The organism is Halospina sp. K52047b (assembly GCF_008709855.1).
Lineage (GTDB): Bacteria > Pseudomonadota > Gammaproteobacteria > Pseudomonadales > Oleiphilaceae > Halospina > Halospina utahensis_B.
In genome coordinates, this window is record NZ_VYJH01000003.1 from 111,528 (window position 1) to 167,981 (window position 56,454).

Annotated in this window: 51 protein-coding genes and 2 riboswitches (2 of these 53 running past the window's edge); of the genes, 31 read left to right on the plus strand and 20 right to left on the minus strand. The window is 64.4% G+C overall.

Annotated elements, in window-relative coordinates; all coding sequences use genetic code 11:
* The 9 genes from F3089_RS05170 to F3089_RS05210 all read left to right on the plus strand — a co-directional run.
* A protein-coding gene (locus F3089_RS05170; RefSeq protein ID WP_151439771.1) for an acyl-CoA dehydrogenase family protein crosses the window boundary here: on the plus strand, positions 1–789 show its 3' portion. It extends 423 nt beyond the left edge of the window; only the last 789 of its 1,212 coding nucleotides appear in the window; its start codon lies off the left edge, out of view; it ends in the stop codon at positions 787–789.
* Positions 790–804: 15 nt separating this feature from the next.
* The gene (locus F3089_RS05175; RefSeq protein ID WP_151439772.1) at positions 805–1,572 is read left to right on the plus strand and encodes an SDR family NAD(P)-dependent oxidoreductase; all 768 of its coding nucleotides are present in this window, start codon (positions 805–807) and stop codon (positions 1,570–1,572) included.
* A 4-nt stretch (positions 1,573–1,576) separates the two neighbouring features.
* On the plus strand, positions 1,577–2,683 hold the full coding sequence (locus F3089_RS05180) for a phosphotransferase (protein ID WP_151439773.1): 1,107 nt from the start codon (positions 1,577–1,579) through the stop codon (positions 2,681–2,683).
* Between the two features lie 14 nt (positions 2,684–2,697).
* Complete coding sequence (locus F3089_RS05185; RefSeq protein WP_151439774.1) at positions 2,698–4,362, plus strand: long-chain fatty acid--CoA ligase; 1,665 nt, start codon at positions 2,698–2,700, stop codon at positions 4,360–4,362.
* A gap of 189 nt (positions 4,363–4,551) precedes the next feature.
* On the plus strand, positions 4,552–5,415 hold the full coding sequence (locus F3089_RS05190) for a branched-chain amino acid ABC transporter permease (RefSeq protein ID WP_151439775.1): 864 nt from the start codon (positions 4,552–4,554) through the stop codon (positions 5,413–5,415).
* 2 nt (positions 5,416–5,417) lie between these two features.
* On the plus strand, positions 5,418–6,449 hold the full coding sequence (locus F3089_RS05195; protein WP_151439776.1) for a branched-chain amino acid ABC transporter permease: 1,032 nt from the start codon (positions 5,418–5,420) through the stop codon (positions 6,447–6,449).
* A complete protein-coding gene (locus F3089_RS05200; protein WP_151439777.1) occupies positions 6,442–7,209 on the plus strand; it encodes an ABC transporter ATP-binding protein in 768 nt (255 codons plus the stop codon). Before F3089_RS05195 ends, F3089_RS05200 begins: the two co-directional genes overlap by 8 nt.
* On the plus strand, positions 7,196–7,903 hold the full coding sequence (locus F3089_RS05205; RefSeq protein WP_151439778.1) for an ABC transporter ATP-binding protein: 708 nt from the start codon (positions 7,196–7,198) through the stop codon (positions 7,901–7,903). The genes F3089_RS05200 and F3089_RS05205 overlap by 14 nt, the downstream gene beginning before the upstream one ends.
* A 46-nt stretch (positions 7,904–7,949) precedes the next feature.
* Positions 7,950–9,107 (plus strand): ABC transporter substrate-binding protein, encoded by a 1,158-nt coding sequence (locus tag F3089_RS05210; RefSeq protein WP_151439779.1) that lies wholly within the window; start codon positions 7,950–7,952, stop codon positions 9,105–9,107.
* A 61-nt stretch (positions 9,108–9,168) separates the two neighbouring features.
* Here the strand turns inward: F3089_RS05210 and F3089_RS05215 are convergent, their stop codons facing one another.
* On the minus strand, positions 9,169–9,624 hold the full coding sequence (locus F3089_RS05215; RefSeq protein ID WP_151439780.1) for a MaoC family dehydratase: 456 nt from the start codon (positions 9,622–9,624) through the stop codon (positions 9,169–9,171).
* A 120-nt stretch (positions 9,625–9,744) separates the two neighbouring features.
* On the opposite strand from F3089_RS05215, the gene curA reads away from it, so the two are divergent.
* Positions 9,745–10,773: an NADPH-dependent curcumin/dihydrocurcumin reductase gene (gene curA / locus F3089_RS05220; protein WP_151439781.1), complete on the plus strand. Its 1,029-nt coding sequence runs from the start codon at positions 9,745–9,747 to the stop codon at positions 10,771–10,773.
* A 45-nt stretch (positions 10,774–10,818) separates the two neighbouring features.
* On the opposite strand, the gene F3089_RS05225 is transcribed toward curA, so the two are convergent.
* Together F3089_RS05225 and F3089_RS05230 are read right to left on the minus strand one after the other, a co-directional pair.
* Positions 10,819–11,961: an acyl-CoA dehydrogenase family protein gene (locus F3089_RS05225; protein ID WP_151439782.1), complete on the minus strand. Its 1,143-nt coding sequence runs from the start codon at positions 11,959–11,961 to the stop codon at positions 10,819–10,821.
* An 11-nt stretch (positions 11,962–11,972) separates the two neighbouring features.
* The gene (locus F3089_RS05230) at positions 11,973–13,169 is read right to left on the minus strand and encodes an acyl-CoA dehydrogenase family protein (protein ID WP_151439783.1); all 1,197 of its coding nucleotides are present in this window, start codon (positions 13,167–13,169) and stop codon (positions 11,973–11,975) included.
* A gap of 415 nt (positions 13,170–13,584) precedes the next feature.
* On the opposite strand from F3089_RS05230, the gene F3089_RS05235 reads away from it, so the two are divergent.
* Positions 13,585–14,904: a DcaP family trimeric outer membrane transporter gene (locus F3089_RS05235; protein ID WP_225741679.1), complete on the plus strand. Its 1,320-nt coding sequence runs from the start codon at positions 13,585–13,587 to the stop codon at positions 14,902–14,904.
* Between the two features lie 99 nt (positions 14,905–15,003).
* On the opposite strand, the gene F3089_RS05240 is transcribed toward F3089_RS05235, so the two are convergent.
* Positions 15,004–16,170, minus strand: coding sequence for an acyl-CoA dehydrogenase (locus tag F3089_RS05240; RefSeq protein WP_151439784.1), 1,167 nt, complete (start codon positions 16,168–16,170; stop codon positions 15,004–15,006).
* 60 nt (positions 16,171–16,230) lie between these two features.
* On the minus strand, positions 16,231–17,436 hold the full coding sequence (locus F3089_RS05245) for a 3-oxoadipyl-CoA thiolase (RefSeq protein WP_151439785.1): 1,206 nt from the start codon (positions 17,434–17,436) through the stop codon (positions 16,231–16,233).
* A gap of 192 nt (positions 17,437–17,628) precedes the next feature.
* Between F3089_RS05245 and F3089_RS05250 the strand changes: the two genes are divergently transcribed.
* The 9 genes from F3089_RS05250 to F3089_RS05290 all read left to right on the plus strand — a co-directional run bounded on the left by F3089_RS05250 (position 17,629) and on the right by F3089_RS05290 (position 30,682).
* Positions 17,629–18,975 carry a hypothetical protein gene (locus tag F3089_RS05250; RefSeq protein WP_151439786.1) on the plus strand — a complete coding sequence of 449 codons (1,347 nt, stop codon included), beginning with the start codon at positions 17,629–17,631 and terminating at the stop codon, positions 18,973–18,975.
* A gap of 148 nt (positions 18,976–19,123) precedes the next feature.
* Positions 19,124–19,930 (plus strand): IclR family transcriptional regulator, encoded by an 807-nt coding sequence (locus tag F3089_RS05255; RefSeq protein WP_225741695.1) that lies wholly within the window; start codon positions 19,124–19,126, stop codon positions 19,928–19,930.
* 336 nt (positions 19,931–20,266) lie between these two features.
* Positions 20,267–22,378, plus strand: coding sequence for a 3-hydroxyacyl-CoA dehydrogenase NAD-binding domain-containing protein (locus F3089_RS05260; RefSeq protein ID WP_151439788.1), 2,112 nt, complete (start codon positions 20,267–20,269; stop codon positions 22,376–22,378).
* 9 nt (positions 22,379–22,387) lie between these two features.
* The gene (locus tag F3089_RS05265) at positions 22,388–23,572 is read left to right on the plus strand and encodes an acetyl-CoA C-acyltransferase (protein WP_151439789.1); all 1,185 of its coding nucleotides are present in this window, start codon (positions 22,388–22,390) and stop codon (positions 23,570–23,572) included.
* 12 nt (positions 23,573–23,584) lie between these two features.
* Complete coding sequence (locus F3089_RS05270; RefSeq protein WP_151439790.1) at positions 23,585–25,387, plus strand: acyl-CoA dehydrogenase; 1,803 nt, start codon at positions 23,585–23,587, stop codon at positions 25,385–25,387.
* Positions 25,388–25,424: 37 nt separating this feature from the next.
* Positions 25,425–26,531, plus strand: coding sequence for a zinc-binding dehydrogenase (locus F3089_RS05275; RefSeq protein WP_151439791.1), 1,107 nt, complete (start codon positions 25,425–25,427; stop codon positions 26,529–26,531).
* Between the two features lie 19 nt (positions 26,532–26,550).
* Entirely contained in the window at positions 26,551–27,966 is a 1,416-nt protein-coding gene (locus tag F3089_RS05280; protein WP_151439792.1) for an aldehyde dehydrogenase family protein, read from the plus strand.
* Between the two features lie 14 nt (positions 27,967–27,980).
* On the plus strand, positions 27,981–29,636 hold the full coding sequence (locus F3089_RS05285) for an electron transfer flavoprotein-ubiquinone oxidoreductase (RefSeq protein WP_151439793.1): 1,656 nt from the start codon (positions 27,981–27,983) through the stop codon (positions 29,634–29,636).
* A gap of 59 nt (positions 29,637–29,695) precedes the next feature.
* Complete coding sequence (locus F3089_RS05290) at positions 29,696–30,682, plus strand: NAD(P)H-dependent flavin oxidoreductase (protein WP_151439794.1); 987 nt, start codon at positions 29,696–29,698, stop codon at positions 30,680–30,682.
* Positions 30,683–30,748: 66 nt separating this feature from the next.
* On the opposite strand, the gene F3089_RS05295 is transcribed toward F3089_RS05290, so the two are convergent.
* From F3089_RS05295 to F3089_RS05310, 4 genes are all read right to left on the minus strand, one after another.
* Positions 30,749–31,693, minus strand: a complete 945-nt coding sequence (locus F3089_RS05295) for a metal-dependent hydrolase (protein ID WP_225741680.1) — start codon at positions 31,691–31,693, stop codon at positions 30,749–30,751.
* Between the two features lie 151 nt (positions 31,694–31,844).
* Positions 31,845–32,630, minus strand: coding sequence for a MerR family transcriptional regulator (locus F3089_RS05300; protein WP_151439795.1), 786 nt, complete (start codon positions 32,628–32,630; stop codon positions 31,845–31,847).
* Positions 32,631–32,733: 103 nt separating this feature from the next.
* On the minus strand, positions 32,734–34,221 hold the full coding sequence (locus F3089_RS05305) for a PepSY domain-containing protein (protein WP_151439796.1): 1,488 nt from the start codon (positions 34,219–34,221) through the stop codon (positions 32,734–32,736).
* Positions 34,221–36,155 (minus strand): TonB-dependent receptor plug domain-containing protein, encoded by a 1,935-nt coding sequence (locus tag F3089_RS05310; protein WP_151439797.1) that lies wholly within the window; start codon positions 36,153–36,155, stop codon positions 34,221–34,223. The genes F3089_RS05305 and F3089_RS05310 overlap by 1 nt, the downstream gene beginning before the upstream one ends.
* Positions 36,156–36,293: 138 nt before the next feature.
* Positions 36,294–36,506: riboswitch (cobalamin riboswitch) on the minus strand.
* Positions 36,507–36,577: 71 nt separating this feature from the next.
* Positions 36,578–36,788, plus strand: a riboswitch (cobalamin riboswitch).
* Positions 36,789–36,836: 48 nt separating this feature from the next.
* On the opposite strand from F3089_RS05310, the gene F3089_RS05315 reads away from it, so the two are divergent.
* From F3089_RS05315 to cobJ, 6 genes are all read left to right on the plus strand, one after another.
* Positions 36,837–37,934 (plus strand): cobalt-precorrin-5B (C(1))-methyltransferase, encoded by a 1,098-nt coding sequence (locus tag F3089_RS05315; RefSeq protein WP_151439798.1) that lies wholly within the window; start codon positions 36,837–36,839, stop codon positions 37,932–37,934.
* On the plus strand, positions 37,931–38,704 hold the full coding sequence (locus tag F3089_RS05320; protein ID WP_151439799.1) for an ABC transporter ATP-binding protein: 774 nt from the start codon (positions 37,931–37,933) through the stop codon (positions 38,702–38,704). The genes F3089_RS05315 and F3089_RS05320 overlap by 4 nt, the downstream gene beginning before the upstream one ends.
* Positions 38,701–39,474 carry an ABC transporter permease gene (locus tag F3089_RS05325; RefSeq protein WP_151439800.1) on the plus strand — a complete coding sequence of 258 codons (774 nt, stop codon included), beginning with the start codon at positions 38,701–38,703 and terminating at the stop codon, positions 39,472–39,474. The genes F3089_RS05320 and F3089_RS05325 overlap by 4 nt, the downstream gene beginning before the upstream one ends.
* 210 nt (positions 39,475–39,684) lie before the next feature.
* Entirely contained in the window at positions 39,685–40,323 is a 639-nt protein-coding gene (locus F3089_RS05330; protein ID WP_151440037.1) for a precorrin-8X methylmutase, read from the plus strand.
* A gap of 5 nt (positions 40,324–40,328) precedes the next feature.
* The gene (locus F3089_RS05335) at positions 40,329–41,090 is read left to right on the plus strand and encodes a precorrin-2 C(20)-methyltransferase (protein ID WP_151439801.1); all 762 of its coding nucleotides are present in this window, start codon (positions 40,329–40,331) and stop codon (positions 41,088–41,090) included.
* Positions 41,087–41,833: a precorrin-3B C(17)-methyltransferase gene (gene cobJ / locus F3089_RS05340; RefSeq protein ID WP_151439802.1), complete on the plus strand. Its 747-nt coding sequence runs from the start codon at positions 41,087–41,089 to the stop codon at positions 41,831–41,833. The genes F3089_RS05335 and cobJ overlap by 4 nt, the downstream gene beginning before the upstream one ends.
* Positions 41,834–41,933: 100 nt before the next feature.
* On the opposite strand, the gene F3089_RS05345 is transcribed toward cobJ, so the two are convergent.
* Positions 41,934–42,728 carry a cobalt-precorrin-6A reductase gene (locus tag F3089_RS05345; protein WP_151439803.1) on the minus strand — a complete coding sequence of 265 codons (795 nt, stop codon included), beginning with the start codon at positions 42,726–42,728 and terminating at the stop codon, positions 41,934–41,936.
* Between the two features lie 22 nt (positions 42,729–42,750).
* Between F3089_RS05345 and cbiE the strand changes: the two genes are divergently transcribed.
* Both cbiE and cobM read left to right on the plus strand, forming a co-directional pair.
* Positions 42,751–44,043 (plus strand): precorrin-6y C5,15-methyltransferase (decarboxylating) subunit CbiE, encoded by a 1,293-nt coding sequence (gene cbiE / locus F3089_RS05350; protein ID WP_151439804.1) that lies wholly within the window; start codon positions 42,751–42,753, stop codon positions 44,041–44,043.
* On the plus strand, positions 44,040–44,795 hold the full coding sequence (gene cobM, locus F3089_RS05355) for a precorrin-4 C(11)-methyltransferase (RefSeq protein ID WP_151439805.1): 756 nt from the start codon (positions 44,040–44,042) through the stop codon (positions 44,793–44,795). The genes cbiE and cobM overlap by 4 nt, the downstream gene beginning before the upstream one ends.
* Here cobM and cobG read toward each other — a convergent pair.
* The 3 genes from cobG to F3089_RS05370 all read right to left on the minus strand — a co-directional run bounded on the left by cobG (position 44,771) and on the right by F3089_RS05370 (position 47,459).
* A complete protein-coding gene (gene cobG, locus F3089_RS05360; RefSeq protein ID WP_151439806.1) occupies positions 44,771–46,120 on the minus strand; it encodes a precorrin-3B synthase in 1,350 nt (449 codons plus the stop codon). The two genes, cobM and cobG, sit on opposite strands and share 25 nt — an antisense overlap.
* A 93-nt stretch (positions 46,121–46,213) precedes the next feature.
* Positions 46,214–46,876: a PEP-CTERM sorting domain-containing protein gene (locus F3089_RS16040; RefSeq protein WP_225741681.1), complete on the minus strand. Its 663-nt coding sequence runs from the start codon at positions 46,874–46,876 to the stop codon at positions 46,214–46,216.
* A gap of 175 nt (positions 46,877–47,051) precedes the next feature.
* Positions 47,052–47,459, minus strand: coding sequence for an acyl-CoA thioesterase (locus tag F3089_RS05370; protein WP_095615915.1), 408 nt, complete (start codon positions 47,457–47,459; stop codon positions 47,052–47,054).
* Positions 47,460–47,616: 157 nt separating this feature from the next.
* Between F3089_RS05370 and phoU the strand changes: the two genes are divergently transcribed.
* Positions 47,617–48,372 (plus strand): phosphate signaling complex protein PhoU, encoded by a 756-nt coding sequence (phoU, locus tag F3089_RS05375; protein WP_151439807.1) that lies wholly within the window; start codon positions 47,617–47,619, stop codon positions 48,370–48,372.
* 18 nt (positions 48,373–48,390) lie between these two features.
* On the opposite strand, the gene F3089_RS05380 is transcribed toward phoU, so the two are convergent.
* The 5 genes from F3089_RS05380 to mnmH all read right to left on the minus strand — a co-directional run bounded on the left by F3089_RS05380 (position 48,391) and on the right by mnmH (position 52,696).
* Positions 48,391–48,744 carry a histidine triad nucleotide-binding protein gene (locus F3089_RS05380; RefSeq protein ID WP_151439808.1) on the minus strand — a complete coding sequence of 118 codons (354 nt, stop codon included), beginning with the start codon at positions 48,742–48,744 and terminating at the stop codon, positions 48,391–48,393.
* Between the two features lie 18 nt (positions 48,745–48,762).
* On the minus strand, positions 48,763–50,043 hold the full coding sequence (locus tag F3089_RS05385) for an FAD-dependent monooxygenase (protein WP_151439809.1): 1,281 nt from the start codon (positions 50,041–50,043) through the stop codon (positions 48,763–48,765).
* 40 nt (positions 50,044–50,083) lie between these two features.
* Positions 50,084–50,611, minus strand: coding sequence for an aminoacyl-tRNA deacylase (locus tag F3089_RS05390; protein WP_151439810.1), 528 nt, complete (start codon positions 50,609–50,611; stop codon positions 50,084–50,086).
* A gap of 108 nt (positions 50,612–50,719) precedes the next feature.
* Positions 50,720–51,556, minus strand: a complete 837-nt coding sequence (locus F3089_RS05395; protein ID WP_151439811.1) for a mechanosensitive ion channel family protein — start codon at positions 51,554–51,556, stop codon at positions 50,720–50,722.
* Entirely contained in the window at positions 51,557–52,696 is a 1,140-nt protein-coding gene (gene mnmH / locus F3089_RS05400) for a tRNA 2-selenouridine(34) synthase MnmH (RefSeq protein ID WP_151439812.1), read from the minus strand.
* 90 nt (positions 52,697–52,786) lie between these two features.
* On the opposite strand from mnmH, the gene F3089_RS05405 reads away from it, so the two are divergent.
* Together F3089_RS05405 and F3089_RS05410 are read left to right on the plus strand one after the other, a co-directional pair.
* Positions 52,787–53,458: a class I SAM-dependent methyltransferase gene (locus tag F3089_RS05405; protein WP_151439813.1), complete on the plus strand. Its 672-nt coding sequence runs from the start codon at positions 52,787–52,789 to the stop codon at positions 53,456–53,458.
* A gap of 529 nt (positions 53,459–53,987) precedes the next feature.
* The gene (locus tag F3089_RS05410) at positions 53,988–54,857 is read left to right on the plus strand and encodes a response regulator (RefSeq protein ID WP_151439814.1); all 870 of its coding nucleotides are present in this window, start codon (positions 53,988–53,990) and stop codon (positions 54,855–54,857) included.
* Here the strand turns inward: F3089_RS05410 and phoR are convergent.
* Positions 54,835–56,142 (minus strand): phosphate regulon sensor histidine kinase PhoR, encoded by a 1,308-nt coding sequence (gene phoR / locus F3089_RS05415; RefSeq protein WP_151439815.1) that lies wholly within the window; start codon positions 56,140–56,142, stop codon positions 54,835–54,837. The two genes, F3089_RS05410 and phoR, sit on opposite strands and share 23 nt — an antisense overlap.
* 17 nt (positions 56,143–56,159) lie before the next feature.
* On the minus strand, positions 56,160–56,454 hold the 3' end of the coding sequence (phoB, locus tag F3089_RS05420) for a phosphate regulon transcriptional regulator PhoB (RefSeq protein ID WP_151439816.1). 398 nt of this gene lie beyond the right edge of the window; 295 of the gene's 693 nt are visible here — the last part of the coding sequence; its start codon lies off the right edge, out of view — the gene reads right to left on this strand; its stop codon occupies positions 56,160–56,162.

Sequence of the window (56,454 nt, forward strand, 5' to 3'; positions counted from 1 at the left end):
TCCTCCGATGCGACCAACATCGGGTGCCAGATCCGCCGCGAGGGCGATGAATACGTCATCAACGGCCGTAAATGGTGGTCCTCGGGCGCCATGACCACCAACTGCCGGATCGCCATCGTGATGGGCAAGACCGACCCGGAGGCCGACAAGCACAAACAGCAGTCGATGATCCTGGTGCCCATGGACACGCCCGGCGTGGAGATCATCCGCCCCCTGACGGTCTTCGGCTACGACCACGCGCCCCACGGGCACGCTGAGATCCACTACAACAACGTCCGGGTACCGGCCGACAACATCCTCCTCGGCGAGGGGCGGGGATTCGAGATCGCCCAGGGGCGGCTCGGCCCCGGTCGCATCCACCACTGCATGCGCACCATCGGGGTTGCCGAGCGGGCCCTGGAGGCGCTGTGCGAGCGCATTAACGAACGCGAGGCCTTCGGCCAGCCATTGGCGAAGTTCGACTCCATCCGCAAGGACATTGCCCGTTCCCGGCTCGACATCGAGCAGGCCCGGCTGCTGACGCTGAAGGCAGCCCACATGATGGACACCGTCGGCAACAAGGTGGCGCGCCAGGAGATCGCGATGATCAAGGTGGCGGCGCCGCGCATGGCGCTCGAGGTGCTGGACCGGGCGATCCAGGCCCACGGTGCGCTCGGTGTCTCTCAGGACAGCTTCCTGGCGGCGGCCTGGGCGCATGTCCGCACCCTGCGCCTGGCCGATGGCCCGGACGAGGTCCACCTGGACACCATCGCCAAGCTCGAACTGCGCGATTACCCGAAGAACCACTGAGCAGGAGACCCGAGAATGACAAGCCCCCTCTTTGATATGACGGGCAAGGTGGCCCTCATCACCGGTTCAACCAAGGGCATTGGCCGTTCGATTGCCGAGGAAATGGCGCGCTGCGGCGCGAAGGTCGTGATCTCCAGCCGCAAGGCGGACGCCTGCGAGCAGGTGGCCGGCGAACTGAAGGAACAGGGCTTTGAGGCTATCGCCGTGCCCTGTCACGTGGGCCGCAAGGAAGACCTTCAGAACCTGGTGGACCAGACCCTGGCCACCTGGGGTCGCATCGATACGCTGGTCTGCAACGCGGCCACCAACCCGGTTTACGGCACCACCCAGGAGATGACCGATGAAGCCTGGGACAAGATCATGGATACCAACGTCAAGGGCACTTTCTGGCTGACGCAGATGGCCCTGCCCCACATGGCCGAAAACGGTGACGGTCAGGTGGTGCTGCTGTCGAGCATTGCCGGGCTGAAAGGGAACAGTGTTATCGGCACCTACGGCGTCTCCAAGGCGGCGGAAGCGGCCCTGGCCCGTAACCTGGCCGTGGAGTGGGGCCCCAGGGGGATCCGGGTGAACGCCATCGCCCCGGGCCTGGTCCGGACCGATTTCGCCAAGGCGCTGGTCGAGGACCCGGAGCGGGTCCGCAGTGCCGAGCAGCAGACCCCGCTGCGCCGCATCGGCGAGCCGGTGGATATCGCCGGGCTGGCGGTGTTCCTCGCGACCCGGGCCAGTGCCTACGTCACCGGCCAGGTGATCGTGGCGGATGGCGGTGAAACAGTGAGTTAAGCCTATGGCACCCGGAGCTGACACCCTTGATCCCCAGCTGGTGGAGGTGCTCGACGCCCACCGCTTTGACGAGAGCGCGCTCCAGGCATGGCTGAAGGAAGCCATGCCCGAGCTCGGCCATTGCCGGCGAATCCAGCAGTTCCAGGGCGGACAGTCGAACCCGACCTTCCTGCTGGAAACCGATACGGGGCGCTACGTGCTGCGCAAGAAGCCGCCGGGCCAGACACTACCCTCGGCACACATGGTCGAGCGCGAATACAAGGTGATCCGGGCGCTCTCCGACCACACCGACATGCCGGTGCCCCGGGCCAGGGGCCTGTGCGAGGACCCCACCGTTATCGGCACGCCCTTCTACATCATGGATTTCATGCCCGGGCGGGTGGTGAGCCATCCCGCGCTGCGCGAGCTCGACCACGACGAACGCCTGCCGGTGCACTACGCCGCCATGGATACCCTGGCCCAGTTGCACGCGGTGGACGTGGAACAGGTGGGGCTGGGTGACTTCGGCAGGCCCCAGGGGTACGTGGCGCGCCAGGTCGAACGCTGGACGAAGCAGTACCAGGCTTCCCGGACTGATGAGATGCCGGCCATGGACAGGCTCATGGCCTGGCTGCCGGACCACCTGCCCGCGACCGACGAATGCGCCATTGCCCATGGCGACTACCGCGTCGGCAACCTGATGCTGGCCCCGGACCGCCCGGAGGTGACCGCCATCCTCGACTGGGAGCTGGCCACCCTGGGCCACCCGCTGGCGGACCTGGCCTACTACTGCCTGCCGCATTACCTGCCCATGGAGCTTGAGGGCTCGCGGGGGCTGCTCGGCGAGGACCTGGCGGCGCTCAATCTGCCCACCGAACAGCAGTTGATCGAACGCTACTGCCGCCAGTCCGGGCGCGAGCGGATCGAGGACTGGCACGTGTTCGTCGCCTTCTCGCTGTTCCGGCTCACGGCCATCCTGCAGGGCGTCTACGCCCGCGCGCTCCAGGGCAATGCCAGCGATGCCAATGCACTGGAGGTGGGGCAGCGAGCCAGTGCCCTGGCTGAGGCAGGCTGGCGGGTAGCTCAGAACGGCTCTGTACCGTCACCAACCAATACGGCAACCAGCGGTTAAAAAGGAGAACAATAATGTTTACAAGACACCACGGGGTCTGGCCCAAGGAACTTCCCAAAACCATGACGCTGCCGAAAACCAGCGTGTTCACCAACCTGTCCATAGCGGCACTGCGGTACCCCGAACATCCCGCGATCATTTTCTACGACCAGGTGATGACCTACCAGCAACTGCTGGACGAGGTCGAGGCACTGGCGGGTTACCTCCAGGCCAAGGGTGTGAGCAAGGGGGATCGTGTCCTGCTCTACATGCAGAACGCAACGCAGTACGTCATCAGCTATTACGCCATCCTGCGCGCGGACGCGGCGGTGATTCCCATTAACCCGATGAACCGCACCGCCGAGCTGGAACACTACATCAGTGATACCGACGCCCGGATCTGCCTCGCGGGGCAGGAGCTGGCGGGCTTCATCGCGCCTCTGCTGGACACCACGCAGCTGGAAGAGCTGGTGGTCACGGCTTACAGCGATTACATCAACCCCGAGACGGACCTGGCGCTGCCGGCGGAAGTGGCAGCGCCGGGGGCGGCCCTGGAGAAGCCGGGGCTGGTGAGCTGGAACGAGGCGATCCGGGCCGGGCATACGCCGTCGGCCCATACCGCCGGGCCCGACGATATTGCCGTGATTCCCTACAGCTCCGGCACGACCGGGGCGCCCAAGGGCTGTACCCATGTGCACCGGGCTGTCATGGCCACGGCGGTACACCGGGCCTTCTGGAACCTGAGCACGGCGGACACGGTGCAGTTGTCGACGCTGCCCTTCTTCCACGTCACGGGCATGAGCGGCTCCATGAACAGCCCCATCTTCAGTGGTTCGACGTCCGTCATCATGACCCGCTGGGACCGCACCACCGCGGCGAAGCTGATCGAGCGCTACCAGATCAGTGGCTGGACCAACATCGTCACCATGGCGGTGGATTTCCTGTCCAACCCGGACCTCGACCAGTACGACATCAGCAGCCTCAGGACCATTGGCGGCGGCGGGGCGGCCATGCCCTCGGCCATTGCCGAGAAGCTCAAGAGTCGTACCGGCCTCGATTACATCGAAGGTTACGGGCTGTCCGAGACCATGGCCGCGACCCACATCAACCCGCCGGATGCGCCCAAGTCACAGTGCCTCGGGGTGCCCGTCTTCGATGTGGACTCGCGCATCATCGATGTCGAGACACTCGCGGAGAAGGGCCCCGGCGAGGTGGGCGAGATTGTCAGCCACGGGCCCCAGGTAACGATTGGCTATTGGAACCGGCCTGATGAGACCCGCAACGCCTTCGTCGAGATCGATGGCAAGTCCTTCTTCCGGACAGGCGACCTCGGCTACTTCGACGAGGATGGCTACTTCTTCATGGTCGACCGGGTTAAGCGGATGATCAATGCGTCCGGTTTCAAGGTCTGGCCGTCGGAAGTGGAGAGCCTGATGTACCGTCATCCGGCGATCCATGAATGCTGCGTTATCTCAACGCCGGACCCCAAGCGGGGCGAGAGCGTCAAGGTGTGCATCGTGCCGATGGAAGAAGCGTGGCCCACTGTCAGCGCCGACGACATCCGGAACTGGTGTCGGGAGATGATGGCCGCTTACAAGGTACCGCAGGAGGTCGAGTTTGTGGACGAACTGCCGAAATCCCAGACCGGCAAGGTGATGTGGCGGTCGCTGCAGGAAGAGGAATGGAAGGAGTCCTCCTGAGATGACCTGAGAACCGCACTGCGGAATTTGATTCTGTCTGTTGACATAAGGTTCTCTTAAAGTACGCTTAGAAGAAGGGGATCAGAAAAAAAGCAGTAACGCGGAGCGGGGTAACCCGAAAAACCATCTGTAGGTAACAACAAAAACCTGCGGCATCCAATAACAACGATTTGCCACAAGGGGGACAACTTGAACATTCTGCTTCAGAACCTCATCAACGGGCTGACGCTGGGGAGCATCTACAGCCTCGTTGCGCTCGGGCTGACGCTCGTCTACGGGATCCTGCATATTCCGAACTTCGCCCATGGCGCGCTCTACATGGTGGGCGCCTTTATGACCTATTTCTTCATGGTCGACCTGGGGGCCCATTACTGGATTGCCATGATCGGCTCCGGGGCCGTGGTGGCACTGCTGGCGGTCCTGTGTGAACGCCTGGTTTTCCACCCTCTCCGCCATTCCCCCCCGATACACGACAAGATCGCCGCCATCGGCATCCTGCTGTTTCTTGAGGCACTGGTTCAGATGATCTGGGGGGCGGACTTTCGCCGCATGTCCTCGCCCTTTACCGGCGTCATGAATATCCAGGGGCTGATCATCCCGGAACAGCGGGCACTGATCATCGCCGGTGCCGCCGTGCTGGTGGTGGCGTTGCAGCTGTTCCTGCGCCGGACCATGACCGGGTCCACCATCCTGGCCATGGCCCAGAACCGTGAAGGGGCCTTCCTGGTGGGCATCGATGCCAACCGGGTGGCCATGATGACCTTTGCCATCTCCGGCATGCTGGCCGCCTTCGCCGCGACTCTCTATGCGCCGATCAACCTGGTGTATCCGGCCATGGGGCATCTGGTGATCATGAAGGCTTTCGTGATCATCATCATCGGTGGCATGGGCAGTATCCCGGGGGCCGTGATCGGCGGCATGATCATCGGTTTCACCGAGGCGCTCGGCGGGTTCTATCTCTCGAACGACTATAAGGATGTGATCGCCTTCGCACTCCTTGTCGTGATCCTCTCCATCCGTCCGCAAGGGCTCTTCGCGAAGGGGGCGCATTGATCATGTGGTTGAAACTGGCAGCTTTTCTGACCCGTCCGGCAACCAAGTACGTTTTCATCGCCCTGGCGCTGGTGTTTCCCCTGGTCGCGCAGAACGAGTACCAGATCTATGTGATGGCGTCCGCCTTCGTCTGGGCCATTGCGGTTTACGGGCTCAACATCATTACCGGCTACTGCGGTCAGCTGAACCTGGCCCACGGTGGCTTCTTCGCCCTCGGGGCCTACACGCTCGGCCTGCTTACCGCGGATTACAGCTGGAGCTACTGGCCGGCATTCGTGGCGGCCCTGGCGATGACCGCGGTGGTGGGCTTCTTCGTGGGGATTGTATCGCTGCGCCTGAAAGAGCACTACTTCGCCATCTTCACGCTCTGTGTCGGCTTCATCATGTACCTGCTGATGGATAAGTGGGAGGAGCTCACACACGGCCCGGTGGGCGTGCGCAACATCGCGCCGCCGGATGGTTTCGGGTTGGTCGACTTCACCGAGACCACCCCGGTCTATTACCTGACCCTGGCGTTCCTGGTGCTTACGATGTGGTTCATCGGCAAGCTTTCACGCTCGCTGCTGGGGCGGACCTTCACCGCCATCCGCAACGGGGATGAGCTCGCCCAGTCCCTCGGCATCAACCTGATGCGTAACAAGGTTCTGGCGTTCGTCCTGTCCACCACCTTCGCCGGGCTGGCGGGGGCCCTGTACGCCGGCATGGTGCGTTTCGTCGGCCCTGAGGATGCCAACGTCCTGCACACCTTCGACATGATCACCTATCTCCTCGTCGGCGGCCTCGGCACGCTCTCCGGCCCCCTTGTGGGGACCATTGGCATCGTGTGGCTGACCCAGTCGCTGCAGTTCATGGAGGAGTACCGGATGATCCTGTTCGGTCCGCTGCTGGTGTTCCTGGTGATCTTCTTCCCACGGGGTATCGTCGGTTCCTTCCTGGGCTGGCTGCATCGCCGCACCCAGGGCAAGGCTGAGGCAGCGGCCAAGACACGGCAGAGCCGGGTAAGCACCGGTGAGGGGGTCAATAACAATGCTTAGAATCGAGAACCTGACCAAGATGTTCGGGGGCCTGGCGGCCGTTAAGGACGTTTCCGTCGAGTTCGAGGCGAACCAGGTCAATGCGATCATCGGCCCCAACGGGGCCGGTAAGAGTACCTTCTTCAACCTGGTTGCCGGTGCGCACAAACCCAGCTCCGGGCGGATCATCCTGGAGGGTGAGGACATCACGACGCTGCGCTGCGACCACATCGCCAGGCGCGGGGTTGGGCGCACCTTCCAGACCACGAACCTGTTCGAGCAGGCATCCGTCCTGGACAACCTGATCGTGGGCCACCGGCTGCGGACCCGCTCCGGTCTCTGGGACGTACTGATCAACTCCCGGCGGCTGCAGCAGGAGGAGCAGCTCAGCCGCGACAAGGCACGGGAAGCCCTGGAGTTCGTGGGGCTGTCGCACGTGGAGAACCGCTTTATCGCGGACATCACCCAGGAGGAGCGCAAGCGGGTGGCCTTTGCCCTGGCGCTTGCGACGGACCCCAAGATCCTGCTCCTTGATGAGCCCGCGGCCGGGGTCAACCCGGAGGAAACGGAGGGCCTCGCGCGGCTGATCCGCAAGATGGTGGACCACGGCCTGACGGTATGCCTGATCGAACACAAGATGGACATGATCATGGGCATTGCCGACAAGATCATGGTGCTGGATCACGGCGAGAAGATTGCCGAGGGCGCGCCGCAGGACGTACGCGATGACCCGGCCGTTATCGAAGCCTACCTGGGGAGTGACGACGATGCTGCAGCTTAACAACGTCGATGTCTGCTACGGCAGCTTCAAGGCCATCAGCGACATCTCCATGACAGTGGAGTCGGGAGAGCTGGTGGTTCTGCTTGGGGCCAATGGCGCCGGCAAGAGTTCCCTGTTCAATGCCATCAGCGGCCTGATCCGGCCAAGCGCCGGCCAGATCGAGTTTGAGGGGCAGCGGCTGAGTGGGCTCAAGCCCAGCGGCATCGTTTCCGCCGGCGTGGTCCAGTGTGCGGAGGGCCGCAAGCTGTTCCCGCAGATGAGCGTAATGCAGAACCTGATGATGGGCGCCTACGTCCATCGCCGGGACAAGGCGGGCAACCGACGGCATCTCGAGGAAGTGTTCGAGCTTTTCCCGATCCTCAGGGAGAAGTCGGACGAGCTGGCCAGTGCCCTTTCCGGGGGCCAGCAGCAGATGGTGGCCATCGGGCGGGCGCTGATGAGCCGGCCGCGCCTGCTGATGCTCGACGAGCCCTCGCTGGGGCTTGCGCCGCTGGTCGTGCGCCAGATGTTCGACACGATCCAGCAGATCAACAGCCTCGGCACGACTGTGCTGCTTGCGGAGCAGAACGCATACGCAGCCCTCAAGATTGCTTCCCGGGCTTACGTCATGGAAGGCGGCCAGCTGGTCATGGAAGGGGACCGGGAGACCATGCTCAATAACGACGAGGTTCGCAAGGCGTACATCGGGGCATGACCCGAGCGGTATCCACAACAACAAGGCAACACCGAAGGAGACAACAATGAAAACACTCAAAGCATTAACCCGCGCGTTCGCTCTGGCCGCCCTGGGGGCCGGCTTTTCCGCCGGCGCCCTGGCCGAGAGCACCGTCAATATTGGTTTTTCCGGGCCCCTGAGCGGCGGTGCCGCCGTGTACGGGGAAAACGTCCTTTCCGGGCTGGAAATGGCGGTGGATGAGATCAATTCGGACGGGGGTGTCGAGATTGACGGCGAAACCCACAAGGTAACGCTGGAATCCCTGGACGATATGTACTCGCCCGCCGAAACGGCGACCAACGCCAAGCGCCTGACACAGGAGTCGAACGTATCAGCGATCTTCGTGCCCCATACCGGTGGCATCTTTGCCCTTCAGGATTTCAATGTGAAGGACAACTTCCTGATCATGGCCTACACCAGCACGCCGACGGTGACCGAGCAGGGCAACCCGCTGACCGTGCGGATCCCGCCGACCTTTGACGGTTACGTGAAGGTCTTCACGGATTACGCCATGAAAGAGCACGGCAAAAAGCTGGGCATGGCAGGGGCTACCCACGAGTACGCCAAGATCTGGGCCAAGATGCTTGAGAAGGAGTGGAAAGCCCAGGGTGGTGAAGTGGTCGCGAAGAACCCGATGAGTTACAACAAGTCCGCCGACTTCTACACCGGCGTGAGCCGGACCCTGGCCGCCAGCCCGGATGTGCTGTTCGTTGGTGGCGCCTCTGAGCCCACGGGGCTGGTGGTGCAGCAGGCCAATCAGCTCGGCTTCAAGGGCGGTTATATCGTGATGGACCAGGCGAAGCTGGATGAAATGGCCGACGTTGCGGGCGGTATTGAAGCGCTGAACGGTGCTGTTGGCGTAACCCCACTGTCGATCTATGAGTCCGAGTCGGCCAAGGCCTTCATCAAGCGTTACCAGGAGCGGTACGACAAGATGCCGGGCTCCGAGGCCGCCTATAACTACCTCGCGCTGCACGGACTTGTGAAGGCGATGCAGCTTGCCGGTTCCACCGATGCGAAGGCGGCCCGGGAGCATATCGCCCAGGCCATGGTTGAGCTGGACAAGCGCTTCAACCCCTACGATGTGACCGAAGTGACCGACAAGGGCGGCTTCGTGACCGAAACCACCATGGCGGTGGTCGAGGACGGAGAACTTGTCCAGAAGGAAGTGAACCTGGACTAACGCCGGAGTACCGGAAGGAAGGGGCCTCAGGGCCCCTTTTTTGTGGTCGGAGCCGTGCGGGTCAGGCGAGGTACATAACCAGGTTCTCGGCCACGCAGGCGGGCTTCTCCTCGCCCTGGATCTCGATCCGGGTCGTGAAGGTGGCGAGCGTGCGCTGGTCATCGACAGCAGTCACGTCGTCCAGCGTCACCTCGGAGCGGATGGCCGCGCCGGCCCTGACGGCCGCCGGAAATCGCAGCTTATTCAGCCCGTAGTTGATGCTGGCGCTGGTGCCGGTGACCCGCAGGACGGACTGGTTAAGAACCGGGATGAGCGAGACCGTGAGGAAGCCGTGAGCCACCGTGCTCTGCCAGGGCGTCTCGCGACGGGCGCGCTCGATGTCGATGTGGATCCACTGGTGGTCCCCGGTGGCATCGGCGAAGGCCTGGATCATCTCCTGCGAGACGGTCTTCCAGGCGCTGTGCCCGATCAGTGTCCCCACATGCTCGTGGAGCGTTTCCAGGGGGATGTTTTTCATGATCGTCTCCTTTTTAGAAATATGTTTCGCTTGTAGAAATTGAATTCTGAAATAATTCTGGCTCAGGGGGTTGTGGTGTGCAACCGACCGGGCCCATTCCCACCACGGAGGAAAAACCCGATGCCACAGAATGAACAGGTGATCCTGGCCGAGCGCCCCACGGGGATGCCGGATGAAACCCATCTCGTGCGCCAGGAGGGGCCTATGCCCGAGGCGGCGGAGGGCGAGGTCGTGCTGAAGACGCTCTACCTCTCGCTGGACCCTTACATGCGCGGTCGGATGAACAATGCGGCCTCCTACGCCAAGCCCGTTGAGCTGGGGCAGGTCATGGAAGGTGCCACCGTCAGCGAGGTGGTGGAAAGCCGCTACGAGGGCCTGGCGCCCGGTGACATCGTCCTGGGGTACTGCGGCTGGCAGCGCTACGCCTCGGCCCCCGGCAAGGCACTGCGCAAACTGGACCCCGCCCAGGCGCCCATCACCACCGCCCTTGGTGTCATGGGCATGCCGGGCTTTACCGCCTATGTGGGCCTGCTCGATCTGGGCCAGCCCCGGGCGGGTGAAACGGTGGTGGTTTCCGCGGCTGCCGGTGCTGTTGGTCAGGTGGTCGGGCAACTGGCCCGGATCCGGGGGTGTCGCGTGGTTGGTGTGGCCGGCGCCGATGATAAATGCCGCCAGGTCACCGGGACCTACGGCTTTGACGCCTGCATCAACCATAAGGCGGAGGATTTCGAGCAACAGCTCGATGCGGCCTGCCCGGACGGCATTGATGTGTACTTCGAGAACGTCGGCGGCCGGGTCTTCGACGCGGTCATGAAGCGCGTCAACGATTTTGCGCGTATCCCGGTCTGCGGCCGTATCGCCCATTACAACCAGACGGAGTTGCCCGAGGGGAGTGACCGGTTGATCCCGTTCATGGGGAAGGTGCTGGTCAAGCGGCTGATGCTGCGCGGCTTTATCCAGTCCGATCACCTGGAGCGCCAGCCTGACTTCCTTAACGACATGGGGGAGTGGCTCCGCCAGGGGCAGGTGCACTACCAGGAAGACATCGTCGAGGGTCTGGAGAACGCGGTCAGCGCCTTCCAGGGTCTGTTGTGGGGGGAAAACCGCGGCAAGCTGATGGTGCGGGTGGCACCGGATCCGACAGTCTAGAAGCCGGTCCCCGGGGTGGCCGGAGCCACCCCGGGTCAACGGGCATCAGCCTGCCTTGAGCAGGCTTGCGTACCGGTCCAGGTGGAAGTCCTCATCACCGAACTGGTGATTGATCATGATCAGCCGCTTGGCGTAGTGGCCCAGGCTGTACTCCCAGGTCATACCGATACCACCGTGGAGCTGGATGGCCTGCTCGGCGATGAACTGGCCGGCCCGGCCGATGACGTTCTTCGCCGCCGACAGGGCGCGGTCACGCTCGTCGCTGGGCTCGTCGTCGGCCACATTGGCCGCCAGGATCGCCATCGAGCGGGCCTGCTCCAGCTCCGAATTCATGTCCACCATGCGGTGCTGCAGCACCTGGAAGCGGCCGATGGGCACGCCGAACTGCTTGCGGGTCTTGAGGTACTCCAGCGTCAGGTTGACCGACTCCTCCATGGCGCCGATGGCTTCCGCGCACAGCGCCGCAACCGCGCGCCCGGCCTGGTACTGGATCACCTCGCCGGCGGCGCCCTCGGTACCGATGAGCGCATCCGCGCCGACCCGGACGTTATTGAGGAAGAGGTCGCAGCCCTTGGCGCCATCCATCGTACGGTAGACGCGGCGCTCCACGCCCTCAGCCTCCGGGTCGATGGCGAACAGGGAGAGACCCTCGCGGTCACGGGCGTCGCCGCTGGTGCGCGCGGAGACAAGGATCAGGTCCGCCACATGGCCACCGATCAGTACCCCCTTGCGGCCGTTGATCACGTAGCCCTCGCCCGAGCCCTCGGCACGGGTCTCGACATCATCGAGGTTGTAGTGGCTCTGGGGTTCCTGCAGGCCCACGGCCACCTTGAGCTCACCGGTCGCGATGCGGCCCAGCCAGTCGTTCTTCTGGCTCTCGCTGCCGGCCTGGGCGATCAGGCCCCCGCCCAGGATGACGGTCTGGCGGTAGGGCTCCAGGCACAGGCCCCGGCCCATCTCCGTCATGACCGACTGCACGTCCACGCCGGAACCGTTGAATCCGCCCATTTCCTCCGGGAAGGGCACGGCACAGAGTCCCAGCTCGCCGAGCTGGTTCCAGAAGGCCTCGCTGAAACCAAGCTCGGTCTCCTCCACTTCCAGTCGTGTCTGGAAGTCGTATTCGCCGCGGACCATGCGCGCCACGGTGTCCTGCAGCATCTGCTGATCTTCGTTGAGCGTGAAATCCATGGGTGCCTCCCTCAGAGCCCGAGAATCATTTTGCTGACGATGTTTTTCTGGATCTCGTTGGACCCACCGAAGATCGACAGCTTGCGCAAGTTGAAGTACTGCGGGGAAACGGCGGCGCCGTGCGGATCCGCAAGGTAGTCGCCCTCATAGCCGTCCTGCAGCTCCTCCTCCGGGAACGGCTGGGCGTAGGGGCCCATGGCGCGCCGTGCGAGATCGGAAATCGACTGGCGGATCTCGGTACCCCGGACCTTGAGCATGGAGCTTTCCGCGCCCGGAACGCCGCCGCCTTCGACGGAGGCGATGATGCGCAGGTTGCTGATCGAGGCGGCCTGCAGGTCAATCTCGATCTGGGCGACACGCGCGGCAAAGGTGGGGTCCTCAAGCAGCGGCCGGCCGTTTTTGCGCTGGCGTGACGCGATTCCCTTGAGGTGCTCCAGGGCGGCCTTGGAGTTCCCGATCCCGGCGAGGCCGGTACGCTCGTAGGTGAGCAGGTACTTGGCGTAGGTCCAGCCCTTGTCCTCCTCGCCCACGAGGTTCTCAACCGGCACCTTCACGTCGTCGAAGAAGACCTCGTTGACCTCGTGCTCCCCGTCGAGGGTGATGATCGGGCGCACCGTGACGCCGGGGGCGTCCATATCCATCAGCAGGAACGAGATGCCTTCCTGGGCCTTGACCTCGGTGTTGGTCCGGACCAGGCAGAAGATCTTGTTGGCGTGCTGGCCGAGGGTGGTCCAGGTCTTCTGGCCGTTGACGATGTAATGGTCGCCGTCGCGCACCGCGCGGGTCTTGACCGACGCCAGGTCTGAGCCGGCGCCCGGTTCCGAGTACCCCTGGCACCACCAGTCCTCGCCACTGAGGATGCGCGGCAGATAATACTGGCGCTGTTCCTCGGTGCCGAATTTGATGATGACCGGCGCCACCATGTTGACCCCGAACGGAATCACGCGCGGCGCCCCGTAGCGGTTGGACTCCTCGTCCCAGATGTGTTTCTGCACGGCCGACCACTCCACGCCGCCGTATTCCCTGGGCCAGTGGGTGGCGTACCAGCCCTGCTTGGTCAGGATCTGCTGCCAGCGCTCGTGGTTCTCACGGCTCAGGCGCCGCCCGCTCTTGACCTTGGCTGCGATGTCGGCCGGCAGCTTCTCTTCCAGGAAGCTCCGGACCTCGTCCCGGAAGGCCAACTCGTCGGCCGTGTAGTTCATGTTCATTGGTTGTCCTCTCGTCGGTCCATGCGAATGTCGTTCGAGATTGATTATCTAATTTCGGAATTATATACCGCATAGCAAAACTTATTCAAAGTGATGATGCCTTCTGTCCCACTTAAAGCGCAATAGTGGCCTTTCATGGCTTTGTTTGAAACCGTTCAGCAGAATCTGGTTCTGAATTCTTGTCTGGGCAAATTGTGTTCGCTATATTCGGTTTTACGGAAGTCGGTAGTGCTTTGCGGAACAATTATATACCGCATAGCGAAACTAGTGATCTTTGATCCACCGATGGCCGTGTCAGAGCAGAACGAAACCCGATAGGGGTGTCGTTCCGGGGCATCAGCTAACGGTCCCTGGCCGCAACGCTGCCCCGTGGAAGGCGCTTCTGATGACAACAAGACACAAGGCGAGGTTTGCAATGACAACAACAAAGCCATTCAAGACACATCCCTTAACCCGTGCCCTGGCCAGCCTCTCGCTGGCGGGTGCCCTGACAACACCGGCGCTGGCCCAGGATGCCCAGAGTGACGTCGAGGAACTCCGCGAACAGGTGCAGGAGCTGCAGCGGCGGATCGACAACGCGGTCTCAGAGGCACCGCAACCTGACCGGGACACCCCCTATCTGGTGCGTGACGGTGATGGCATCAAGATCGGGGAAACCACGATCTCCTTTGATGGTTTCATCAAGGCCGATGCGATATTCGGGTCCAATGGTGATGGCACGAAGAATGCCTACTCGGTCGGGTTGCCCAGGACGTTTGCGACCGCTGCGAGCAGCGGAGAAAGTGATTGGAAGACCGGGTTCACAGCCCGTGAAAGCCGGCTGGCGATAGGCTCGAAGACCGACGATGTTGCCGGTCATACCCTGCGGACGTACCTGGAGATGGATTTCAATCAGGGCGCTGATGCCCCCGGTAACGAGGTCGTTTCCAACAGCTACGCACCACGGTTGCGCCAGGCCTACGGTTCCTGGAACGGCTGGACCGCGGGCCAGACCTACACCACCTTCACGGATCTGGCCGCATTGCCGGATATCCTGAACCAGGGCTACATGGCCGCGTTTATCTACACGACACAGCCCCAGCTCCGTTACACGATGGCGGCTCCCGGCGGGAAGTTCATGGCGGCGCTCGAGAACCCGGAAGATGGTTTTGGCACTACGTCCTATGATGACCAGTCCTATCCGGACCTGACGGCACGCTACCAGCTGCGGAACCGGTATGGTATCTATTCCCTTTCCGGGATGCTGCGGAACCTGGAACACGACAATCCCAGTGGTGAGGATGATGAGAAGCTGGGCGGGGCGGTATCGCTGAGTGCCCGGATCCCAACGGTCGGGCGGGATGACCTGCGCCTGCAGTACAGCTACGGCCACCTGGGACGTTACATGGGGCTGTTCACCTACCCCGATGTGGACCTTGGAGAGCAGGCTGCTGGCGAGGTTGATCCGCTGACGACCTACGGGGCAACCGCGGCGTATCGCCACTTCTGGAGCCCCACCTGGCGTTCCAGTCTGGTGCTGTCCCAGACGGAAATCGTTGAGGACCTGGCGTTCAGTCCTTCAGGCGCCCTGGGTGATTTCGACAAAGCAGCGTCTATCCACGCGAACCTGATCTGGCAGGCGCATGAGAATTTCCAGGTTGGGCTCGAATATGCTCACTGGGATTTCCGCGCTATTGCCGACGACAGCAACTCCCAGTACGAGCAGGTCATGGCATCGGCGAAATACTCGTTCTGAGTGGCATCATCTCTGCGGGCCTGGGCACCAGGCCCGCTAACCCTGTAATCAGAACACCCCGGCGGGAAGCCGGGGTGTTTTTTTGGGTGAGGCCCGGGGTCAGCTGAACGCCGGGATACCGGTCTGGCCGCGGCCCAGGATCAGGGCGTGGATGTCGTGGGTGCCTTCGTAGGTGTTAACGGCCTCAAGGTTCATGGCGTGGCGGATGACGTGGTATTCGTCGGAAATGCCGTTGCCGCCATGCATGTCCCGGGCAGTCCGGGCAATCTCCAGGGCCTTGCCGCAGTTGTTGCGTTTCAGCAGTGAGACGGCATCCGGCGTGGCCGTGCCGTCGTCCATCATGCGCCCAAGCTGAAGCACGGACTGCAGGCCCAGCGTGATCTCGGTCTGCATGTCCACGAGCTTTTTCTGGACCAGCTGGTTGGCGGCCAGGGGCCGGTCGAACTGCTTGCGTTCCAGGGTATAGTCGCGCGCGGCGTGCCAGCAGAATTCCGCGGCACCCAGCGCACCCCAGCAGATGCCGTACCGGGCCTTGTTCAGACAACTGAACGGCCCCTTGAGGCCTTCCACGTCCAGCTTGTTCTCCTCCGGCACAAAGACCTCGTCCATGAAGATGGAGCCGGTTTCGGAGGCGCGCAGGGAGAACTTGCCGTCGAGCTTAGGCGTATCCAGGCCCTCGGCGCCGCGCTCCAGGACAAAGCCGGTCACGGTGCCCTCAAGCTTGGCCCAGACCACGAAGACATCGGCGATGGGCGAGTTGGTGATCCAGGTCTTGGAGCCACTCACGCGGTAGCCGCCATCCACCTTCACGGCCTTGGTTTCCATGCTGCCGGGATCGGAGCCGTGGTTGGGTTCGGTCAGGCCGAAGCAGCCAACTTTGCGGCCGGCCGCCAGTTCCGGAAGCAGACGCTTTTTCAGGGGCTCCCGGGCAAACGAGTGGATCGGGTGCATGACCAGCGACGACTGGACGCTCAGGGCGGAACGATAGGCTGAATCCACCCGCTCGACTTCGCGCGCGATCAGGCCATAGCAGACATGGTTCATTCCCGGGCCGCCATATTCCTCGGGCAGTGTTGCGCCGAGCATGCCCAGCTCGCCCATGTCGGTGAAGATGGTGCGATCGAACTCTTCGTGCCGGTTGGCCTGGATGATACCGGGCATCAGCCGCTTGTCGCAGAAACCGCGAATGCTGTCGCGGACCTGGCGTTCGGTCTCGTCCAGGCGGGATTCGAGGGAGAGCAGGTCGTCCCAGGGTGCAGCAGCCATTAGCTTACTCCTGAATCTGTAGGGTTGGGGCGGGCGACGGTCCTACCGGACCCGGGCCCGTCATTCGGTAACGCGTTCCAGGACCGCGGCAATGCCCTGGCCGACGCCGATGCACATGCTGATCAGCGCGTAGCGGCCCTCCACCTGTTCCAGCTGGCGGGTTGCCGTGAGCGCGATCCGGGCCCCGGAGGCCCCCAGCGGGTGGCCGACCGCGATGGCGCCCCCGTTTGGGTTCAGCCGGGGATCCGTGGGATCCAGGCCAAGCCGGGTGGTGCAGCCGAGTACCTGGGCGGCGAAGGCCTCGTTGATCTCGATCACATCCATGTCGTCCACGCTCAGACCGGCACGCGCGAGCGCTTTCTCGCTCGACGGTACGGGTCCGTAACCCATCACACGCGGAGCGACCCCGGCGATGGCGGCTGAGACGATCCGCGCTCTGGGCCGGACCCCGGCCTTCTCGCCCGCTTCCCGCGAGCCGATGATCAGGGCCGCGGCCCCGTCGTTGATGCCGGAGGCGTTGCCTGCGGTAACCACGCCGCCGTCGAACAGAGGCTTGAGCCCGGACAGGGCGTCGATGGTGGACTGGGGGCGAGGGTGCTCGTCCTGGTCCACGCTCACTGGTGGCTTTCGACGCCCCTGGGGCACCTCGATGGGCTGCAGCTCGCCGTCATAGAAGCCGGATTTCAGGGCCGCATCATAACGTGCCTGGCTCTGGGCCGCGTACTGGTCGACCGCCTCCCGTGAGAGGCCCATTTCCGCGGCAATGTTGTCCGCCGTCTGCGGCATGCTGTCGTTGCCGAAAACCTGCTCGATGCGCGGGTTGGGGAAGCGGGCGCCGATGGTGCTGTCGTAGGCCCGGAGGTCGCGGCCAAACGGTGTTTCGCTCTTGGCGAAGACAAAGGGCGCACGGCTCATGCTCTCGGTGCCGCCGGCAACGAACAGGTCCCCTTCGCCGCAGCGGACGGCGCGGGCCGCGTCTACGATGGCGGCCAGCCCGGAGCCGCACAGCCGGTTAACAGTCAGTCCGCCGGTTTCCAGTGGGAGGCCGGCCATGAGTCCGGCGTGGCGGGCCACGTTACGGGCATCCTCGCCGGCCTGGTTGGTGCAGCCGGCGATGACGTCCTCGTAGTCGGCCTGATCGAAGCTGTTCCGTTCGATCACGTGCTGGATGACGCTGCTCAGCAGGTCGTCCGGGCGCACGGGTGCCAGGGCGCCGGCGTGGCGCCCGAAGGGTGTTCTCAGGCCATCGTAGATGTACGCGGACATGCTTTCCCCCATGCAGGTGCTAAGGCGCTCACCCCGACCGTTTTCGTGGCTCCAACAGTCCGGCTGGATGAGCTATGGTGTCAATAATGTTATAATAGTTTTGCTTGGCAGAACGTTGTTCTGTAATTGGTTCAGGTTAGCGCGAGGATTGTCGCCAATGCAAGTCGTTCCGGACGGCGGGGGGCGCGCCCCATGACGCGTTACGTTCTGCCGTTCGCGGCCCTGTGCGAGCTGGTGGCGCTGGTCAGTGGTGTGGCGTCGCTCAGCATGGTCGCCGGAGGCGCGTTCCTGGTGTATTTCCTGTTCCGGATTCCCCACCTCGAGGGTTACGCCCGATACCTGATGCTCACCGCCGTCACGGTGATCGCCGGCCTGCTCGCCGGCGGCCGCCTGAGCGGGCCCGAGCTGGGTGAGGCGGCCACAGCCGCGGCCTTCTACGGAACCTTCCTGGGCAGCCTGGGCACGATGCAGTGCCTGGTCAGGCGTTTTGAACTGCTTCGCCGGGCCCACGATGTGCTCCTGGCCGGGCGGCCGGTCTGGCTTTACCCCAAGTACGTTCTGACCAGCTGCACCATCGCCTCGGTGCTGAGCTTCGGGGTGATGAACCTGCTGTGCGGCTCCCTGCCGGAAACCCTTCGCCAGCGCGGCATCACGGGGAAGGCCCGCACGCGCTGGCTGCGCAGCATCCTGACCAGCACCCTGCGCGGTTTTGCCCTGGTGCCGCTCATCGCGCCCACCAGCGTGGCCGTTGCCATCATCACCCGGGAGGTGCCCGCCCTGGGCTGGGCTCAGATGCTGCCCTTCACGCTGGTTGCAGCCCTGGTGTTCGTGGCGGTGGGCTGGCTGACGGAGCACCGGCGCTTCACGGCGGTCAGTGCCCAGCGCACCGAGCTCGGCGGCTGGCCATCCGGCACCGGGCAGCTGCTCGCGGTGGTGGGGGCGGTCTTTGCGGGCATCACGCTGTTGGCGACGCTGACACCCCTGAACGTCTCGCGGGCCGCGATGCTGTGCGTGCCCGGCATTACCTTCCTTTATATGGCGTTGAAAGACGAGTCCCCGGCCGGGGCCGCCACGGAGATGGTCAACAGTGTGGCCGGGCTGGGTAATGAAATCTGTATTTTTGCCGCCTCGGCGGCGCTGGGGGTGACACTCTCCGCCCAGGTGCCCGCCGAGCTCCTGTCGCAGCTCCTGGAGGGGCAGGCCAGCCTGTTCATGCTGATGGCGGGCAGCCTGCTGATCCTACCGCTGTTTGCCTGCGCCGGCATTGCGCCCATTACCGTTTTGAGTTTCCTGGCCGGGGTGCTGGGCGAGTTGGTGGCCTCAGGGCTTGATCCGCTGCTGGTGGCGGTGGCACTGGCGATCGGGTTTTCCCTGGCGATGATGCTGTCGCCCTTTGGTCCCTCGGTGATGCTGCTCTCCCGCTTTGCCGGCATGTCACGCTGGGTGGTGGCCTTCGGCTGGAACGGCCGGTTTGCCCTGGCGTCGATTCCCCTGATGCTTGTCCTCCTCTGGGTTTGCCAGTACGGGGCAATGCCCTGAATCGCAAGAGGAAGATGAAAAAGCGACACAAATAAGCTAGAATGTTTCGCATAGCAGAATCTGGGGCCATAAAATGCATTACGCGCACGCAATGGCACCGCAACATTCAGACGAGGTAAGGCACTGCTCTATGGCAAACGATGAGATCATGACCCCGGACCTGGCGCTGGCGTCGGAAGAGGCCCGTTCCAAGGAGCCGGAAAAGGACCGCAAGTTCGTTGAGGCGCTCTCGCGGGGGCTCGACGTCCTGCGGGCATTCAGTCAGGGGTCGGTGATCCTGGGCAACCAGGATATTGCCCACATTACAGGCTTGCCCAAGCCGACCGTGTCGCGCATGACGCACACGCTGACCCGGCTGGGTTACCTCAGCTACAACCCGGTCTTCGAGAAGTACCAGCTGAGCGCGGGGGTGCTGGCGCTGGGCTATGCCTATGTCTCGAACCTCAAGGTCCGCCAGCTCGCCAAGCCCTACATGGAAGAGTTTGCCCGCCGCACCAACATGTCGGTGGGGCTGACCTGTCATGACCGCCTGCACATGATCTACGTGGAGAACCGGATGCCCCCGGAGGCCACGCTGCTGCGCATGGAAATCGGTCTGCGACTGCCCATGGCTACCACTTCCGCGGGCCGGACCTACTGTGCCGCGGTCAGCGAGAGTGTCCGCACCATCCTCATGGACGGCATGGCCAAGAAATACGGGGACCAGTGGCCTGAAAAGAAGGAAGGGCTGGAGCGCGCGATCGAGGACTACAAGACCTCGGGCTTCTGCCTCTCCGTGGGCGAGTGGGACCGCAACATCAACTCCGCCGGCGCTCCCATCGTCCTGGAAGACGGGACCACCATGGTGCTGACCTGCGCGGCGCCCTCCTACCAGATCTCGGGCGAGGAGCTGCGTAACACCATCGCGCCGCAGATCACCATGCTGGCGGGTGACATCGAGTCACTCGGCGGCTGAGGAGCCCCGGGCCCTGACCCGGACGCCCCTTTTCGGCCGGCCTCCGTTTCCCCGGAGTCGCCGGCCTTTCCCCCTGATGCTGCAATCATCCCTCGGATTCCCCGGATTCCCCGGATTCCCCGGATCCCGCTGATCCGTTCCGTCCAGTGCGGATCGCCCATGCTTCCCGTTATCGCCCTCATGCCGCGCCATGAGCGGCTCGCGCCTGCGTAAATCGTCGCTCCGTCCGACCTCCGGCTCCAATCATCTATTGAAACAGCTTCCGAAAATCGTTTTAATCGGGTCATGGTTTCGCTTGTTAAAACTTAATTCCGTAAAACCGACAAGGAGAGCGACATGTCCGACGTCGTCACCTATCAGCGTGAAGGCGCCATCGGCGTTATCACCGTGAACTATCCCCCGGTTAACGCCCTGAGCCAGGCCGTACGCTCCGGCCTGCTCGACGCGCTCGACCAGGGCCAGAAGGACGCCGATGCGAAGGTGCTTCTGCTGGTCTGTGAAGGTAAGACCTTTATCGCCGGGGCTGACATCCGGGAATTCGGTAAGCCCATGCAGGAGCCGGCCCTGCCGTCAGTGGTGGAGGCCTACGAAAACAGCGACAAGCCGATTGTTGCCGCTATTCACGGCACCGCGCTGGGCGGTGGTCTGGAGGTGGCGCTGGGTTGTGACTACCGGGTTGCGCTCGACAGTGCCCGGGTTGGTCTGCCTGAGGTCAAGCTCGGGTTGCTGCCCGGCGCGGGTGGAACCCAGCGTCTGCCGCGCCTGGCCGGTGCTCACAAGTCGCTGACGATGATTACCTCCGGCGATTTTATTCCGGCGAGCGACGCGCTTGAGTCGGGCATTGTCGATGGTGTTGAGTCCGGCTCCGACAGCCGGGCGGTTGGTCTCGCCTTTGCGCAGAAGGTGATCGACGAGGGCAGGCCCACTCGCCGTGTGCGGGATCTCGCCGACACACTCAAGGCCGACAGGGGCAGCGAGGTGTTCGGTGAGTTCCGTGCCAGTCTCGAGAAGAAAGCGCGAGGGCTGTTCGCGCCCTTCAAGTGCGTTGACGCCGTCGAGGCGGCCTTTGAGCTGCCGTTCGAAAAGGGCATGCAGCGCGAGCGCGAGCTCTTCCAGGAATGCATGGAATCCCCGCAACGCGCCGGGCTGGTCCACGCCTTCTTCGCCGAGCGCGAAGTCTCCAAGGTTCCGGGGCTGCCCAAGGACACCCCGGTGCGCGACGTCGAGCGCGTGGGCATCATCGGCGCCGGCACCATGGGCGGCGGTATCGCCATGAACTTCGCCAACGCCGGCATCCCGGTGCGGCTTCTGGAAGTCAAGCAGGAGGCGCTGGACAAAGGGCTCAGCGTGATCCGCCGCAACTATGAGAATTCCGCGAAAAAGGGCCGCATCACGCAGGAGCAGGTGGAGCAGCGCATGGCGCTGATCGAGCCGACCCTCTCCTACGATGATTTCGCGGACGTGGACCTGGTAATCGAGGCGGTGTTCGAGGAGATGAGCATCAAGAAGGACATCTTCTCGACCCTCGACCGCGTCTGTAAGCAGGGCGCCATCCTGGCTTCCAATACCTCGACGCTGGATATCGACGAGATCGCATCCTCGACGGCCCGCCCGGCGGACGTGGTGGGCATGCACTTCTTCAGCCCCGCCAACGTGATGAAGCTGCTGGAAAACGTGGCCGGCAGCAATACGGCCAATGACGTCAAGGCTACGGTCATGAGCCTGGCCAAACGCATCGGCAAGGTCGGCGTGCTGGTCGGCAACTGCTACGGCTTCGTGGGCAACCGGATGCTCCACCGGCGCGGCGCGGAAGCCACGGCCCTGGTCAACGAGGGCGCTTCCCCGCAGCAGGTGGACCGGGTCCTGACGGACTTCGGCTTCCCCATGGGCCAATTCGCCATGTCGGATCTTGCTGGCATTGATGTGGGCTACCGCATCCGCGAGGAGCGGCGCAAGGCCGGCGAGGACATCCCGCCGAACTGGACGGACAAGCTGGTTGAACAGGGCCGGCTCGGCCAGAAGACCCAGGCCGGGATCTACAAGTACGAAGAAGGTAATCGACAGCCGATTCCCGATCCCGAGGTGGACCGGCTGATCGAGCAGTTCCGCGAGGAGCAGGGCATCCAGGCGCGGGAGGTCCCGGACCAGGAGATCCTCGAACGCTGCATGTACGTGATGATCAACGAGGGCGCGAAGATCCTGGAGGAAGGCATTGCCGCCCGCTCTCTGGATGTGGATGTGACCTGGATCTACGGCTATGGCTTCCCCTCCTACCGGGGCGGGCCCATGTTCTGGGCGGACCAGATCGGGGTCGACACGATCCGCGACACCGTCAGGCGCTTCCACGACACCCTTGGCGGCGACCAGTGGCAACCCGCCGCCCTGCTGGAACGACTGGCTGATGAAGGCAGCACCTTCGCCAGCCTCAATGCCAACACCGCTTCCTGAGGAAATTCCATGTCTGATGCAGTCATTGTCTCAACCGCGCGCACCGGCCTGGGCAAGTCCTACCGGGGCGCGCTGAACGATACCCACAGCGTGGACCTGGCCGGCCACGTGATCCGCCACGCCGTCGAGCGGGCCGGGCTTGATCCCCAGGTGGTCGAGGACGTGATCCTTGGCGCCACCTTCCACGAGGGCGCCCAGGGCAAGAACATGGCCCGCCTGGCAGCGGTCCGCGCCGGGCTGCCGGTCACCACCGCCGGGGTTTCCATCAACCGCTTCTGCAGCTCCGGGTTGCAGGCGATCGCCATGGCCTCGCAGCGGGTCGTCTCCGAGAAGGTGCCGGCCATGGTTGCCGGCGGCGTGGAGTCGATCAGCATGGTCCAGAACGAGCACATCAACCAGTTCCGCGCCACCAATGAGTGGCTGATGGCGAACAAGCCGGAACTGTATCTCTCCATGATCGAGACGGCGGACATTGTCGCCAAGCGCTATGGCATTTCCCGCGAGGCCCAGGACGAGTATGCCCTGGCCAGCCAGCAGCGCACGGCGGCGGCCCAGGAGGCCGGTTACTTCAATGATGAGATCGTGCCCTTCGAGACCACGATGAAGGTCAAGGACAAGGAAACGGGCGAGGTCAGCGAGAAGGACGTGACCCTGACCACGGACGAGTGCAACCGCCCGGGCACCACCCTTGAGGGCCTGGCCGGCCTCGAGCCGGTGCGGGGCGAGGACCAGTTCGTGACCGCCGGCAATGCCAGCCAGCTCTCCGACGGCGCGTCGGTCTGCACGGTCATGAACAGCACCTACGCGGAAAAGAACAACATCGAGCCCATGGGCATTTTCCGGGGCTTCTCGGTGGCGGCCTGCGAGCCCGACGAGATGGGCATCGGCCCGGTCTACGCCATTCCGCGCCTGCTTGAGCGCACCGGCCTGAGCATGGACGACATTGACCTCTGGGAGCTCAACGAAGCCTTCGCCTCCCAGGTGGTCTACTGCCGCGACCGGCTCGGCATCCCCATGGATCGGCTCAACGTCAACGGCGGGTCGATCTCCATCGGCCATCCCTACGGTGTCACCGGTTCACGCCTGACCGGCCATGCCCTGATCGAGGGCAAGCGCCGGGGTGCCAAGTACGTGGTGGTGACCATGTGCGTCGGGGGTGGCCAGGGCGCCGCCGGTCTGTTCGAGGTCGTCTGAATCGGGGGTTCCATGGATCAGCACATCATCAACCCCGAGGATCTGGCGTTCCAGCTTTTCGAGCTCCATCGCACGGAGGAGCTGCTGGCCTATGAGCGCTACGCCGATCACAGTCCGGAAACGCTCCAGGCGGCCCTGGACCTGGCCCTGCGCGTGGCGGCGGAGGAATTCGCCCCGCACGCCCGGCTGGTGGATGAAGAGGAGCCGAGCTTCGAGGACGGCCGGGTGGTGATGCGCCCGGAAGTCGGGAAAGCGCTCGGCGTCCTGGGCGAGACCGGGTTGATGGCGGCCGGGCAGGACTATGAGCGGGGTGGCATGCAGCTGCCTGCCACCGTTTCCCAGATGTGTGTCGGGCTGCTCAAGGGCGCCAACGTCGGCACCCAGGGGTACGCCGGGCTGACCATGGCCGCCGCCAACCTGATCCTGGCCCATGGCTCGGAGGCCCAGAAGGCCCGTTACGCCGAGCCCATGATCGCGGGTCGGTTCTTCGGAACCATGTGCCTGACCGAGCCCCATGCCGGTTCCTCGCTGGGCGATCTGCGCACCCGCGCAACGCCGCAGGATGACGGCAGTTACCGCCTCAAGGGCAATAAGATCTTCATCTCCGGGGGCGACCATGAGCTCAGCGAGAACATCGTGCACATGGTACTGGCACGCCTGCCGGACGCGCCGCCCGGCGTTAAGGGGATCTCGCTGTTCCTGGTGCCCAAGTACCTCGTCAATGACGACGGCACCACCGGTGAGCGCAACGATGTGTCCCTGGCCGGGCTGATCCACAAGATGGGCTATCGCGGCACCACCTCCACCATGCTCAACTTCGGTGAGAACGAGGGCGCCGTGGGCTACCTCGTTGGTGAGCCCAACAAGGGCCTGGCGGCGATGTTCCACATGATGAACGAGGCCCGGATCGGGGTCGGTCTCGGCTCGGTCATGCTCGGCTATACTGGTTACCTCCACTCGCTGGACTACGCCCGGGAACGCCGCCAGGGCCGCCCCCTGGGCGACAAGGATCCCGGCTCGGACCAGGTCCCGCTGATCCGGCACCCGGATATCCGCCGCATGCTGCTGGCCCAGAAAGCCTATGTGGAAGGCGGACTGGCCCTGTGCCTGGAAGGGGCGCGACTGGTGGATGACCAGCGCCATGCCGGGGATGACACCCAGCGGGACGAGGCCGCGGGGCTTCTGGACCTGCTGACGCCGCTGATGAAGTCATGGCCGTCGCAGTTCTGCCTGGAGGCCAACAGCCTGGCCATCCAGGTGCTCGGGGGCTACGGCTACACCCGGGATTATCCGGTGGAACAGTTCTACAGAGACAACCGGCTCAATCCCATCCATGAGGGCACCCACGGGATCCAGGGCCTGGACCTGCTTGGGCGCAAGGTAATCATGGCCGAAGGGCGCTACTACCGGGCCCTGATGGACCGGATTGACCGCACCATCAGTGACGCGCGCGGGGAACGCGAGCTGGCGGACAACGCCGAGCGTCTGGAGGCGGCGGTTGACCGGCTCAATAGCGCCACGGATGCGATCAACAAGGTGCGGGCGGCTGGGGATACCGAAAGGGCCCTGGCGAACGCCTCGCTCTACCTGGAAGCCATGGGCCACGTCGTGGTCGGCTGGTTGTGGCTGCGCCAGGCCCGCCTGGCCCTGACCGGCATTGCCGAGGGTGGCCCGCAAACCGAGGCGTTCTATCGCGGCAAGCTGAAAGCCTGTGACTACTTCGCCCGCTACGAATTGCCACGGGTGACATCGCTGTCCGGCCTGCTGGCCGAGGTCGACGACACAGCCCTGACCATGGCGGAAGACAGTTTCTAGAGCCGGGTCGGGCAAGGTTCAAAAAGGAGATCGGACAATGGTACGGGAAGCAAAAGCAGCGGTCTGTCGGGCCTGGGATGAACCCATAACGGTGGAGACCATCCAGGTTGCACCGCCCGGGCGCAATGAGATCACGATCAAGGTGGCGGCCTGCGGGGTCTGCCACAGTGACCTGTCCGCCGCCACCGGCAAGATCCAGTACCCACCACCCCTGGTGCTGGGCCACGAAGCGGCTGGTGTCGTGATCGAGGTCGGGGAGGGGGTGACCGACCTCAAGGAAGGCGACCATGTCGCCAGCACCTTTGTTTCAATGTGCGGCAAGTGCCGCCAGTGCGTGCGCGGCCGCCCTGTTCTCTGCGAGAAGGCTCAAAAGGCCATGTTCACGCTGCCGGACGGCACGGTCCGGACGACCGACTCAGAGGGCAATGACCTGAATGTCTTCGGTGCCTGCGGCGTGATGGCGGAGTACGCCACCCTGCACGTGGACAACGCCGTCCGGATCGAGGAGGGCGTTCCACTCCAGAATGCCGCACTGGTCGGGTGTGCCGTGATGACCGGGGTCGGGGCCGTGTTCAACACGGCCCGGCTGGAGCCCGGCTCCCGCGCCGCGGTCTTCGGCATCGGCGGCGTCGGGCTCAACGCCGTTCAGGGCTGTGATACCGCGGGCGCTGAGATGATCGTTGCGGTGGATAACAGCGAGTCGAAGCTGGAGCGGGCCAGGGCTTTCGGTGCGACCCACACCGTGAACATCAACGAGGTCGAGGATGCCGGCAAGGCGGTGAAAAAGCTGACGGGCGGCGTGGACTACGCCTTCGAGTGTGTCGGCGCGGGGGCGGTTGTTTCCCAGGCGTATCGCTGCCTTGCCCGTGGCGGAACGGCGGTCGTGGTAGGCGTGGCCGACCCCAGCGACAGAACCGAGATTGGAACGCTGTCACTGCCCGCCGACGAGCGTACGCTCAAGGGTAGCTGGCTGGGGTCCGCCCGGCCGCAGTATGACTTCCCGCGGATCCTGGCGCTGTACGAAGCGGGCAAGCTCAAGCTGGACGAACTCATTACCCAGACCTACACCATTGAACAGGCACCAGAGGCGTTCGACGATATGGTCTCGGGCAAGAATGCACGCGGCGTGATTGTCTTTGAATAACGCCCAGGAGGACACGGTCATGAAGAACCTGAACAAGCTCTACATCAACGGTGAATGGGAGGACTGGAGCGGCCAGACCCTCAAGGTTCACGAAGCCGCCACCGGCGAGGTGATGGCGGAAGTGCCGGCGGCCGGCCGGGCCGAGATGGACCGTGCCGTCGATTCGGCCCACCAGGCCTTCGAGAGCTGGTCCCGGACCAGCCGTGACGAGCGCCTGGCCATCCTGAAGCAACTGCTGGACGGGCTGAATACCCGGGCCCCGGAGATCGCTGAAACCGTCTCCCGCGAGGTGGGCATGCCGGCGAAACTGGCGGGCCAGATCCAGGCCGGCATGCCCATTGCCACCACCCAGTCCTACGTCGAGCTGTTGCCGGAGTATGACTTCACGGAACAGGTCGGCAACTCCGAGGTCCAGTATGCCCCGGTCGGGGTGGTCGGGTGCATCACCCCCTGGAACTACCCCCTGCACCAGGTCATGCTGAAAGTGGTTCCGGCCCTGGCGGCGGGTTGCACCGTCGTGCTCAAACCCAGTGAGATCGCCCCCGGCAGCGCCTTCATCCTGGCCGAGATCCTTGAGGGTACGGACCTGCCGAAAGGGGTCTTCAACATGGTCTGCGGCCTCGGGGAGGAGGCGGGCGACACCCTGATCCGGCACCCGCGGGTCAACATGCTGTCCTTCACCGGCTCGCCGCAGACCGGGCACCGGGTGGCTCACGCCGCCGCCGACGACTTCAAGCGTTTTGCCCTGGAACTGGGTGGCAAGTCGGCCTCCGTGATCCTGCCCGACGCGGACCTGAAGGCCGCCGTGAAGGGGACCGTGAACAACTGCCTGCTCAACTCGGGCCAGACCTGCACGGCCCTGACCCGCATGCTGGTCCCGCAGGAAATGCACGACCAGGCCTGTGAACTGGCGGCGGAAGCCGTTGCCAAGATGACCCCGGGCAATCCGCTGGACGAGGGCACGCGGCTTGGCCCGCTGGCGTCGGCCGAGCAGCGCGACAGGGTGTTCCAGTACATCCGGCTGGGCATTGAGGAAGGGGCCAAGCTGGTCACCGGTGGCGCCGAGGCCCCGGAAGGCCTGGACCAGGGCTACTTCGTCCGGCCCACGGTCTTCGGCAACGTCGACCCCGAAAGCCGGATCGCCCAGGAGGAAATCTTCGGGCCCGTGCTCTGCGTGATTCCCTATTCCGACGAACAGGAGGCGGTCCGTATTGCCAATGGCACGCCCTATGGCCTGTCCGGTGCCGTCTGGTCCGGGGATGCCGACAGGGCGAAGCGGATTGCCGGGGAGCTGCGTACCGGCCAGGTGTTCGTCAACGGTGGCGCCTTTAACCCGAAGGCCCCCTTCGGTGGCTTTGGCCACTCGGGCATCGGGCGGGAATTCGGCAAATGGGGGCTCGAGGAGTTCCTGGAAGTACGGGCCCTTCAGCTGTAACAGAGGAGACTATCGTGGAACGCGAATCGATGGAGTTTGACGTCCTGATCGTGGGGGCGGGCCCGGCGGGCCTTTCAGCGGCCTGCCGCATCCAGCAGCTGGCCAACGAGGCGGAGCAGGAACTGACCGTCTGTGTTGTCGAGAAAGGCTCCGAGGTCGGGGCCCACATCATCGCCGGCACCGTTTTCGAGCCCACCAGCCTCAATGAGCTCTTCCCCGACTGGAAGGAGCGCGGGGCGCCGCTGAACACGCCGGTCACCCGGGATGATATCTACTTCCTGCGCGGCGCCGACAGCGCCCGCAAGGCCCCCAACGCCTTTGTGCCGAAGAACATGCACAACCACGGCAACTACATCATCAGCCTGGCCAACCTGTGCCGCTGGCTGGGCGAGCAGGCCGAGCAGCTGGGTGTGGAGATCTACCCCGGCTTCCCGGCCGCCGAGGTCCTCTACGAGGACGGCGTGGTCAAGGGCATCCTTACCGGTGAGTTCGGTGTCGACAGCGAGGGCAACCAGAAGGACGGCTACATGCCGCCCATGGAGCTGCGTGCCCGCTACACGCTGTTCAGCGAGGGCTGCCGCGGCCACCTGGGCAAGGAGCTGCTGCAGCAGTTCAGCCTGGACGAGGGCAAGGACCCGCAGCACTACGGCCTCGGCATCAAGGAGCTGTGGGACATCGACCCGGCGAAGCACGAGCCGGGGCTGGTGGTGCACACCGCCGGCTGGCCGCTGTCCGAGAGCGGCTCCACCGGGGGCGGCTTCCTCTACCACCTGGAAAACGGCCAGGTCTATGTGGGGCTGATCACCGACCTGTCCTACTCCAATCCCTACGTCTCGCCGTTCGAGGAATTCCAGCGGATGAAGACCCATCCGACCATCAAGCAGCACCTGGAAGGCGGCAAGCGCGTTTCCTACGGCGCACGGGCGATCACCAAGGGCGGCTACAACAGCCTGCCGAAGATGAGCTTCCCGGGCGGGCTGCTGCTGGGCTGCGACGCCGGCACGCTGAACTCGTCCAAGATCAAGGGCTCGCACACCGCCATGAAGTCCGGCATGCTCGGTGCCGAGACGGTGTTCGAGGCCATCCAGAAAGGCTCCGAAGGCGGGGACGACCTCACCAGCTTTGCCGAAAAATTCGAGAACAGCTGGCTCTTCAAGGAGCTGTTCGCCGAGCGCAACTTCAGCCCCGCGATGCACAAGTTCGGCACCGTCATCGGTGGCGGCATTGCCTACCTGGAGCAGAACATCCTGCGCCGGCCCCTGCCGATCACCTTCCACGACACCACGCCGGACTACGCCGCACTCAAACCGGCCGCTGAGTGTAAGAAGATCGACTACCCGAAACCGGACAACAGCCTGACCTTCGACCGGCTGTCCTCGGCGTTCATGTCGAACACCAACCACGAAGAGGACCAGCCCTGTCATCTGAAGCTCAAGGACCCGGAGGTGCCGATCCGCGACAACCTGCCGACCTACGACGAGCCGGCGCAGCGCTACTGCCCTGTGGGCGTGTACGAGGTTGTGGACGCCGAGGACGGCAGCGGCAAAAAGTTCCAGATCAACGCGCAGAACTGTATCCACTGCAAGACCTGCGACATCAAGGACCCGGCCCAGAACATCCAGTGGGTGGTCCCGGAAGGGAGCGGTGGCCCCAACTATCCGAATATGTAGGCGTAACGCCGGGGCCGTGAACGCGGCCCTCCTTCCATGCACGAGATAAAGGTTCCCCGATGAAAACACGCATCACGACGCTGTTCGGGATCGAGCGGCCCATTATCCAGGGCGGCATGCACCATGTGGGCTTCGCGCAACTGGCCGCTGCCGTTTCCAATGCCGGCGGCCTGGGCATCATCACCGCGCTGACCCAGCCGACCCCCGAGGACCTGGTCCGGGAAATCGCCGAGTGCCAGTCCCTAACGGACAAGCCTTTCGGCGTTAACCTGACCTTTCTGCCGAGCTTCAAGGAACCGCCCTACGAGGAATACATCCAGGCCATCATCGACGGCGGTGTGACCGTGGTGGAAACCGCCGGGCGCAGCCCGGAGCCCTACCTGGCGCGGCTGCAGGAGGCCGGTATCAAGGTCATCCACAAGTGCACGTCCGTACGCCACGCCCTGAAGGCGCAGTCGATCGGCTGTGATGCGGTCAGCGTGGACGGCTTTGAATGCGGTGGCCATCCCGGTGAGGACGACATCCCGAACTTCATCCTGCTTCCCCGGGCCGCCGAGGAACTGACCATTCCCTTCGTGGCTTCCGGCGGCATGGCGGACGGGCGCAGCCTGGTGGCGGCCATGGCACTGGGCGCCGAGGGCATGAACATGGGCACGCGCTTTATCGCCACGACCGACGCGCCGGTCCATGACAACGTCAAGCAGGCCCTGCTCGAGGCGGACGAACGCCAGACCCGGCTGATCATGCGTAACCTGCGCAATACAGAGCGGGTGATGAACAATGCGGCCGTCGAATCCATCCAGGCCATTGAAGCGGACAAGGGAAAATATATCGCCATCGACGATATCCGCCATCTGGTCACCGGTGCCCAGGGCCGCAAGGTGCTGCAGGAGGGCGAAATGGATGCGGCGGCCTGGAGCTGCGGCATGGTCGCCGGCCTGATTCACGACATCCCTGACTGCGCGACCCTTCTGGAACGCATCATGAACGAGGCCGAGACCATTGTTGATCAGCGGCTGAAGGGCTTCATGGCCGCGTCCGGCTAGCGGGGAACAAAAAAAGGCCCGGACAAACCGGGCCAAGGGGTTGGGGAGCTCTTGCAGTCCCGAAGATCAGTGACGGGTGTGGTGATGGTGGCCTTCCCCGGCCATCGCCTTCTGATAGGCTTCCTCGGCTTCTTCCGCCAGTTCGTTCAGGTGCGCGATGTGGTGGCTGTTGTTCTGCTGCCAGGGGTGGAAACTGTACTTGAAGTACTCCAGCCACTCCGGAATCTGGCGGCGCAGTACACCCGGCTTGCCGAGCAGGGTGTTGAGCACCGTGAGGTGGCCGCGCCAGCCTTCCTTGCGGCAGGCCTCGCTGTTGTTCACCATCTGGAAGTAGAAGCCCACGACCAGCGGCCAGAAGATTACCGTTGCGGTCGTCATACCGAAAGCGCGCTTGAGATAGGCGGTTGGGCCGCGGCCGATGCACTTTTCCCAGACGTCGTAGCAGACGGCCTTGTGCTCAACTTCCTCCATGGCGTGCCATTGCCACATCCGCAGGTAATCATCTTGGGAGCCTTCCATCACCTCCGGATGGTCCAGCAGGAATCCGCCCATGAGCGCAGTGAAGTGCTCCAGAGCGATGGTGGCATTGAGCGGCATGCTCTTGGGGGTGCGTTCCTTGAGGAAATCCAGCAGTGACCAGACGAAGGCGTCCAGCTTATCGGCCGGAAGCCCTTCTTCCTGCATCAGCTTGTTGTATTCGATGTGTTCGCGGCTGTGCATCGCCTCCTGGCCGATGAAGGCGGTGGCTGCTTTCTTCAGGTCCGGGTCCGGAATCTGATCGCGGTAGGCGCGCAGGGCGTCGATGAACAGCCGCTCGCCGGCCGGGAAGAACAGGGAAAGGGCGTTCATGAACTGCGTCATGTGCGGCCCCTGGGCATGCCAGTCGTGGATACGCTCCTTCGGCGGCAGGAAGTGCAGATCCCGGCGCTCGGGCATCACCATGCCCTCGTCGCCCGGGCCCTGGATGCTCTCGTCGGATTCGTGTTCTTTGGCTGCGGTTGCGGCTGTCATGGCGGCCCTCCCCTTGATGATTGTCAGCCCTCATCAATCTGACATTGATGAAAGTCACAATGCTCAATGTAACAGTATTCAGGGGAGCGACAAGGCCCGCGTGACGGAGGGTGGCGTCATGAGGGCCAATCGTGGCGTCACAGCGGGTGGGTCAGCCGGAGTTGTCCTGGGATTCCGGCAGGTTCAGGTGGTCCAGGATGTAGGCCAGCCGGTCGCCCAGGTGGCGATCCGCGGCCTTCTGCATGGCCCGGGCGACCTCCGGTAGCACGGCCATTTCCACCAGTGGCCGCAGGCGCCATATGAGCTGTGCGAGTTCCTCGGATTCACCGGGCGGCGGCATATGCTGGCCGTAACGGCTGAAGATGTGGCGCTCCACCAGCTTGACCATCTCTTCCGCCGCCTGCTCGACGTTGTGGCGCAGGTAGGCCACGACATCCAGCATGTCCTCCAGCGGGATACCGCTTTTTGCCAGTTCCGAGCCGGCGTGCAGGATGCGCGGGCTGGGAATGCGGTAGCGCCGCCCCTCGGGGATGATCAGCTCCAGTTCCTCCGCGCGCTTGAGCGCACTCCCCATGAAGATGCTGCCGAAGCGCTGGACCAGTTCACGCTTGGTCACGAACTCGGGCAGTTCATCCGACCAGGGGCTGACCACTGCCTTCTCGAGCCCCAGGATGTGCTCGATACCGTTGCCGCTTTCCCAGCTCTCCACCAGCTCGGCGATGTTGTTGAGCGTGTAGCCGCGCTCCAGCAGCCGACCGATGATGCGCAGCCGCGACAGGTGGGTCTCGCTGTAGATGCCCTTGCGCCCACGGCGTTCAGGCGGCGGTATCAGCCCCCGTTCCTGGTACACCCGGATATTGCGCACCGTCATCCCGCTGGCACGCGCCAGCTGGTCGATGGAGAACTCGCCGGATTCCTGGTTGCCGCTCTGCGCCATGGGCGGTCTCTGGCCGTTTCATGAGTGAAAACGGCATTTTAGCGTGGAACTGCGGGGATGAATAGCGCCATCTGACCATTGGGTGATGGCGCTGTGGCCAGCCTCACGCTTTTCGCCGCCGGCGCAGGTGCCGGATCGACAGCCAGGTGCCGGTGAGGCACAGGACGGTGCCGCCGCTCATCAGCGCGAGCACGAGCCCGTACCAGAACAGACTGCCCGGATTGAGGATCGGGAAGTCGAGGCTGTGCAGGCCGTTGTACAGCCAGCGATTGAGTCGGCTCAGCGGCGTTGAGTGCTGGAGCGGGCGGCCTGTGGCCGGGTCGATGTAGAGTCTGGCTCCGCCGTCGTAGTCGGCCCGATAAACCGGCAGGGGCGGGCCGTCGCCGCCGATGCGCTCGGAGCGGCCTGCGTAGTAGTGCGCGTCGTAACGCGACTGGCGGGTGATCCCCGTCAGACTGGCGTCCTCCACTGGCGCCAGGGCGGATCGGATCACGTCCGGTGGCAGCTGCCCCGCCGCAACCGGAACATCGATCCCGGGACGACTGGTATGGAGCTGTTCGTTGCCGTCTTCGTCCATCGCTTTGTAATAGACCCGGCCGTGGAAACGGTGCAGCTGCAACTCATGCGGGCGCCGGTCCGAGAGCGTGGCGATGGCCGACGGCGCGGCAACGTCATCGTGGGCGCCGGGGCTGCTGCGGCCCAGGTGCTGCGTGAGGGCGGGCTCGCGGTCGACCGACGTCCAATGGAAGGGCGCCATCGACAGCAGCCCGCTGAACACCCAGGTGGTGGCCAGCGCGCCGAAGGTCAGCCCCAGGTAATGATGCCACCGGAACCAGCCACGGAACGGGCTTATCCCGCCCCGACGTTTGTTGCGGCGCATCAGCATGAGCCCCAGAATCACGCCGCTGAGGCAGGCCAGAGTACCGATGCCGGAGAGCCAGAGGACCACCTGGCGCCAGAGCCCGGACAGAGCCCGCAGCTGGGTGGGATAGATCCAGTGGATGACCGGCCCGGCATAGCCCCAGACCCGTTCGTGGAAGGTGGTGCTGTGGATCACCTCGCCGGTGGGCCGGGACAGATACAGGTGCGTGCCGGCTTCATCCGACAGGGCCACTCGCCACAACGGCGCCGGTGCTCGGACGTGGCTGTTGACGGTCCACTGGTCCGGACCGTCCAGTTGCGTGATCGAGGCCACCCCGCTGCCGGAAAGGGACTCGGCCCGTTCCACCGCCTGCTCCCGGTCCAGCGGGGGCGCGGGCTCACCCGTGTCGGCGAAGGCACTGTGCCACTGGCCGTCGTCGTCCATCGCGTGCAGGCGCGGGCGTTCACCCGGCCGGTTGATGCGAAGCCCTTCGGGATCGTCCAGACCCAGCCGGGCAAGCGCCTGTGATGGCGCCACAGTCAGCTCACTCATCGCCAGCGGCTGCAGCCAGGCCATGCGTTCATGGTCCGGGGTCCTCGGGTAACCTTCGAACATCATGACGATCCCCGAGGCGAACCACAGCAGCAGGATCAGGCTCATCCCGAGCCCGAGATAGCGGTGGAGCGGGATGAGCCAGCGCAGGGTGCGTTTCTTCAGCGGCCCTGTCATCAGAAGCTCCGGCTGTATTCAAGCTGGACGTTGCGGGGCGGGCCCAGGGTCTCCAGCCGGTAGGGATCGCTCTTGGAGGGCGTGGCCTGAGCGACGCCGTTGGCATATTGCCTGTCCCTCAGGTTCTCCAGGCGCAGGGTGATCCGGTGGGCGCCATCGGCTCCGAATTGACGCCAGGCGCTGGCGCTCAACAGGGTGTGATCGCCGTAGGATTGCCTGCCGATGTCCGCCGTTGTGGTGGCGACTTCGCCGGTGTGGCGGGCGTTGAGCTGCCAGCCCTGGTCATTGCCCTGCCAGCTGAGTGTGGCGTTGGCATGCCATTCGGGGATGTCGGCGATCTGTTCATCGCTGCCCCCTTCGCGGGCATCAGCCCAGGTGGCGTTTAAGTCCAGCTGCCAGCCGCGGTCGCCGCCCAGATTGAGCATCGCCTCAGCGCCGTGCACCCGGACCGTCCGATTACTGTTGGCGTACTGGCCATCCTGAACCGTGATGAGGTTGTCGATTTCGCGGTAAAAGCCCCCCAGATGCCATTCGACGGGCCTGCCGAAGTGGCCGGTCAGTGACACATTGCTGTTGATGCTTTCCTCCGGCTCCAGGTTTTCATTCCCGGCCGGGAAGTCCTCGTCAATCACGAACATCTCAAAAGCCGAAGGCAACCGGAAGTTGGTGCCGACACTGGCTTTCAGGTTGAGGTCCCGGGACAGCGGTTGCTTCAGGCTGATGTTCCAGATGCTGTGATCATCGGCGAAGTTGGAGTGGTTGTAGCGGGCGCCCAGGGCCAGGTGGGTACTGGGTGAAAAACTCAGGTGTGGCCGGTACTGGACAAAGCCTGCGGTGACAGCCTCGGTCTTACCATCAATGCGCAGCGAGTAATCCTCGCCCTGGTAGCGCTGGTAATCCACGCCGCCCAGAAGCTGCGAGCCGTCGTCCGTCGTGTGGCGGCCGGTCAGGTTGATGCCGTAGTCATCAAATCCCCACTCTGCGCGGTCGCTGATGAGTGTGATGTTGCGATCCGCGTCCATGTTCAGGCGGGTGTAGTCGGTCCACCAGTCGTGCCAGTAGGCTTTGATGAAGTAACCGTTCTGTTCATTCACCTGGTGATCCCACTTCAGGGAGACAATGTGCTCGTCGCGGTCGTTGACCGCCTTGAAGTTGTTGGAGGCCCGGGAGAAGTCAGCTTCAACATCGTTGCGAAGCACAAGCACATTCAGCGATTGGCCTGTGCCCGCATCCAGCTGGTAGCGACCACCGTAGGAGCTGCGGGTAAAGCCGCGTTTCTGGCGTCGGGCGCTGTCCTGAAGCGCGGTATCGCGGTAGGGCTGATAGCCGTCTGAATGGTCGTGCTCACCGAACACCAGCCAGCGCCCATAGTCATTGCGGTTGCTTACATGGCCGGCGAGGCGGCGGTCACCCAGTGACCCGATGGCACCGGTGAGGGTGCCCCCTGAATCCTTTTCAGGTTTACGCAGCACAATGTTCACAACACCGGCCACCGCCTGGGTGCCGTAGAACAGGCCCTGGCCGCCCTTAAGGATCTCAATGCGCTCCACCATATGAGTGCTGATGGAATCCAGCGGCGAGGTGCTGCCGAACAGCCGGTTATTGATGCGGACACCGTCCACCAGCCAGAGCACATCCTGGCTACGTGAGCCCTGGATGGCGATGTCGGCGTAGTCACCGCGGCCGGTCTTGGGGCTGAGGTAGATGCCGGGCACGTTTCCCTGGAGTGCCTGACCGACATCGCTGATGCCGGTCCGTTCGAGCTCCTGAGCGTCGATGACTTCCAGTTCCGCGCCGTAATCGGACAGCTCCGAGGGAAGGGTTTCTTCAAGGGCAGAACCCTGGACTACCAGCTCGTCCAGTGCCATATGGTGATCAGCCCCGAGCGCGGACACTGGGGATACAAGGGCGAGTAGTAGACAGAGTCGTTTCATACAAGGTGCTCCAGCACTGAATCCATTAGTGATGGAGCCCTCACGCGGGCAGGCCGACAGGGGGTCAGCGGTTGTAACACCGGTCCGTTGGCGGCCCGAACACCTCAATCGCGAAGGCTCGGCTTCCGGCCCTTCAGTAATGTGGACCGGGCTTCGGCAGGTCTTCGGACTCAGGGGCGGGCGCCATTGCCTGGCGCTGGCCTTGGATCACGGCTTCCCATCCGGTCAGGACAGTGCCCGGGTTACCCCCTGTGATCCTTGTTCCCCAATACCGCTGCGCGTCAGTCCCGGACTCTCACCGGGTTCCCCAGCGCTCCTCGTGGAGCGCTGACCGAAGCGTCGGGGAGCCTAGGGAAGTCGCTGATGAAAGTCAAAGGCGGTTGGTGCCAGTTTGACCAGGCGGTGGCAATCCTCTAGGATTCGATCCTCTTTCGTCCCTGGGTGGTCAGCATTCGTTCGGATGCCTGGCTGAAACGGGAACCCGGTGAGAGTCCGGGACTGCCCCCGCAACGGTGAATGCTGGGCGCGGATCATACCCCGCCACTGTGATGGTGCCATCATGGGAAGGCGATCCGCCCGAACCGATCAGGTTCCAGCATGAGTCCGGAGACCGGCCCAGTGGGAACAGCATCGAGCGCGCGGCGGGCGCGCTGGTGACGCTGGCTGACCCGTAACCGACCCATGCGTCCTGAAACCCCGGAACACAACGGCCCACTTCGACAGGGGCTATCCACCGGTGCCTGTGCCACGGCCGCCTCGGTAGCTGCCGCGCGTGCGTTGCTGGCGGGTGTTGAGGAGCGATGCGTAAGTATCCGGTTGCCCCGAGGCGAGGAGCCGGCCATGACTATCGAGGACCTGGCGGTGACCGGCGTAGCCGCCACCGCCGGCGTCATCAAGGACGCCGGGGATGATCCCGACGCCACCCATGGTGCGCGGCTCTGGGTACGCCTGGAGCTGGGGAGTGAGCCGGGCGTACGTTTCCATGCCGGGGAAGGGGTGGGTACCGTGACCCGTTCCGGTCTGCCGATAGCCGTGGGCGAAGCCGCCATCAATCCGGTGCCCCGGCGCCTGATCGCCGAACACCTTGACTCCATCGCGGCAGATACCGCCTACGAAGGCGGCTTCGATGTCACCGTCGGCATCGACGACGGCGAAGCCATTGCCCAACGCACCATGAACCCCAAGCTGGGCATCCTGGGCGGTCTTTCCGTGCTCGGCACCACCGGCATCGTGCGGCCTTTCTCCTGCTCCGCCTTTATCGCTTCCATCCATCAGTCCGTGGACGTGGCCAATGCCAATGGACTGACCCATATCGCCGGCTGCACGGGCGGTACCAGCGAAACCTTTGCCCGGTCGTATTTCGGGCTGGAAGAGGGCGCAATCGTCGAGATGGGCGACATGTTCGGCGCCCTTCTCAAGTACCTGAAGAAATACCCGTTGCCCCGCGTGACCCTGGCCAGCGGCTTCGGCAAGCTCAGCAAGTTCGCTGCCGGCGAGCCGGACACTCACAGCCAACGCTGTGCCATCGATTTCGACTTCCTGGCCGACCAGGCCCTGGCTGCCGGTGCTGGGGCGGATCTGGCTGAATGGATCCGCAACGCCAACACCAGCATCGAGGCGCTGGAAGCCTGCCAGCAGGCCGGCGTCCCCCTGGGCGACCGCATGGCCGGCCTGGGTCTGGCGCGGATGCGCGACTACCTGCCCGGCGAGCATCACCTGACGGTATGCAGCGTCAGCCGCCAGGGCGAACTCACCGGGTTTGCCGAGGAGGTGGCATGACGGACACCGCCATCGACCTCCAGGGGCTGCACAAGACCTATAAGGGCGGCCAGCCAGCGCTGGCGGGCGTGGACCTTAGTGTGCCACGGGGCGCCTTCCACGGCCTGCTCGGCCCCAACGGCGCCGGCAAGAGCACCCTGATCGGCCTGATGACCGGGCTGGTGCGACTGGAGACCGGCAGCGTGCGCCTGTTCGGCCACGATCCGGAACGCGATCCCGTCGCCGCCCGGCGCCGCGTCGGCCTCGTCCCCCAGGAAGTGAACTTCAACAGCTTCGAGCCCATCAACGAGATCATTGAGACCCAGGCCATGTACTACGGCCTGCCGCGCCGCCGTGCCCGGGAGCGGGCCCGTGTGGTGCTGGAGCGGGTAGGCCTGCAGGAACGCGCCGAACGCAAGCCCTGGGGGCTGTCGGGCGGCATGAAGCGTCGCCTGATGCTCGCCCGTGCCCTGGTCCATGAACCGGAACTGTTGATCCTCGACGAACCCACGGCCGGCCTGGACGTGGAAGCCCGGCGCGACACCTGGGCCCTGTTGCAGGAACTCAACATGGCCGGAACCACCATCCTCATGAGCAGCCACTACCTCGAGGAAATGCGCGACCTCTGCCAGACCGTCGCCGTGCTCAAGGAAGGCCGCCTGATCGCCAACGACATTCCCGAACGCCTCTTCGGCGCCGACGCCGGCAGCGGCACCGGCGACCAGGGCCTCGAAGCCCGCTTCCTGCGTCTTCTCGAAGGCGGCGAGCCCAAAGGGGAGGACCAGCCATGAACGCCACCATCCTCTGGAACGCCTACCAGGGCCTGGTGATCAAACAGGTGCGGCGCTTCCTGCGCTCCTGGATCCAGAACCTGCTGCCCTCCGTGGTCACAGCCACCCTCTTCATGGTCATCTTCGGGCAGTTCGTCGGCCGCGACCTCGGTCAAGTCGGCGGCGCCAGCTACGCCGACTACCTCATGCCCGGCCTGGTGCTCTTCGCCGTGGTCACCAACGCCTACAACAACACCACGCTCTCCTTCTTCGGCGCCCGGCTGCAGCGCCACATCGAGGAAATGCTGGTCGCTCCCATGCCCGCCTGGCTCATCGTCGCCGGCTTCGCCACCGCCGCCGTGCTGCGCGGCCTTATGGCCGGCGCCCTGGTGCTGCTGATCGCACTGCCCATGACCAGCCTGCAACTGGCCCACCCCGGCGCCGCCCTGCTGGTCGCTGTCCTGAGCGCCCTGCTGTTCTCCTTCGCGGGCCTGCTCAACGGCATCTTCGCCCGCAGCTTCGACGACACCTCCGTCATCGCCACCTTCCTGCTGACCCCGCTGATCTACCTCGGTGGTGTCTTCTACCCCATCGACCGCCTCCCGGCCCCCTGGGATACCGCCTCCCTGGCCAACCCCATGGTCTACATCGTGGACGGCTTCCGGTACAGCCTGCTTGATGAGGGAACCACCGGCGGTGGATGGACGTTGCTGGTACTGCCGGTGGTGACTGTGTCCACTGGAATACTCGCCTGGTGGCTCGTCGCACGAGGGGTAAGGATAAAGCCGTGAGGTGGGATCAATGGGCGTGGCGATAACTATGCGGTTAAACGGAAGGTATCGGGGAGTGTTCTCCGGGAAGCTCTGGAGCCAGGGATGGCGGAAGAGCAGCGTACAGGGATGTATTTACAGCGATTCCCGGAGAACACTCCCCGATGCCTGACCGGCAAATAAGTTGAAAGCTGGTGACAACGTTTTCTGTACTGAACATTGATGAAGGGAATGACCATGGACGAACTCCATGACTACGAAAAGGACGGCGCCGCCATCTACCGCGCCTCCTTCGCCACCATCCGCAACGAAGCGGACCTCGCTGCCGTGCCCGCGGACCTGGAAAAAACCGCCGTCCGCCTCATCCACGCCTGCGGCATGACCGACCTCGTCGAGGCCATGAGCTGGTCCGCCGACGTTGCCGCTTCCGCGAAAGCCGCCCTGCAGGCCGGCGCTCCCATCCTCTGCGACAGCGAAATGGTCGCCCACGGCGTCACCCGTAAACGCCTGCCCGCGAACAACGCCGTCATCTGCACCCTGCGGGACGAACGCGTGCCCGAGCACGCCGCTGCCATCGGCAACACCCGCAGCGCCGCCGCCGTGGACTTCTGGGATGAGCACCTCGAGGGCAGCGTGGTGGCCATCGGCAACGCCCCGACCGTCCTGTTCCACCTGCTCAACCGGCTGGCCAACGGCGCTCCGCGCCCGGCCGCCATACTCGGCTTTCCCGTGGGGTTCATCGGCGCCGCCGAAAGCAAGGAAGCCCTCGCGGCGACCCCGGATCTCCCCTTTATCACCGTCTACGGACGCCGCGGTGGCAGCGCCATGGCGGCCGCTGCCGTGAACGCCCTGGCCAGCGAAACGGAATGACCATCATGAATGATGCACTCACAATCCCACAGGACGCGGCCGGTTACGGCCATCTCTACGGCATCAGCACGGGCCCCGGCGATCCGGAACTGATCACCCTCAAGGCTGCACGGCTCCTGTCCGAATGCCCGGTGGTGGCCTACTTCTGCAAACGCAGCGGCCCCGGGCGGGCGCGGACCTCCTGCGAGGCCCATATCACCGATGAGCACGAGGAACTGCCCCTGGTCTACCCGGTGACCAACGAGATTCCCCATGGCAGCCCGGAATACCGCCAGCAGATCGAGGATTTCTTCGAGGAATCCGCCGAGGCTGTTGCCCAGCACCTGAAAGCCGGCCGTTCTGTTGCGGTGCTCAACGAAGGCGATGCCTTCTTCTACGGCTCTTTCATGCACATCTACCTGCGTCTCAAGGACCGGTTTGAGAGCACGGTGGTGCCGGGAGTCGGGGCCATGATGGCCGGCGGCGCTCTGTTGCCGCATCCGTTGATGATGCGCGACGACCAGCTGCGGGTGATCCCGGGCACCATGGACGAGAAAGCCCTGCGGGCCAGCATTGATCCGGAACGGGCCACGGTGATCATGAAGGTGGGCACCAACCTGCCACTGCTCCGACGCATCGTGACGGACCTGGGCCTCCAGGAGCGGGCCTGGTACGTGGAGAAGGCAAGCATGCCGGAGGAGCGGGTCATGCCGCTGGTGGAGGCGCCGGACGGCAAGGCGCCGTACTTCTCCATGGTACTGATTCCCGGCCCCGGGGTGCGGGTATGAAACGGCTGGACGTGATCGGCGTGGGCCCGGCCGGCCCTGAGTGGGTGACGCCGGAGACCCGGGAGCTGATCGAGCAGGCGACGGATCTGGTGGGCTACGGGCCCTACCTGGACCGGCTGGCCTCGGAACGCCACCAGTGCCATCCCTCGGACAACCGGGTGGAACTGGAGCGGGCTGCCGGGGCGCTGGACCTGGCTGCGGAAGGGCGCAGTGTGGCGGTGGTGTCCGGGGGCGACCCGGGCATTTTTGCCATGGCGGCGGCTCTTTGCGAGGTTCTGGATCATCAGGCACGACCGGAGTGGGCGGACGTTGAGTTTGAGGTGCATCCGGGAGTGTCGGCGCTGCAGGCGGCGGCTGCCCGGGTGGGAGCGCCTTTGGGGCATGACTTCTGTGCCATCTCGCTTTCGGACAATCTCAAGCCCTGGTCGGTGATCGCGAACCGGCTGCAGCTGGCGGCTCGGGCGGATTTTGCCATGGCGTTCTACAATCCGCGCTCCTCGAGCCGGCCCTGGCAGCTGGGCGAGGCGCTGTCGCTCCTGAGGGCGGAGCAGCCGGGGGAGACGCCGGTGGTGTTCGCGGCGGCGGTCGGGCGGCCGGATGAGTGGGTTCGGATGACGACGCTGGCGGAGGCGGATCCGACCGAGGTGGATATGCGGACGGTGGTTCTGGTTGGGAATTCCCGGGGGCGGTATGTGCGTCATGGGGATCGTTGGTTTGTTTACAGTCCCCGGGATTATGTTTAGCGCCTCGAAGGACGGGCTCCGGGGAGCTCTGAACGGGAATCGCTGTAAATACGTCCGTGTACGCTGCTCTTACGCCATCCATGGCTCCAGAGCTTCCCGTTCAGAGCTCCCCGGACCCCGTCTGATACGCCTCGATAACCTTTAGCGCCTGTTCCAGCCATTGTGTGACTTCTTCCGGGGACTGGAAGGAGTGGGTGGCCGGAGGCAGGGAGGGGCGGTCGATGATGATGACCGGGATGCCGGCCTCGCGGGCGGCGTCGAGTTTGGGGTGGGCGGCCTGGCCGCCGGAGTTCTTGGTGATGAGGGCGGCGACGTTGTGGTCGCTGATGAGGCGGCGTTCGTCCTCGAGGTGGTAGGGGCCGCGGTCTTCAATCAGGGTCCAGTCCGGAAACGCGGGCTCGGGGTCCGGAGGATCGACGCAGCGCACGAGCAGGTGGCGGTCGGGGATGCCCTCAAAGGCCGGGAGGCTGGTGCGGCCGGTGGTGAGCCAGAGGGTGTCACCCGCCGCGGTCAGTCCGGTGGCTTTGCGGGCCGCTTCGTGGAGGTCGGGTACCGGGTACCAGTCGTCGCCGGACTGGGGCGCCCAGGGTTCGCGTTCGAGCCGGCCCAGAGGCAGGTCGAGCTCCTGGCAGGCAATGGCGGCGTTGTGGGACATCTCGGCGGCGAACGGGTGGGTGGCGTCCACCACGGCGGCAATGTCGTGCTCCATGAGCCACTGCTTCAGGCCTTCAATACCGCCGAAGCCGCCCCGGCGGGTTGGCAGTGCCGGTGGCAGGGGGCGGCGGGTACGGCCCGCGAGTGAGTAGGTGGGTTCCAGCTCGGGTTTTTCCAGGAGCTGTTCCGCCAGTGTCATGGCGTCGCGGGTGCCGCCGAGGATCAGGATGCGAAAGGCCATGGTTGGTTGCCGGAGTCGGGAAATGGATGAAAAACGGGATTATACAGTGAGCGCGGAGAACACGTCTTGTGGCGAGCCGGGAACGCAACGCTGGCTGAGCGTTGTGGGGCTGTCCGAGGCTGGCTGGGACGCGCTGAGTGAGGCGGCCCGGGCGGCGGTAACCGGGGCGGAATTCGTGATCGGGGGCCAGCGCCATCTGGATCACCTGCCGGCCATTTCAGGCCAGCAGCGGGAAGCCTGGCCGTCGCCGTTCAGTGAGGGCATTGAGCGGATACGCCAGTGGCAGGGGCGGCCGGTCTGTGTGCTCGCCAGTGGTGACCCGTTCTGGTACGGCGTGGGCGCGACGCTGGCGCGCACTTTCCCGCCGGAGGTGATGGCCTGCCATCCGGGGCCGTCCGCCTTTTCGCTGGCGGCCGCGCGCCTGGGGTGGCCGCTGCAGTCGGTTCACTGTCACTCGCTGGTGGCGCGGGATCCGGACCGGTTGCGGATGGCGCTTGCGCCCGATCGGCGGCTGCTGGTGCTCAGCAGTGATGAACAGAGCCCGGCGGTGGTCTGTCGGCTGCTCACGGACAGTGGTTACGGCGTCAGCCGGGTGACAGTACTCGAGGCCTTGGGTGGGCCGGAGGAACGGATACTTGAGACCACGGCGCAGCAAGGTCTGGCGCAGGCGCCTGCCCGCCTGAATACCCTGGCTATCGAATGCCGGCTCGCCGAAGGGGCAACGCCGGTCTCCAGGGTGCCGGGGCGGGCCAATGGGGCCTTCCTGCAGGACGGCCAGATCTCGCAGCCGGAGATCCGGGCGGTGGTCATGGCGCAACTGGCGCCCCAGGGCGGGGAGCATCTCTGGGATCTGGGCGCCGGTTCCGGCGCGGTGGCCGTGGAATGGCTCCTGGCGGACCCGGCCAACAGGGCGACCGCGGTTGAACGGCGCCCGGAGCGGCTGGCAAACGTTCGGGAGAATGCGCGCCTGCATGGCGTGGGCCACCTGGAGACCCGGGAGGGAGATCTCCTTGGGGCGATGCCCGCGCTGGCGCAACCGGACGCAGTCTTCATCGGGGGCGGTGCCAGTGGGGAGGGCGTGATTGATGCCGCCTGGTCCGCTTTGGCAGCTGGGGGCCGCTGTGTGGCGACGGCGGTAACCCTTGAAGGCGAAGCCGCGCTGATGGCGGCCCGGGAGCGGTTCGGCGGGCAACTGACACGCCTCTCGGTGGACCGCACGGAGCCGCTGGGGCGGTTCAATGGCTGGCAGTCGGACCGGCCGATCACGATCTGGTTCATCACCAAACCATCACAGGCAGGGGAAGGAAGAGCATGACGGTACACTTCATCGGGGCCGGCCCGGGTGCCCCGGATCTGATCACGCTGCGGGCAAGGGACCGCATCGCCGCCTGCCCGGTCTGCCTCTACGCGGGTTCGATCATCCCGGAGGAAGTGCTCGCCCATGCGCCGGAGGACGCGCGGCTGGTCAATACAGCCTCCATGTCGCTGGATGACATCATCGGCGAAATCCAGAAAGCCCACAACGAGGGTCTGGACGTGGCCCGCCTCCACTCCGGGGACCTGGCCATCTACTCGGCGGTGGCGGAGCAGCTGCGCCGGCTGCGGGAGCTGGCCATTCCGTACGAGCTGACCCCCGGCGTCCCCGCCTTTTCAGCGGCGGCGGCCGTACTGGGCCAGGAGCTGACCATGCCCGGTGTCGCCCAGAGCCTGGTGCTCACACGGACCCAGGGGCGTGCCTCCTCCATGCCGGAAGGCGAAACCCTGGAGGCGTACGCGGCCACCGGCACGACCCTCGCGATTCACCTCTCGCTGCACACGCTGGATTCGGTGGTGGAACGGCTGACCCCCTTTTACGGCGCCGCCTGCCCGGCGGCGGTGGTCTTCCGCGCCAGCCGGCCGGATGAGCAGGTGCTGCGGGCGCCGCTCGGGCGGCTGGCGGAGGATCTTGAGCGCATCCCGGAGAAGCGTTCAGCGCTCATCCTTGTGGGTCCGGCGCTCGGGGAGACGGATTTCTGCAACAGTGCCCTCTACGACCCGGCCCATCATCGCCTGTTCCGGGATGCCTGAGCCACGCGTACCAGGGACTGGACCAGGGGTTCGTCACCGGGGCTGTTCAGTGCTGCTGTACTGACCAGGGCGCGCAGCGTATCCGGGACCTCCTCCGGCAGCAGGCCGCTTGCGATCCGGTGGCCTTCCTCCTCGGGCAGGGCCCGGTCGTCGAGCACCAGGTCGTAGCGCCCCTCCCGGGCGACCAGCACCACAGGGGCCCTGCCGGGATGGGCGCAGCCCTTGGGGCATCCGGAAACGTGGACCAGATTACGCCCGTCGAAGAGTTCCGGCACCTGTTCAGCCCAGTCCAGGGCATCCCGGCGTGTTGCGGTGCTGCCCGAGGCACAGCCCGGCATTCCGGGGCAGGCAATGGCCGAGAGTCGGGGATCGCCCGGGGTGTGGATCAGTTCCGGTGCTTCCGCAAGCCCGGGGTTGGTGACCGGGCCATGGGGCAGGATCAGGCATCGCTGGGACGTGATCCTCAGTGTGCTGTTATGCACTTCCAGCTGTTCCGCGATCAGCCGGGCGCTGTTGGTGCCCAGGCACCCGAGGGCGACACCCAGAACCGTGCCGGCCCTGGTCCGGCCGGGTTCCGGGGCCGGTGGATGGTCCGCCGTAACGCCACCGGGCCGGCTGAGATCACGCAGCCCCGCGAAGGGCGAACTGCCGGAGGCATCAATGAGCTGCCGCATCCGCCTTGCCGGCGTGATCAGTCGCTGGCGCTCTTCGAGGAAGATCAGGGCCAGCTCGACCAGGACATCCACCACCTGCGATGGCTTACAGTTGCCCAGGCTTTGAGCCGTGGCGGAGGTTCCGGCCAGGCCGATGCGGTACCGGGTGCCTTCCGGCGTTGAAACCGCATCCGCTCGGATATCCCCGTCCGCATCAGCCAGATGGGTCAGCCCTCCGCCGTTGAAAACGAAGCGGAACTTGGGCGGCAACGCCCGGAAACGGTCATCGCTGATGAGCCTCTGATCGAGAGCACGGGCTTGAGGGGCAGGGTCGACCAGGGCCTGTGGATCCAGGTCCGCAGCGGCACTGCACTGGATGTTGCGGACCGCTTCGGACGCCGCTGGTTCAACCGCCAGGCCAGCATCCACCAGTGTTGCTGTCAGCTCGGCCTCGGCCTCCTCGGCGAGGCCCCGAAGCTGCAGGTTGCCCCTGCCGGTGATCTCGATCAGGCCGGATCCGTGCTCATCCGCCAGCGCCGCCACCCGCCTGAGACCTGACGGTGTCAGGCGGCCATCGATCAGCCGGATCCTCGACAGGAGCCCGTCGCCGCTGGCCATCGGGTTGCCGGCGGAAGGGCAGGCGCCACGGCGGTAGTGATCCGGAATGGGCATGATCAAGGCGTTGGGTTGTGTACGAAGGCTCAGGATAGGCCCGAAAGGCGGTGAAAAGAAAGACCGCCGCAGTTGCGGCGGTCGTCCCCCGGGTTACTGGGCGCGCTGGCGTCGGCCCAGACCCAGAAGCCCCAGACCCATCAGGCCAAGCGTGGCGGGTTCCGGAACCTGCGCTACCCGGCGGGCGTACAGGCTCAGGTTGGAAAGGGCGGAGCCGCCTTCCTCTGCGGCGCTGAGATCAGGGCCATTGCTGCCGCCCTCGTTCACCCAGGGGATGAAGAAGGTGCCGCTGAGTGTGCTGGCCCCTTGGGTATCATCGAAGTAGTAGGCCGCCCAGCCTGGATTGTTCGAGGCCTTGGTGACGACGAAGAAGCTGGCCCAGTTGCTGACGTCGCCGGAGTAGGACCAGTCACCCTGGTTCTGGTTGAGGTCCGCGCTCAGTAGGTCGGAACCGGCATCATCGATCTTGGCGATGAAATCCCAGTTGTCGCCGTTCCAGGCCAGTGGTGCGCTGTTCGGCAGCAACTCGCTGGGGTTGCCCCCGTAGGCGCCAAAACAGTTTGTGGCATCGGCGTTGTTGGCGGTTACGTTGCCTGTACTGATGATGTAGGCACCGCCACTGCTGCAGCTGTGAGCATCATTGAGACCGGTGCCGCTGTCGAAGGTGTAGGGTGCCGCCATGGCGGCTGCAGGCAGCAGCAGAAAACCCATGACAAGGGCACGTGATGAATGGGGTATGGATGTGGGCTTTTGCATGGCTCTGACTCCCTGAATCCCTGCCGGGATGGCAGATCGGACAGAGAGAGGAATGCATGAAGCGTGCACAGAGGCTCTTTCATCCGCGCAATCATGCAGATGGTCATGCGCCAGCCATCTACGAGACGGCCAATGTGTAAAAAAATCTGACAGATAGGGCCAGCCGGGCTCCCGGCTAGAGTTTCTGGGCCGGCTCGGGCACTTCGCGGATCCGGCCATGCTCATCGATGGCCACGCTCACGAACTGCGCCTCGGTTACCTTGCGCGCATGCTGCTCGGTCTGGTCACGGGTCCATACCTCCACCCGTATCTTCATGGAGCTCCGGCCAATGTCCTCCAGGTGGGTGTAGAAGGCCACCTCGGCGCCAAGTCGCACGGGCGACAGGAACTCCATGCCTTCCATGGCGACGGTTGCGGTCCGGCCGCGCGCCAGTCGGCCGGCTGCGGTGGCGCTGGCCAGATCCATCTTGTTGACCAGCCAGCCGGCGTAGATATCGCCGTTATTGTTGGTGTCGGAGGCCATGGTGACCAGCTGCAGCGTCAGTTCACCACGGGGTTGGGGTTTGTCGGGTTGTGTTTTCATGGGTATCTGTCCGATGCTTCAGTCAGGATGCGTTGCGGGCCAGTATAGCCCCATCAGCGGCATTTGCGATGTGGCTTGAGGCGTGGCCTGATGTCATGGAACTGTCACACATCTGTCTTATCCTTCCCGTGGGTGACACATTGTCAGAGGCACAATAATGGTAAGTGATCGAGAGAACTATTCCCGCCACATTTCCCAGCGGTTCAATGATGAGCTGAGTGAACTCAAGAACCAGCTGCTTGAAATGGGCGGACTGGTCGAGAAACAGATTGGCGAGGCGGTTGAGGCGCTCGTCAGCAATGATGCGGATAAAGCGCAGGCCGTGCGTGACCGTGATCGCGAGGTGGACGACATGGAGCGCCGCCTTGATGAGGAGGCCATACAGGTGATCGCGCTGCGCCAGCCGGCCGCCAGTGACCTGCGCCTGGTCATGTCCGTGGTCAAGATGGTGGCGGACCTTGAGCGCATTGGCGACGAGGCCAAGAAGATCGCACGCCTGGCGCTGGAGATGACAGATGAGATGGATGACAGCATGAGCCAGCGCCGTTTCGTGGAGGTGCGCAATATCAGCGGCCATGTCCGGGCCATGGTGCGCAATGCCCTGGATGCCTTCGCGCGCTTTGATACCGAGAGCGCCCTGAACGTGATGCGCGAGGATGAGTCCGTGGACGAGGAATACAAGAGTTCCGCACGCGCGCTGGTCACGCACATGATGGAGGATCCGCGTGGTATCGGGCTCTGTCTCAACCAGATGTGGACGCTGCGGGCTCTGGAGCGGGTCGGTGACCACGCGGACAACCTGGCCGAGCAGGTGATCTACCTGGTCCGCGGTATGGACGTGCGCCATCGGCCGCTTTCCGAGACGGAACGGGAACTTGACGCTGACGGCAACGACTCGGGAAGCGCGGGCTGACCACCCGCGCCATGTGCCTCAGCCGTTGGGGAAGGGGGGCCAGCCCAGTGCCTTGCCACCGATCAGGTGCAGGTGGATGTGGTACACGGACTGGCCGCCGTGTTCGTTGCAGTTCATGACCGTACGGAAACCGTCCCCGTCGATGCCTTCCTCCTTGGCAATCCGGGCGGCGACGGTATAGAGGTGCCCCACCGTCTTCTCATCCTCTTCGGTGATGTCGTTGACCGTTGGGATGGCCTTTTTCGGGATGATCAGGATGTGTACCGGCGCCTGCGGGTTGATGTCCCGGAAGGCCAGGCACTGGTCGTCCTCGTGCACGATATCGGCGGGGATTTCACGGTTGATGATGCGGCTGAAGATGCTTTCGGACATGGGTTCCTCGCTTGGTTGTCAGGCCAGTCGTTTCAGCAGTGATTCAATGGGCGCGGGCAGCTGCTCGTCAATCCCCATGGCATAGCGGGTGACCCGTTCGCGCGCGAATGGCACCCGGCCCGCCAGCCCCAGGCCCAGGGTGCGCGCCAGATGCAGTGGCGGGGTGGTGTTGCTGAACAGGTGGTAGAACAGGTCCATGGCGTCCATCATCAGGCGGTTGCGGGGGCGGCGCTCCGCCTCGTAGGCGGCCAGCACTCGCGCCTTCCCGGGGTCACTCTGAGCGCCCGCCGTGCCCAGGCTGCGCGCCAGCGCGGCTGCGTCCTGGAAGCCGAGATTGACGCCCTGCCCGGCCAGTGGGTTGATGGTGTGGGCGGCGTCCCCGACCAGCACAACACGCCCATGGGCGTACTGGTGGGCATGTTCGCGTGCGATGGGAAAACGGCCCCGCGCCGGAGCGGCCTCGGGGTCCGGCAGCTCCAGTGGAAAGGTTCTGCGTATGGCGGCCAGGAGTCGGTCTTCCTCCATGGCCATCAGTTCATCCAGGGTTTCCGGCTGGTCGTACCAGACCAGTGAGCCCCAGGCGCTGCCATCCGCTTCGGGCAACGGCAGGTAGGCTTTGGGTCCCTGGGGGGTGAACATCTGCCAGGTGATGGTCTGGGCCGGCGGTGCATGGCGGATGTTGATAACCATGGCCTGCTGGCGGTACTGCGTGCGGCTGGTCCCGATGCCGGCCAGGCGCCGTGTTACGGAACTGGCCCCGTCCGCACCCACGACCAGAGCCACACGCAGCGTCTCACCGCCTTCCAGTGTGAGCGTGACGCCGTCTTCTGTCTGCTCCAGCGCCTGGAGTGATGCCGGGCAGAACCGGGTAATGCCGGTCTGCTGGCCCATCCGTTCCCAAAGGGCCCAGCGGGTTACGCGGTTCTCGACGATATGGCCCAGATGGTCGCGTCCGAGCCGGGCGGCGTTGAACTCGGTGCGTGCCTGCTGGGCCAGCAGCCGGCCGCCGGGCATGCTGGCGAGCGGTCCCGAGGCGGCCTCCCAGACCGCCAGCCGCTGGAAGGGCGCCATGCGCATTTCCTCCATGGCGGGCCATACGCCCAGCCCGCGCAGCCAGGCTTCGCTGCCGGCGCTCAGGGCGGAGACGCGCAGGTCGGGTTCGCTGTTGTCGGAGGGTTGTTCCGGGGTGCTGGGTTCGATTACGGCCACGCGCCAGCCGCCGGCTGCGCAGGCCAGTGCCAGGGCGGCGCCAACCATGCCGGCGCCGATCACGGCGATGTCGTGCTCGTGTTCACTCATGAGCGCAGTCTACGCCAGAGTGAACGACGGCAACAGGGGCTCAGCCGGCCTTGCGCGAGCGTCCGGGCCTGCCGGCGAGCCAGGCGGGACGACGGGCACCGGGCCGCAGGAAGCCCTGGCTGATGACCACCGGCTGGGCCAGTGCCAGGTAATCCCTTGTGGCGATCTGCATGGCCTCGGTATGGCTGCCCGCGGCGAAGGTGATTTCCGGCTGTTCCGCAAGGGTTTCGCTGCAGTAGGCCGTCATCCCGAAGAGGTTGCCGAAGGGGGGCATGGCACCGACTTCGCAGTCCGGGAAGCGGTCCGTGAAGTCCGCTTCATCCGCCAGTTCCACGAAGTCCGTATAGAGTACCTCCATCATCCGGTCCCAGCGGATCCGGAAGCTGGCTGGCATCACCAGCATGGCCATGCGTCCGTCCAGCTCGATGATGACCGTCTTGGCAACCTGGTCACCGGGCACGTTGCAGTGATGGGCAAGGGACTGGGCAGTGAATCCGGGGGGATGGCTCAGGCACTGGTACTCGGCACCGTGGGCCTTCAGGTGTTCAATCAGGGTCTGTACGGGCATGGCAACACCTCCTGGCATGGGGCTGTGACCCATGGATCCGGGGATCCTGATCTCAGGCTAGACCAACCCCGCCGGAGGTGTCCCGCAAAAAGGTTACATTTTGTACAATCAGCCCGCAGACTGGTAGTGGTGCACATCCCGCTGCGGATAGGGAATGGTGATGCCGTTCTGGTCGAAGGCCACCTTGATCTGTTCAAGCATGTGCCAGTAGCAGAACCAGAGGTCATCCCCATTGGCCCAGATGCGGACCTTGAGATCCACTGAGCTGTCACCGAGATCGCCCACCACGATCATCGGTTCCGGATCACGCAGGATGCGCTCATCCGTTGCCAGGGTCTTCTGGATAACCTCGCGGGCCTTCTGGATGTCATCGGTGTAGCTGATACCGATGGTCATATCCACACGGCGGTTCGGGTAGGCGCTGTAATTGGTCAGACTGGCGTTGGAGAGCGACGCATTGGGCATCACCACCTGGCGGTTGTCGAAAGTGTCCACCACGGTGTACAGGATCTGGATTTCCTTGACCGTGCCCAGAAAGCCCTGGGCCTCGATGACGTCGCCAACCTTGAATGGCTTGAAGATGAGGATGAGGACACCGCCGGCGAAGTTCGCGAGACTGCCCTGGAGGGCCAGACCGACGGCCAGGCCGGCGGCACCAAGGACGGCAATGAAGGAGGTCGTCGCGATACCGACCATGGATGCGACGGAGATCAACAGGATGATCTTGAACAGGATGGAAACCAGACCGGTCACAAAACGCCCGAGGGTTGGATCCTTGGCGGTCAGTTTCCTGTCGAGGGCGGTGACGAACCGGTTGATCAGCCACAGGCCGACGACCAGCGTGATGACGGCCAGCAACAGCTGCGGCAGGTAGTTCATGGCCATGCCTGCGGCCATTGATGTCAGCTCCTGGAGCTGTTCCGTATCCGGGATCATGCTTTCCATTCAGGCGCTCCTTATGGATGCTTGTTCTGTCAGCGGTTGCGTGTTGGCGTCCACCGCCCACTCAACCAGTTCCTCGAATCCGCCCTGTTTCAGAACACGGCCATCGCGCTGGTTGAGCTGGTAATCGTACATTGGATCGTAATAGTCCGTCAGCAGCGTCCGGATCCAGTCACGGTGGCGGTCCAGGTCGCCGGACTGCCACTGTTGCGACAGGGCTTCCTGCATTACCGCTTCCAGCTGCTGGTGGCGCAGTCCGCCCAGGCGCTTGCGGATACGGCCGAGTGCATCCAACAGAAAACCACGGAAGGCTTCAAAGCCAGTCTCCATTCCGTCGCGTTCCATGAAGGCTCTACTCATGTCGATGACGTAGTCCTCCAGAATGTTCTCGACACGCGTTGCCAATGGCTGTTCGAGCACCATCCGGGGGGATTCGCCCAGACGCTTCTGCAGAGGTACGGGCAGTACGCGCCTGCCGATCAGTCGCCCCTCATCCTCCACATGGATGGGGCCGCCACGGGCGTGGGCCTGGTAGAGTGCCGTGGCCACGGCGTTCTCGAAGCTGGCCTGGGTGGGCTGGGGGGTGAGCGTGCGCCCGAAGCTGGAGCCGCGGTGTGCGGCCAGCCCTTCCAGGTCCACGGGGTTGGGAAGCTGATGGAGCAGCCGCGTCTTGCCGGTACCGGTGCGTCCAGCGACCACCATCAGGGGCAGCCCGGGGATCCGGTTTTCGATCAGCTCATCCAGCACGAAGCGCCGCAGTGACTTGTAGCCCCCTTCAACCCGGGGGATGGTGACGCCGGCCTCATGCAGCCACTGCTGCACGATACGGGAACGCAGGCCACCCCTGGAGCAGTACAGTCGAGCCTCCGGGTGACGGTTCGCGAAGTCCACCCACTCGGCAATCCTGGCCTCGCGCACCTGGCCTCCGACCAGTTCATGGCCGAGCTCGATGGCCGCATTCTGACCGGCTTCCTTGTAGCGGATGCCCACCTGCTGGCGCTCGGAGTCGGTCATGAGAGGCAGGTTGTGCGCGTTGGGCAGCGTGCTCTCGGCGAACTCTACAGGCGCGCGTACGTCCAGGAACGGGCGCCCCTCGCGCAGCAGTTCGGCATAGTCGTTGGTAAGCGGGAGTTCGGAGGCCACGGTGATGATTCCGTTGTTGCAGTGAGTGCACAGTCTAACCCAGCTCCCGGCGCTTTACGCTACCCGGCGGGCCGGCTAGTATGCGCTGCCATGGAAAAGATCCCCCTCGATGCCCTGTTGCAGCGCAGCCTGCCACGTGCCCGGACCTGCTGGAGCCGGCCCGCCGGTTGCCCGGGGATCGAACTCTGTCTGTTTGATCCCGACTGCCTGGAGGGCCCGCTCAGCCACGAGGAGGCGCAGCTGGTTGTGGCCGAACCGGCCTATTGGTCGTTCTGCTGGGCCAGTGGCCAGGTGATGGCCCAGTGGCTGCTGGACAATCCGGAGCGCGTCGCCGGGCGGCGGGTGCTGGATTTCGGGTGTGGTTCCGGGATTGTAGCCATTGCCGCTGCCATGGCGGGCGCACGGGAGGTCATTGCGGCGGACATTGATCCGGACGCGCTCGCGGCCACTGACATCAATGCCCGCCGCAACGGCGTGACGGTGACACTGGCCGGAGACTGGCGCGATGAGGCTCGCCCCGAGGTGCTTCTGGCCGCTGACGTACTCTATGATCCGGAGAATCGCCCCATGCTGTGGGATTTCCAGGCCGGTGCGGATGCGGTTCTGATGGCGGACTCGCGGCTTCGGCATCTTGGCAATGAGGATTACCGGCTGATCACCACGGTGGAAGGGCGGACCTGGCCGGACCTCAACGAGTTTGAGGAGTTCAACCGGGTAAGGCTGTATTGGGCTCCGGGGGGCGGGCTGGACGGCGCTGCATAAAAAAGGGATGGCCGTGGCCATCCCTCAAACTGGCGAAACGCTTTCCGACGAAAGCGGTGGGCGTCCTGCCCGTTTACCACCTCCTGTGGATCCATCTCCGGCCTTCCCTGGCCAGCCGGCATCCGAGCCGGCCTTCTGGTTCAGCGTCCCTCAAGCATTACATCCCTTTATTCCATGCTTCCCCTCAGCTCCTCTGAGGAAACCATCCCTGTAACGTCCTTTCCCTGTCGTCCGCTGACAGTTGAAACAATACCAACTCAGGGACGGTTGTTGAGTGGGTCAATACCGACGGGCTGTCCGCTTCCAGCCACCCGGCTCATTAAAGCCTTTCATAATCAGCATCATACGAAGTTAAATCAGGTGAAATAGGTTGTTTCCGACGTGACAGAACAAGCATTTCCTACATCAGTGTAGGAAATCTCTTACACGCCTAATGGCAGAATGCTGACATCGGCAGAGCCACGGGCAGCAGCCGGCATTCAGGTCTATAGTGAGGGTATTCCCGCAAACCGATGTCGGATTACCCGCAATGAGCAAACTGAAGGCCCTGGTGGTGGACGATGCCAGCTTCGTAAGGGACCTGGTCAGGCGAACCATGCGTTCCCAGTTTCCCTCCATTGAACTCCATGAGGCGGCGGACGGGCGCAAGGCCCAGACGCTGATGGGGCGTGAACGCTTTGATCTGATCCTGTGCGACTGGGAGATGCCCGAGATCTCGGGCCTGGAGCTTCTCCAGTGGGCACGGGGCCACAGTCACTATGGTGAGACGCCCTTTGTGATGGTGACCAGCCGTGGCGACAAGGAGCATGTGGTTGAAGCCATCCGCGAGGGGGTTTCCGATTATCTCGGCAAGCCCTTCAGCCCGGAATCCCTGGGGAAGAAGGTACGCAAGGTGCTGGGCAGTCAGCTCGGCGATGACGGTCAGAAGGCATCAGCCTCCAGTGATGCCTTCCGCCAGTCGGCGGATCTTCTGACCGGTGGTGGCCGGTCCCAGAAAAAGGAAACCCCGCCACCGGCCGGGGAGTCCCCGGTTGAGAGCGGTAACGCCCCACAGCCCCAGACCGGTAAGCCGGCCGGTGGGGCCCGGGGCAGGGAGGCCACCATGGTTGATCTGCGCTTCTCGCAGGCAACGCTGAGAGGGGTGCTGCGGGCGGTTACCCTGAACGACGTCCGGGTCAGCGCCAGGCGCGATGACGCCATGCCGCAGATTCTGGAGCAGGCGGTGGTGGACGTGGATCTGGGAGACAGGATGGCGCGGCTGAACGGTTACGTCTATCAGCTCCAGGCCCAGGAAAAGGACCCGGATACGAAGTTTGTCCAGGTGGTGGTGCGGTTCGTGGATGATGACCCCCAGAAGCTGGAGGATCTGAGCCATTTCATTGCCCGTTTTCAGGGATGATGCGGTTGGCGGGCAGGTGGCAGCGGAAGGCGCTGCCGCTGTTGGGGGTACTGTCGATGCTCAGGTACCCGTCGTGGTTGTAGAGAATGTGCTTGACGATGGCGAGGCCAAGCCCGGTCCCGCCTGTTTCCTTGCTGCGGCTGGGGTCGGCACGGTAGAAGCGTTCCGTGAGCCGCGGGATGTGTTCCGGGTCAATGCCCGGCCCGTCATCCGTAACGCTGACTGAAATGCCTTCGGAACCGGCGCTGTAATCAATGCGGATATGGCCGCCTCCAGGGGTGTATTTCACCGCGTTGAAAATGATGTTGGAGAAGGCACTGCGCAGCTGTTCCGCGTCCCCTCGGATGCGGCGGTTGTCACCGATGCGCAGCTCGATCTCGTGTTCCTGGTCGCCGCTCAGGGCCATGGCGTCCTGCTGGATCTGGCGCAGCAGATCCGCCGGTCTGCATTCCGCGTCGCCGGTGTTGCGGTCGCTGGTCTCCAGCCGGGAGAGCAGTAGCAGATCCGTGATCAGCGCCTCCATGCGGTTGGCCTGGTGGCGCATGGCGTCCATCGGGCGCTGCCAGCCGGAAGGCATGCGGTCGGTCTGCTCGGCGAGCGTTTCCAGGTAGCCGCTCAGCACCGTCAGGGGCGTACGCATCTCGTGGGAGACGTTGCTGACGAAGTCCCGCCGCATCTTCTCCAGCTGGTAGAGCCGCGTTACATCCTTGATGGTGATGAGCCGGTCGTCCTCGCCGAAAAGGTTGATCTCGATCTGCAGCCGTGTGCGCGGACGGGCCGGGGATTCGATCTCCAGCGGCTCCGCATACGCCTTGGCCTCGAAATAGCTGCGGAACTCCGGGGTGCGGATCAGGTTGTGGATGTATTCACCCTGGTCCTGGGTACTGTTGAACCCGCACAGGTTTTCCGCCGCCCGGTTCCACCATTCCATGGCGCCGGCGGCATCGGTCATCACAACGCCGTCACGCAGGGCGTTGGTGGATTCCCGGATCCGGTTGATCATGCTCTGGAGTCGGTCGCGGGCCCGCAGGTGGCGTTTCTGGAGGCGGTAGATGTCGTCCAGGACCTCGCCCCAGAGTCCGGGGGCTTCAGGGGGCTCGGCCTCCTGGTTGCTGCGTTCGAGCCAACGGTGAAGGCGGTTCAACTGATGCAGCATCCAGCCGGCATAGACGGCCAGTGCCAGCGCAAGTACCAGGGCGGGGTGGCCGAGCAGCCAGCCCACCAGCAGGGGTGCTGTCAGCAGCAGAGTCAGCCGGCGCAGGTGCTTTTTAAGGCCTGTACTCATTGGATCCCTGGTGGCACTCACTGTTGGCGTGTGGAAAACCGGTAGCCGGCACCCCGGACCGTCTGCACGAGTTTTCCGTGGGCTTCACCCAGGACCTTGCGCAGGCGGCGTATGTGCACGTCCACCGTGCGTTCCTCCACGTAGATCCCGGCGCCCCAGACCTGGTCGAGCAGCTGTTCCCGGGTGTAGACCCGGTCCGGGTGGGTCATGAAGAACTGCAGCAGGCGGTACTCGGTGGGGCCGATATTGACAGATTCGCCGTCGATGGTCACCCAGTGGCCAACCGGGTCCAGGTGGATGCCGCCGATCTCC

Excerpts from the sequence above, each read along its gene's own strand:
- F3089_RS05265 (WP_151439789.1), top strand. The coding sequence starts at position 22,388 with ATGTCTGATGCAGTCATTGTCTCAACCGCGCGCACCGGCCTGGGCAAG.
- F3089_RS05380 (WP_151439808.1), bottom strand. The coding sequence starts at position 48,744 with ATGTCCGAAAGCATCTTCAGCCGCATCATCAACCGTGAAATCCCCGCC.
- curA (WP_151439781.1), top strand. The coding sequence starts at position 9,745 with ATGCCACAGAATGAACAGGTGATCCTGGCCGAGCGCCCCACGGGGATG.
- F3089_RS05405 (WP_151439813.1), top strand. The coding sequence starts at position 52,787 with ATGGAAAAGATCCCCCTCGATGCCCTGTTGCAGCGCAGCCTGCCACGT.
- F3089_RS05310 (WP_151439797.1), bottom strand. The coding sequence starts at position 36,155 with ATGAAACGACTCTGTCTACTACTCGCCCTTGTATCCCCAGTGTCCGCG.
- F3089_RS05185 (WP_151439774.1), top strand. The coding sequence starts at position 2,698 with ATGTTTACAAGACACCACGGGGTCTGGCCCAAGGAACTTCCCAAAACC.
- F3089_RS05275 (WP_151439791.1), top strand. The coding sequence starts at position 25,425 with ATGGTACGGGAAGCAAAAGCAGCGGTCTGTCGGGCCTGGGATGAACCC.
- F3089_RS05315 (WP_151439798.1), top strand. The coding sequence starts at position 36,837 with ATGCGTCCTGAAACCCCGGAACACAACGGCCCACTTCGACAGGGGCTA.
- F3089_RS05175 (WP_151439772.1), top strand. The coding sequence starts at position 805 with ATGACAAGCCCCCTCTTTGATATGACGGGCAAGGTGGCCCTCATCACC.
- F3089_RS05300 (WP_151439795.1), bottom strand. The coding sequence starts at position 32,630 with ATGGCGCAGAGCGGCAACCAGGAATCCGGCGAGTTCTCCATCGACCAG.
- F3089_RS05410 (WP_151439814.1), top strand. The coding sequence starts at position 53,988 with ATGAGCAAACTGAAGGCCCTGGTGGTGGACGATGCCAGCTTCGTAAGG.
- F3089_RS05235 (WP_225741679.1), top strand. The coding sequence starts at position 13,585 with ATGACAACAACAAAGCCATTCAAGACACATCCCTTAACCCGTGCCCTG.
- F3089_RS05325 (WP_151439800.1), top strand. The coding sequence starts at position 38,701 with ATGAACGCCACCATCCTCTGGAACGCCTACCAGGGCCTGGTGATCAAA.
- F3089_RS05290 (WP_151439794.1), top strand. The coding sequence starts at position 29,696 with ATGAAAACACGCATCACGACGCTGTTCGGGATCGAGCGGCCCATTATC.
- F3089_RS05215 (WP_151439780.1), bottom strand. The coding sequence starts at position 9,624 with ATGAAAAACATCCCCCTGGAAACGCTCCACGAGCATGTGGGGACACTG.
- F3089_RS05240 (WP_151439784.1), bottom strand. The coding sequence starts at position 16,170 with ATGGCTGCTGCACCCTGGGACGACCTGCTCTCCCTCGAATCCCGCCTG.
- F3089_RS05250 (WP_151439786.1), top strand. The coding sequence starts at position 17,629 with ATGACGCGTTACGTTCTGCCGTTCGCGGCCCTGTGCGAGCTGGTGGCG.
- phoR (WP_151439815.1), bottom strand. The coding sequence starts at position 56,142 with ATGAGTACAGGCCTTAAAAAGCACCTGCGCCGGCTGACTCTGCTGCTG.
- F3089_RS05345 (WP_151439803.1), bottom strand. The coding sequence starts at position 42,728 with ATGGCCTTTCGCATCCTGATCCTCGGCGGCACCCGCGACGCCATGACA.
- cobJ (WP_151439802.1), top strand. The coding sequence starts at position 41,087 with ATGAAACGGCTGGACGTGATCGGCGTGGGCCCGGCCGGCCCTGAGTGG.
- F3089_RS05370 (WP_095615915.1), bottom strand. The coding sequence starts at position 47,459 with ATGAAAACACAACCCGACAAACCCCAACCCCGTGGTGAACTGACGCTG.
- F3089_RS05260 (WP_151439788.1), top strand. The coding sequence starts at position 20,267 with ATGTCCGACGTCGTCACCTATCAGCGTGAAGGCGCCATCGGCGTTATC.
- F3089_RS05230 (WP_151439783.1), bottom strand. The coding sequence starts at position 13,169 with ATGAACATGAACTACACGGCCGACGAGTTGGCCTTCCGGGACGAGGTC.
- F3089_RS05210 (WP_151439779.1), top strand. The coding sequence starts at position 7,950 with ATGAAAACACTCAAAGCATTAACCCGCGCGTTCGCTCTGGCCGCCCTG.
- F3089_RS05280 (WP_151439792.1), top strand. The coding sequence starts at position 26,551 with ATGAAGAACCTGAACAAGCTCTACATCAACGGTGAATGGGAGGACTGG.
- cbiE (WP_151439804.1), top strand. The coding sequence starts at position 42,751 with ATGGATGAAAAACGGGATTATACAGTGAGCGCGGAGAACACGTCTTGT.
- F3089_RS05330 (WP_151440037.1), top strand. The coding sequence starts at position 39,685 with ATGACCATGGACGAACTCCATGACTACGAAAAGGACGGCGCCGCCATC.
- F3089_RS05255 (WP_225741695.1), top strand. The coding sequence starts at position 19,124 with ATGACCCCGGACCTGGCGCTGGCGTCGGAAGAGGCCCGTTCCAAGGAG.
- F3089_RS05335 (WP_151439801.1), top strand. The coding sequence starts at position 40,329 with ATGAATGATGCACTCACAATCCCACAGGACGCGGCCGGTTACGGCCAT.
- phoU (WP_151439807.1), top strand. The coding sequence starts at position 47,617 with ATGGTAAGTGATCGAGAGAACTATTCCCGCCACATTTCCCAGCGGTTC.
- F3089_RS05180 (WP_151439773.1), top strand. The coding sequence starts at position 1,577 with ATGGCACCCGGAGCTGACACCCTTGATCCCCAGCTGGTGGAGGTGCTC.
- F3089_RS05200 (WP_151439777.1), top strand. The coding sequence starts at position 6,442 with ATGCTTAGAATCGAGAACCTGACCAAGATGTTCGGGGGCCTGGCGGCC.
- F3089_RS05395 (WP_151439811.1), bottom strand. The coding sequence starts at position 51,556 with ATGGAAAGCATGATCCCGGATACGGAACAGCTCCAGGAGCTGACATCA.
- F3089_RS05305 (WP_151439796.1), bottom strand. The coding sequence starts at position 34,221 with ATGACAGGGCCGCTGAAGAAACGCACCCTGCGCTGGCTCATCCCGCTC.
- F3089_RS05205 (WP_151439778.1), top strand. The coding sequence starts at position 7,196 with ATGCTGCAGCTTAACAACGTCGATGTCTGCTACGGCAGCTTCAAGGCC.
- F3089_RS05295 (WP_225741680.1), bottom strand. The coding sequence starts at position 31,693 with ATGACAGCCGCAACCGCAGCCAAAGAACACGAATCCGACGAGAGCATC.
- F3089_RS05320 (WP_151439799.1), top strand. The coding sequence starts at position 37,931 with ATGACGGACACCGCCATCGACCTCCAGGGGCTGCACAAGACCTATAAG.
- F3089_RS05225 (WP_151439782.1), bottom strand. The coding sequence starts at position 11,961 with ATGGATTTCACGCTCAACGAAGATCAGCAGATGCTGCAGGACACCGTG.
- F3089_RS05390 (WP_151439810.1), bottom strand. The coding sequence starts at position 50,611 with ATGCCCGTACAGACCCTGATTGAACACCTGAAGGCCCACGGTGCCGAG.
- F3089_RS16040 (WP_225741681.1), bottom strand. The coding sequence starts at position 46,876 with ATGCAAAAGCCCACATCCATACCCCATTCATCACGTGCCCTTGTCATG.
- cobG (WP_151439806.1), bottom strand. The coding sequence starts at position 46,120 with ATGCCCATTCCGGATCACTACCGCCGTGGCGCCTGCCCTTCCGCCGGC.
- F3089_RS05195 (WP_151439776.1), top strand. The coding sequence starts at position 5,418 with ATGTGGTTGAAACTGGCAGCTTTTCTGACCCGTCCGGCAACCAAGTAC.
- F3089_RS05270 (WP_151439790.1), top strand. The coding sequence starts at position 23,585 with ATGGATCAGCACATCATCAACCCCGAGGATCTGGCGTTCCAGCTTTTC.
- F3089_RS05245 (WP_151439785.1), bottom strand. The coding sequence starts at position 17,436 with ATGTCCGCGTACATCTACGATGGCCTGAGAACACCCTTCGGGCGCCAC.
- cobM (WP_151439805.1), top strand. The coding sequence starts at position 44,040 with ATGACGGTACACTTCATCGGGGCCGGCCCGGGTGCCCCGGATCTGATC.
- F3089_RS05385 (WP_151439809.1), bottom strand. The coding sequence starts at position 50,043 with ATGAGTGAACACGAGCACGACATCGCCGTGATCGGCGCCGGCATGGTT.